52 protein-coding genes, 1 tRNA gene and 1 pseudogene (2 of these 54 only partly in view) are annotated in these 56,270 nt (G+C 63.5%); 29 read left to right on the top strand and 25 right to left on the bottom strand.

Annotation, left to right across the window (positions count from 1 at the left end):
* The 3 genes from BMX85_RS20855 to BMX85_RS20845 all read left to right on the top strand — a co-directional run.
* On the top strand, window positions 1-778 hold the 3' portion of the coding sequence (locus tag BMX85_RS20855; protein WP_090323171.1) for a class 1 fructose-bisphosphatase. 224 nt of this gene lie to the left of the window's left edge; the window shows 778 of its 1,002 coding nt (coding positions 225-1,002); its start codon lies off the left edge, out of view; it ends in the stop codon at window positions 776-778.
* 117 nt (window positions 779-895) lie between these two features.
* A tRNA-Thr gene (locus BMX85_RS20850) sits at window positions 896-971 on the top strand.
* 185 nt (window positions 972-1,156) lie between these two features.
* Entirely contained in the window at window positions 1,157-2,392 is a 1,236-nt protein-coding gene (locus BMX85_RS20845; protein ID WP_090323169.1) for a tyrosine-type recombinase/integrase, read from the top strand.
* A 4-nt stretch (window positions 2,393-2,396) separates the two neighbouring features.
* On the opposite strand, the gene BMX85_RS20840 is transcribed toward BMX85_RS20845, so the two are convergent.
* Window positions 2,397-2,645, bottom strand: coding sequence for a helix-turn-helix transcriptional regulator (locus tag BMX85_RS20840; RefSeq protein WP_090323166.1), 249 nt, complete (start codon window positions 2,643-2,645; stop codon window positions 2,397-2,399).
* Between the two features lie 408 nt (window positions 2,646-3,053).
* Here BMX85_RS20840 and mobC point away from each other — a divergent pair, with 408 nt between their 5' ends.
* From mobC to BMX85_RS31590, 3 genes and pseudogenes are all read left to right on the top strand, one after another.
* Window positions 3,054-3,446: a plasmid mobilization protein gene (gene mobC / locus BMX85_RS20835; protein WP_090323864.1), complete on the top strand. Its 393-nt coding sequence runs from the start codon at window positions 3,054-3,056 to the stop codon at window positions 3,444-3,446.
* Window positions 3,436-3,849 (top strand): annotated as a pseudogene (locus BMX85_RS31595) (relaxase/mobilization nuclease domain-containing protein); the annotation flags it as partial. The gene mobC and the pseudogene BMX85_RS31595, both read left to right, overlap by 11 nt.
* A gap of 328 nt (window positions 3,850-4,177) precedes the next feature.
* Complete coding sequence (locus tag BMX85_RS31590) at window positions 4,178-4,597, top strand: IncQ-type mobilization protein MobB (protein ID WP_373923988.1); 420 nt, start codon at window positions 4,178-4,180, stop codon at window positions 4,595-4,597.
* A gap of 284 nt (window positions 4,598-4,881) precedes the next feature.
* Here the strand turns inward: BMX85_RS31590 and BMX85_RS20825 are convergent, their stop codons facing one another.
* On the bottom strand, window positions 4,882-6,579 hold the full coding sequence (locus BMX85_RS20825; RefSeq protein ID WP_090323160.1) for an AIPR family protein: 1,698 nt from the start codon (window positions 6,577-6,579) through the stop codon (window positions 4,882-4,884).
* A gap of 669 nt (window positions 6,580-7,248) precedes the next feature.
* On the opposite strand from BMX85_RS20825, the gene BMX85_RS20820 reads away from it, so the two are divergent.
* The gene (locus tag BMX85_RS20820) at window positions 7,249-8,016 is read left to right on the top strand and encodes a hypothetical protein (protein ID WP_143068039.1); all 768 of its coding nucleotides are present in this window, start codon (window positions 7,249-7,251) and stop codon (window positions 8,014-8,016) included.
* 301 nt (window positions 8,017-8,317) lie between these two features.
* Here the strand turns inward: BMX85_RS20820 and BMX85_RS20815 are convergent, their stop codons facing one another.
* From BMX85_RS20815 to BMX85_RS20795, 5 genes are read right to left on the bottom strand one after another with little or no spacing between them, the layout of a single operon-like run.
* On the bottom strand, window positions 8,318-8,773 hold the full coding sequence (locus BMX85_RS20815) for a lysozyme inhibitor LprI family protein (protein WP_090323154.1): 456 nt from the start codon (window positions 8,771-8,773) through the stop codon (window positions 8,318-8,320).
* A 10-nt stretch (window positions 8,774-8,783) separates the two neighbouring features.
* Window positions 8,784-9,365: a hypothetical protein gene (locus tag BMX85_RS20810; RefSeq protein WP_229210621.1), complete on the bottom strand. Its 582-nt coding sequence runs from the start codon at window positions 9,363-9,365 to the stop codon at window positions 8,784-8,786.
* Window positions 9,366-9,378: 13 nt separating this feature from the next.
* The gene (locus tag BMX85_RS20805) at window positions 9,379-10,134 is read right to left on the bottom strand and encodes a DUF899 domain-containing protein (protein ID WP_090323152.1); all 756 of its coding nucleotides are present in this window, start codon (window positions 10,132-10,134) and stop codon (window positions 9,379-9,381) included.
* A 21-nt stretch (window positions 10,135-10,155) separates the two neighbouring features.
* Window positions 10,156-10,827: an NHL repeat-containing protein gene (locus BMX85_RS20800; RefSeq protein ID WP_090323862.1), complete on the bottom strand. Its 672-nt coding sequence runs from the start codon at window positions 10,825-10,827 to the stop codon at window positions 10,156-10,158.
* Between the two features lie 45 nt (window positions 10,828-10,872).
* Entirely contained in the window at window positions 10,873-12,093 is a 1,221-nt protein-coding gene (locus BMX85_RS20795) for a helix-turn-helix domain-containing protein (RefSeq protein WP_090323150.1), read from the bottom strand.
* Between the two features lie 102 nt (window positions 12,094-12,195).
* Between BMX85_RS20795 and BMX85_RS20790 the strand changes: the two genes are divergently transcribed.
* Both BMX85_RS20790 and BMX85_RS20785 read left to right on the top strand, forming a co-directional pair.
* Window positions 12,196-12,588 carry a VOC family protein gene (locus BMX85_RS20790; RefSeq protein WP_090323148.1) on the top strand — a complete coding sequence of 131 codons (393 nt, stop codon included), beginning with the start codon at window positions 12,196-12,198 and terminating at the stop codon, window positions 12,586-12,588.
* Between the two features lie 144 nt (window positions 12,589-12,732).
* The gene (locus BMX85_RS20785) at window positions 12,733-13,422 is read left to right on the top strand and encodes a hypothetical protein (protein WP_090323146.1); all 690 of its coding nucleotides are present in this window, start codon (window positions 12,733-12,735) and stop codon (window positions 13,420-13,422) included.
* A gap of 111 nt (window positions 13,423-13,533) precedes the next feature.
* On the opposite strand, the gene BMX85_RS20780 is transcribed toward BMX85_RS20785, so the two are convergent.
* Both BMX85_RS20780 and BMX85_RS20775 read right to left on the bottom strand, forming a co-directional pair.
* Window positions 13,534-13,722: a hypothetical protein gene (locus BMX85_RS20780; RefSeq protein ID WP_090323143.1), complete on the bottom strand. Its 189-nt coding sequence runs from the start codon at window positions 13,720-13,722 to the stop codon at window positions 13,534-13,536.
* Window positions 13,723-13,811: 89 nt separating this feature from the next.
* On the bottom strand, window positions 13,812-14,222 hold the full coding sequence (locus tag BMX85_RS20775; RefSeq protein ID WP_090323140.1) for a response regulator: 411 nt from the start codon (window positions 14,220-14,222) through the stop codon (window positions 13,812-13,814).
* A gap of 249 nt (window positions 14,223-14,471) precedes the next feature.
* Here BMX85_RS20775 and msrA point away from each other — a divergent pair, with 249 nt between their 5' ends.
* The 8 genes from msrA (at window position 14,472) to BMX85_RS20735 (ending at window position 22,659) form a co-directional block, all read left to right on the top strand.
* Complete coding sequence (msrA, locus tag BMX85_RS20770; RefSeq protein WP_177196835.1) at window positions 14,472-14,975, top strand: peptide-methionine (S)-S-oxide reductase MsrA; 504 nt, start codon at window positions 14,472-14,474, stop codon at window positions 14,973-14,975.
* 140 nt (window positions 14,976-15,115) lie between these two features.
* Window positions 15,116-15,511, top strand: coding sequence for a DUF1842 domain-containing protein (locus tag BMX85_RS20765; RefSeq protein ID WP_090323138.1), 396 nt, complete (start codon window positions 15,116-15,118; stop codon window positions 15,509-15,511).
* 313 nt (window positions 15,512-15,824) lie between these two features.
* The gene (locus BMX85_RS20760) at window positions 15,825-17,525 is read left to right on the top strand and encodes a glycosyl hydrolase family 18 protein (RefSeq protein ID WP_090323857.1); all 1,701 of its coding nucleotides are present in this window, start codon (window positions 15,825-15,827) and stop codon (window positions 17,523-17,525) included.
* Window positions 17,526-17,528: 3 nt separating this feature from the next.
* Window positions 17,529-18,545, top strand: coding sequence for a cupin-like domain-containing protein (locus BMX85_RS20755; protein WP_090323135.1), 1,017 nt, complete (start codon window positions 17,529-17,531; stop codon window positions 18,543-18,545).
* 59 nt (window positions 18,546-18,604) lie between these two features.
* Window positions 18,605-19,354, top strand: a complete 750-nt coding sequence (locus BMX85_RS20750) for a YoaK family protein (protein WP_090323133.1) — start codon at window positions 18,605-18,607, stop codon at window positions 19,352-19,354.
* 7 nt (window positions 19,355-19,361) lie between these two features.
* Window positions 19,362-19,847 (top strand): arsinothricin resistance N-acetyltransferase ArsN1 family B, encoded by a 486-nt coding sequence (locus BMX85_RS20745; RefSeq protein WP_090323131.1) that lies wholly within the window; start codon window positions 19,362-19,364, stop codon window positions 19,845-19,847.
* 106 nt (window positions 19,848-19,953) lie between these two features.
* Window positions 19,954-22,194 (top strand): ATP-binding protein, encoded by a 2,241-nt coding sequence (locus BMX85_RS20740; RefSeq protein WP_090323128.1) that lies wholly within the window; start codon window positions 19,954-19,956, stop codon window positions 22,192-22,194.
* Between the two features lie 9 nt (window positions 22,195-22,203).
* Window positions 22,204-22,659, top strand: a complete 456-nt coding sequence (locus tag BMX85_RS20735) for a response regulator (RefSeq protein WP_090323125.1) — start codon at window positions 22,204-22,206, stop codon at window positions 22,657-22,659.
* A gap of 13 nt (window positions 22,660-22,672) precedes the next feature.
* On the opposite strand, the gene BMX85_RS20730 is transcribed toward BMX85_RS20735, so the two are convergent.
* The gene (locus BMX85_RS20730) at window positions 22,673-24,292 is read right to left on the bottom strand and encodes a response regulator (RefSeq protein WP_090323122.1); all 1,620 of its coding nucleotides are present in this window, start codon (window positions 24,290-24,292) and stop codon (window positions 22,673-22,675) included.
* A gap of 129 nt (window positions 24,293-24,421) precedes the next feature.
* Between BMX85_RS20730 and BMX85_RS20725 the strand changes: the two genes are divergently transcribed.
* Window positions 24,422-25,027, top strand: a complete 606-nt coding sequence (locus BMX85_RS20725; protein WP_307173944.1) for a biliverdin-producing heme oxygenase — start codon at window positions 24,422-24,424, stop codon at window positions 25,025-25,027.
* On the opposite strand, the gene BMX85_RS20720 is transcribed toward BMX85_RS20725, so the two are convergent.
* Together BMX85_RS20720 and BMX85_RS20715 are read right to left on the bottom strand one after the other, a co-directional pair.
* Window positions 25,021-26,178, bottom strand: a complete 1,158-nt coding sequence (locus tag BMX85_RS20720; RefSeq protein WP_090323120.1) for a branched-chain amino acid ABC transporter substrate-binding protein — start codon at window positions 26,176-26,178, stop codon at window positions 25,021-25,023. The two genes, BMX85_RS20725 and BMX85_RS20720, sit on opposite strands and share 7 nt — an antisense overlap.
* Before the next feature lie 246 nt (window positions 26,179-26,424).
* Entirely contained in the window at window positions 26,425-28,086 is a 1,662-nt protein-coding gene (locus BMX85_RS20715) for a hypothetical protein (RefSeq protein WP_143068038.1), read from the bottom strand.
* A gap of 379 nt (window positions 28,087-28,465) precedes the next feature.
* Between BMX85_RS20715 and BMX85_RS20710 the strand changes: the two genes are divergently transcribed.
* The 7 genes from BMX85_RS20710 (at window position 28,466) to BMX85_RS20680 (ending at window position 36,590) form a co-directional block, all read left to right on the top strand.
* Window positions 28,466-28,897 (top strand): hypothetical protein, encoded by a 432-nt coding sequence (locus BMX85_RS20710; protein WP_229210593.1) that lies wholly within the window; start codon window positions 28,466-28,468, stop codon window positions 28,895-28,897.
* A gap of 75 nt (window positions 28,898-28,972) precedes the next feature.
* Entirely contained in the window at window positions 28,973-31,393 is a 2,421-nt protein-coding gene (locus tag BMX85_RS20705) for a catalase (RefSeq protein WP_090323850.1), read from the top strand.
* A gap of 194 nt (window positions 31,394-31,587) precedes the next feature.
* Window positions 31,588-33,216, top strand: a complete 1,629-nt coding sequence (locus tag BMX85_RS20700) for an MFS transporter (protein ID WP_229210592.1) — start codon at window positions 31,588-31,590, stop codon at window positions 33,214-33,216.
* A gap of 5 nt (window positions 33,217-33,221) precedes the next feature.
* Window positions 33,222-34,403, top strand: a complete 1,182-nt coding sequence (locus BMX85_RS20695) for an HlyD family secretion protein (RefSeq protein ID WP_090323114.1) — start codon at window positions 33,222-33,224, stop codon at window positions 34,401-34,403.
* On the top strand, window positions 34,400-35,818 hold the full coding sequence (locus BMX85_RS20690) for an efflux transporter outer membrane subunit (RefSeq protein WP_090323111.1): 1,419 nt from the start codon (window positions 34,400-34,402) through the stop codon (window positions 35,816-35,818). The genes BMX85_RS20695 and BMX85_RS20690 overlap by 4 nt, the downstream gene beginning before the upstream one ends.
* An 18-nt stretch (window positions 35,819-35,836) precedes the next feature.
* A complete protein-coding gene (locus tag BMX85_RS20685; RefSeq protein WP_090323109.1) occupies window positions 35,837-36,172 on the top strand; it encodes a YnfA family protein in 336 nt (111 codons plus the stop codon).
* Between the two features lie 19 nt (window positions 36,173-36,191).
* Window positions 36,192-36,590, top strand: a complete 399-nt coding sequence (locus tag BMX85_RS20680) for a lysozyme inhibitor LprI family protein (protein ID WP_177196834.1) — start codon at window positions 36,192-36,194, stop codon at window positions 36,588-36,590.
* Here the strand turns inward: BMX85_RS20680 and BMX85_RS20675 are convergent.
* The 9 genes from BMX85_RS20675 to BMX85_RS20635 form a co-directional block, all read right to left on the bottom strand.
* Window positions 36,577-37,017 (bottom strand): hypothetical protein, encoded by a 441-nt coding sequence (locus BMX85_RS20675; RefSeq protein WP_090323103.1) that lies wholly within the window; start codon window positions 37,015-37,017, stop codon window positions 36,577-36,579. The two genes, BMX85_RS20680 and BMX85_RS20675, sit on opposite strands and share 14 nt — an antisense overlap.
* Window positions 37,018-37,320: 303 nt before the next feature.
* Window positions 37,321-37,779 (bottom strand): AraC family transcriptional regulator, encoded by a 459-nt coding sequence (locus tag BMX85_RS20670; RefSeq protein WP_090323101.1) that lies wholly within the window; start codon window positions 37,777-37,779, stop codon window positions 37,321-37,323.
* Between the two features lie 37 nt (window positions 37,780-37,816).
* A complete protein-coding gene (locus BMX85_RS20665; protein WP_090323098.1) occupies window positions 37,817-40,945 on the bottom strand; it encodes an efflux RND transporter permease subunit in 3,129 nt (1,042 codons plus the stop codon).
* Between the two features lie 9 nt (window positions 40,946-40,954).
* Window positions 40,955-42,133 carry an efflux RND transporter periplasmic adaptor subunit gene (locus BMX85_RS20660; RefSeq protein WP_090323095.1) on the bottom strand — a complete coding sequence of 393 codons (1,179 nt, stop codon included), beginning with the start codon at window positions 42,131-42,133 and terminating at the stop codon, window positions 40,955-40,957.
* Between the two features lie 21 nt (window positions 42,134-42,154).
* Window positions 42,155-43,612 (bottom strand): efflux transporter outer membrane subunit, encoded by a 1,458-nt coding sequence (locus BMX85_RS20655; RefSeq protein ID WP_090323093.1) that lies wholly within the window; start codon window positions 43,610-43,612, stop codon window positions 42,155-42,157.
* Window positions 43,609-44,316, bottom strand: a complete 708-nt coding sequence (locus BMX85_RS20650) for a CerR family C-terminal domain-containing protein (protein WP_090323091.1) — start codon at window positions 44,314-44,316, stop codon at window positions 43,609-43,611. The genes BMX85_RS20655 and BMX85_RS20650 overlap by 4 nt, the downstream gene beginning before the upstream one ends.
* Window positions 44,317-44,601: 285 nt before the next feature.
* A complete protein-coding gene (locus BMX85_RS20645) occupies window positions 44,602-45,954 on the bottom strand; it encodes a hybrid sensor histidine kinase/response regulator (protein WP_090323088.1) in 1,353 nt (450 codons plus the stop codon).
* Between the two features lie 47 nt (window positions 45,955-46,001).
* Window positions 46,002-46,781, bottom strand: a complete 780-nt coding sequence (locus BMX85_RS20640; protein WP_090323085.1) for a 2OG-Fe dioxygenase family protein — start codon at window positions 46,779-46,781, stop codon at window positions 46,002-46,004.
* A gap of 5 nt (window positions 46,782-46,786) precedes the next feature.
* A complete protein-coding gene (locus tag BMX85_RS20635; protein ID WP_090323082.1) occupies window positions 46,787-47,257 on the bottom strand; it encodes a MarR family winged helix-turn-helix transcriptional regulator in 471 nt (156 codons plus the stop codon).
* A 172-nt stretch (window positions 47,258-47,429) separates the two neighbouring features.
* On the opposite strand from BMX85_RS20635, the gene BMX85_RS20630 reads away from it, so the two are divergent.
* Both BMX85_RS20630 and BMX85_RS20625 read left to right on the top strand, forming a co-directional pair.
* A complete protein-coding gene (locus BMX85_RS20630) occupies window positions 47,430-48,557 on the top strand; it encodes an HD-GYP domain-containing protein (RefSeq protein ID WP_090323079.1) in 1,128 nt (375 codons plus the stop codon).
* 54 nt (window positions 48,558-48,611) lie between these two features.
* Entirely contained in the window at window positions 48,612-50,471 is a 1,860-nt protein-coding gene (locus tag BMX85_RS20625) for a CHASE domain-containing protein (RefSeq protein WP_229210591.1), read from the top strand.
* A gap of 19 nt (window positions 50,472-50,490) precedes the next feature.
* Here BMX85_RS20625 and BMX85_RS20620 read toward each other — a convergent pair whose 3' ends face one another.
* The gene (locus tag BMX85_RS20620; protein WP_090323073.1) at window positions 50,491-51,309 is read right to left on the bottom strand and encodes a sugar phosphate isomerase/epimerase family protein; all 819 of its coding nucleotides are present in this window, start codon (window positions 51,307-51,309) and stop codon (window positions 50,491-50,493) included.
* Window positions 51,306-52,142, bottom strand: a complete 837-nt coding sequence (locus BMX85_RS20615; protein ID WP_090323847.1) for a phytanoyl-CoA dioxygenase family protein — start codon at window positions 52,140-52,142, stop codon at window positions 51,306-51,308. Before BMX85_RS20615 ends, BMX85_RS20620 begins: the two co-directional genes overlap by 4 nt.
* A gap of 107 nt (window positions 52,143-52,249) precedes the next feature.
* On the opposite strand from BMX85_RS20615, the gene BMX85_RS20610 reads away from it, so the two are divergent.
* Window positions 52,250-53,197 (top strand): LysR family transcriptional regulator, encoded by a 948-nt coding sequence (locus tag BMX85_RS20610; RefSeq protein WP_229210590.1) that lies wholly within the window; start codon window positions 52,250-52,252, stop codon window positions 53,195-53,197.
* Window positions 53,198-53,213: 16 nt separating this feature from the next.
* On the opposite strand, the gene BMX85_RS20605 is transcribed toward BMX85_RS20610, so the two are convergent.
* Both BMX85_RS20605 and BMX85_RS20600 read right to left on the bottom strand, forming a co-directional pair.
* A complete protein-coding gene (locus tag BMX85_RS20605; protein ID WP_090323068.1) occupies window positions 53,214-54,923 on the bottom strand; it encodes an Ig-like domain-containing domain in 1,710 nt (569 codons plus the stop codon).
* A gap of 112 nt (window positions 54,924-55,035) precedes the next feature.
* Complete coding sequence (locus BMX85_RS20600) at window positions 55,036-56,076, bottom strand: M29 family metallopeptidase (RefSeq protein WP_229210589.1); 1,041 nt, start codon at window positions 56,074-56,076, stop codon at window positions 55,036-55,038.
* Between the two features lie 180 nt (window positions 56,077-56,256).
* On the opposite strand from BMX85_RS20600, the gene BMX85_RS20595 reads away from it, so the two are divergent.
* Window positions 56,257-56,270: the beginning of a hypothetical protein gene (locus BMX85_RS20595; RefSeq protein WP_090323845.1), read on the top strand. It continues 433 nt past the right edge of the window; 14 of the gene's 447 nt are visible here — the first part of the coding sequence; the start codon lies at window positions 56,257-56,259; the stop codon falls past the right edge of the window.

The following is a 56,270-nucleotide window of genomic DNA, read 5'->3' as shown; positions in this document are numbered from 1 at the left end:
GCTCGAAGCGAATGAATGGGGCGGCCACCTGGCGGCGATGGCGTCGGAAGAGATGGAAACCATCCACCCGATCCCGAACCGCTATCCGAAGGGCGAGTACATGCTGACGTTCGACCCGCTGGACGGCTCGTCGAACATCGACGTCAACGTCTCGATCGGCACCATCTTCTCGGTACTGAAGGCGCCGGAAGGCATGGGCGAGCCGACCGAGGAAGCGTTCATGCAGCCGGGGACCAAGCAGGTCGCCGCCGGCTACGCCGTCTACGGCCCGCAGACCATGCTGGTGCTCACCACCGGCAATGGCGTCAACTGCTTCACCCTGGACCGCGAAATGGGTTCGTGGGTGCTGACGCAGCGCGACATGAAGATCCCGGCCAAGACCAAGGAATTCGCGATCAACATGTCGAACGCTCGCCACTGGCACGCGCCGGTCAAGCGTTATGTCGACGAGCTGCTCGAAGGCGAAAACGGCCCGCGCGGCACCAACTTCAACATGCGCTGGGTGGCCTCGATGGTCGCCGACGTGCACCGCATCCTGAACCGCGGCGGCATCTTCATGTACCCGGCCGATACGCGCGACACGTCGATGCCGGGCAAGCTGCGCTTGATGTACGAGGCGAATCCGATGGCCTTCATCGTCGAGCAGGCGGGCGGCTCGGCCACCGACGGCACCCAGCGCATCATGGACATCCAGCCGCACAAGCTGCATCAGCGCGTGCCGGTGTTCTTGGGTTCGCGCGATGAGGTGGCGGTGGTGACGGGCTATCATCAGGGCTGATTGGGCCGTTTCTAGCCTGTTCGGCGCACAAAGCAATGACATTTTTGCAGCATGGCTAAAATTTATTGGTTTAGGGCTAGCGTGCAGTAAGAAATATTTGTTAGAATGTGCGACTTCGCCGCTTTAGCTCAGTTGGTAGAGCAGTTCATTCGTAATGAAAAGGTCGCCAGTTCGATTCCGGCAAGCGGCACCAGAACTCAGCAGTAAAAAGTGTCAAGAAGTCTCGAAACCCGCCTCTCTCATAGGGAGCGCGGGTTTTTTGTTGTCTCGTGGTTTCCACTGACGTAGCATGGGATTTCAGCCGATTGGGGGATGGGGAATAGCTCTTGTCCCCCAAGAATCGCTAGTCCCTCAACGTCTGTCACGGAGGAGCTCGTCATGGCGCTCACAGACATTTTCATTCGAAAACTTCATCATTCTGGCAAGCCCAGTGGCGATAAATACCACGATGGACGCGCCTTGTACCTGCTGGTCACCGCGTCAAACAAGTATTGGCGCATGAATTACCGGTTTGAAGGCAAACAGAAAACCATCCCGTTCGGCATTTATTCGGAAGTATCGCTAGCAGATGCGCGCGAGCGGTGTTCGGACGCTCGCAAGCAGTTGCGGGCAGGCGTCGATCCCCATCCGAGTACTAGGATGTTGCAACCTAAACCAGTCAAAGTTGAATCCCGGACGTTCGAAACGCTGGCGCGAACCTGGTGGACCAAGATGGCGGTCACCCGTGGCCCACGCACGCAGGAGAAGGTGCTGTCGTGGCTTGAGCATGACCTGTTCCCGTTCATCGGCGAGATGTCGGTGGAGACAATTAAGCCACGCGACATCCTGGCGATTATCCAGCGCGTGGAAGCCAGGGGCGCGATTGATTCGGCCCATCGCATCCGGCAGGTGTGCGGCCAGATATTGCGCTTTGGCGTGGCGCTTGGGTGGACGGAGCGCGACGTTACTCCCGACCTGAAGGGCGCATTGATGGCGGTGCCGCGCAAGAACTACGCTGCACTGACCGAGCCGAAAGAAGTTGCGGCACTGATGCGCGCCATTCATGCATACGAAGGCCATATCGTGGTCGTGGCGGCGTTAAAACTCTCGCCGCTGGTGTTTGTGCGTCCCGGTGAGTTGCGCGGCGCAGAGTGGCAGGAATTCGATCTGGACGCGGCAGAGTGGCGAATTCCCGCATCCAAGATGAAAATGAAGATGCAGCACATGGTGCCGCTGTCCACGCAGGCAGTCAAAATATTGCGCGAAGTCCATCGCGTCACGGGTCATGCAAAGTTCGTGTTCCCCAACCTGCGCAGCGATCAACTGTGCATGAGCGAAAACTCGATCAACGTGGCGCTACGGTGCATGGGCTTCCCCAAAGAGCTAATGACGGCGCATGGCTTCCGGGCCATGGCGCGTACGATACTGGACGAAGTGCTTGAAGAGCGCGTAGACCTGATCGAGCACCAACTGGCGCATCGTGTGATCGATCCGAATGGCCGCGCTTACAACCGCACTGCACATCTACCAGCGCGCAAGGCGATGATGCAGCGCTGGGCCGACTACCTCGACAAACTGCGGATCGGCAGCGAGGTCGTCCCGGCCGCTCCACTGAGCAGGGACCATTGGCGCTAATCCGTCAGTTCGGAGGCTTGATTTGCTCAACTCGGCCATAAGCGTGTCCGCGCTGGGCAATACGCTCCGCCAGCCATGTCATGACGTCGTCCTCTAGCCAGCCGACCGAGCGTGCCGATAGTTTGACAGGGGCAGGAAATCCCCGCAGTTTAACCTCGCGATACAAGGTAGCACGCGACATGCCGCAGAGCGCCAGTACCTCGCGCAAGCGCATCACGCGGCCGGTTCCAGGAATTGGTTGATTGGTACCCATAGTGGCCTCCAGTGCCGATTCAATTTCGTCTAAGGTAGGTCCTCGACATGGCGCACCCTTGATGCAGCGCTAGGTTGGCGACGTTACGGCTTTGAAATCAGCGAGCTCATGAGGCTGCACAATGCTGCGATCAGGAAAGTGCGCTTGTTGTTTCCTGCCCGCGATATTGCATTGTTTCGTGCGCAGCGTTGATGCACCTTGTCCACGCCAGCGGCTTTCCTGACGGATTGTGCACTACAGAAATGGCAGGTGCCGCTTGACGCGGCTCAGTCTGCGCTGACTTTCGTTGACTACAGTGGAGGAGTGCGCGCCGCCGGTGAGGAGCAAGCCATGTTTTCGCTTCGCTCAAACGTGGCTTGCCCTGCGGGGCCGGGCGCGCTTTGCTTGCCAACCTCGGCGAGGTCCACGATGAATTCCGAACTGCCAAAACGTTACGCCAAAGGAGGTCGCCCCAAAGGCGACCCCGCCGACTTGCGCGCAGTGACCATCGGCGTGCGTGTATCTGCTGCCGAATATGCGCTGCTACGCGAGCGCGCCGCGTCGATGCAGATGAAGCCTGCCCAGTGGCTGCGCGCAGCTGCCTTATCGCGTCGCCTGCCGCCGCCACCAGTGGCTGCGATCAACCGTGAGCAGTACGCCGAACTGGCACGGCTTGCGGCAAATCTCAACCAGCTCACACGCCTCGCTAACGAGGGGGAACGTGTGAACGTCGCGACAGTTTTGTTGGAGCAGTTGCTGGCCGAAACGCAGTGCCTGCGGCTTATCCTTCTTGGCGTAAAGGACAGTGTTGATGATCGCTAAAGCCATCAAGGGGCGAGGGTTTCGCGGCGCGCTCGAATATGATCTGGCCAAGGACAAAGCCCACGTGATCGACACCAACATGGGCGGTTCGACGCCGCGTGCGCTGGCGAAGGAGTTTGGCGAGATCCGCAAGCTGCGGCCCAAGCTGGGCAAAGCAGTCTTATATGTCTCGTTGTCTGCCGCCCCCGGTGAAGATATAAGCGAGGCGCAGTGGCAGCAGATCTCCCAGCGTTACTTGCGCGGCATGGGGCTGGAGAACAACCAGTATCTGGTAACGCGCCACACCGACACCGAGCATCCACACATCCATCTGCTGGTGAACCGAATTCGCTTCGATGGCGGCGTCACGTCCGACAGCCACGATTACCGACGGCATGAAGTGCTAATGCGGGTCATCGAGCGTGATTTCAAATTGCGCCAGGTGAGACCTTCAATTGAGGCCAAGCGCCACGCGCCCACCAAGGGCGAAATCGAGGAGGGCCTGCGCACGGGCTTGCCATCCACACGCCAGCGCTTGCAGCAGCTGTGCGACAGCGCGGCGGAGCGGTGCTACAGCTTCACTGATTACGCCGAGCGGCTGCAGGCGGCCGGCATACGGCTAGTGCCTGTGACACAGCTGGGTGGAACCAAATTATCTGGCCTGTCCTACTTGCTTGACGGCGTAATGATGAAGGGCAGCGATCTTGGAAAAGCATACAGTCCCATGGGGCTGGCAAAGCGAGGAGTGGGTTATGTCAAAAACCGAGACCATGAAGCAGTTGGCCGCTGTTTCGAACGAGGCGCGGGTACAGGCGCTGCATCAGCAGATCGAGTCGCTGCGCGAGGCGAAGCTGAGCAGCGTGGACGAATTGGCGTCCCTGCTGGAGCCGTTGGCAAAGGCGATGGCAGTATTGACCCAGGAGACCTTATCAAGCGTCAGGAAGATCGAACAGATCGAGCAGCGCAGCCGCGATCAAAATACGCAGTTCAAAATACAAATGGAGGGGGCGCTTACGTCGTGGAAGCAGGCCGTATTGGAAGCCGAGGCTGCAGTGTCCAAAATGGGCAGACTAGGAGAGAACTCCGCCGTGCGGACCGTTTTGACGGCGGTGTTGACCGGATTGTTCACAGGATTGCTCTCGACCGCATCCTGGCTCTTGCTCGCACGGTGAGCCGGAATACAAAAAATTCCTTAGAACTCTTATCAGAAAGAAAGGTCAACAATGTAACCTCAATGCGCGAAATATATCTTCAAAATAATAATTTATGCATAAGTAATAATTTTAAGAAATTTTTTGATATTTCCCTTGGAAAGACTTCGATAAAACGAAAATACAAAAGTCGAATGACCTAAGGCTGGATTAAAAATTTAGCCTTAGGTTTTATTTTAATTTAAAAATTTTTGAGAGTAAATTTTAATTAAATTTCATGAAATTCGTAAATGACTTTGAGAAATTCAAAGAAGCTTATCGACGTTGGCTAGCATTGTTCCCGTGAGCGGCGGTGATTTGAGAAGGTCGCGAGAGATGTCTGGATCGGGAAGGGCAGTTGTAATCAATAAATTTAATCTGTCGAACCACTCTCCATCATTCGCTGCAAAAATGTTGTAAAGCGCCTCATTTTTTGTTTTGCAACCTAATTTCTTATATTTTGCTGCGCAGTATTTTGATGCTGCCGTGATGATGTGCCACCGAAGTTTTGAATATTTTCCGTCAAACCGCTTATTGGATGTTAGCATCCTTAATCTATAATGACTAAAGCACGCGGTATAGTAGTCTTCTTCATGAGCGCCTTTTACAAATACCTCGCTTAATAATTCGCCTGTCAATCTATTAGGATACCTGCTAGACAAGTCAGGACGCATCATAACCATGGCAGCATAGCAGCGTGCAGTTTCTCTGGCGTCGAAGATTCGCACAGGTGCAACGTTATCTGCTCTGTATTGACCTTTTCTTCGTTCAAAATATATTCTACTTGCTTCGGTTACGCCCCGAGCATTGAAATATTGTTCTAAATCTCTTAGCGCAGTTAGTGTAGAGATAAACTGAGCGTCTTCAACTTTAGATTGTCTGTTTGTTGCCCGGACGATGTCATCAATTACCGAAGGTTCATCTGCCTCAATCAATTTTATCATTAGACATACTGTGTTGTCGACTACGTCGTCCATAGAAATTAAAATATTCGAAGTCTGACAGCCATTTACAATTTGGAAGTCTCGTATATATATCTCCTGTCCTGCGGGGCGAACGCTAGAAGCCACAATCGTAACTCCGTTATTCATTAAACCAAATCGAGCTTTTTTATCTGCATCGCTTAATGTTTCAGCGATTTCAGAGTTGACTTCAACGTCTACTCCCAAAAAATCTCGAACATTTTCTTCGAAAAGTTTTTTTCTAGGAGCCCCGTTTTTATCTTTTAGGATTGCATCAATGAAGCTTCGCGCTGTAACGGTTGCCACGTACGCATTGCTGATATTCGGAACTGCGGGAAAAGGTGCATAGCCTACAGTCGCTAGCCTTGCTTCCATTGGCCCTTCAGCTGAAAGCCAAAGTTCATGAATAATTTCTCTGTGACCTTTGACTAAAAGCGTCTCATTTGAATAACCCATTTTCTTCAATGCAGCTTCGCCTATCTGGAACGCTGCATTTATTTCGACGGCTTCAGTATCTGGGGCAGCTGTCAAAAAATAAGCATGTATGTTTGGAAGTCCGCCTTTAATTCGGCCGATGTTCTGAAAAATAGCTACAAACATCTTTCTGAAATCCGAAAGGTACTGACTATGAGGCTGCGCAGGAGTTTCAGAAAGATAGTCTATAATGGCAGATACAAAAGAATCTATCTCTTGTTTTGACCAAGTCGTTGAGCGTTTCGCTTGAGTCAGCACTATAGTAACTTGATATTCTCGTTTGGTAGTGTCAAATACCTCTATGAGCTCTTCTACAGAGAATACTGCCCTGTCGTCTAGGAATAACAACGCGCCATCAATTCCCGGGTCTGCCCCTTCATAAACTAAGTCACTTGCCTCAACATTGTCACCAGAATACTTGGAAAAGACGCAATAATTTACAAAGGCTTCAAAATTTTTAGCTTCCTCATAAGGAGCGCCAAAATCTTTACAGAAGCTTTCAAAATAAGATTTTGTTACTAAATGCATAATAATCCTTTGAAAAATTTGATGTTGCGAAGGTAAATTATCCAGCAAAATTTTTCAATAATCTAACATTATTTCCATATGGGAAATCTCACCAATTGTAACTTACTAGTATTTTTTTATTCTCTAAATTTTTCATCGCATTTATCAAATTCATCTAGGTAAATTTTTGATGAGAAAATCGAATCAATCTGATGAATCTTTAGTAGTACTGAAAAGATATGTGTTGTAAAAATGCGACGATCGGAACGGCACTGAAGCTCTGTTGGATTTTTACCGGATAAGCGATCTGGACTAGACGCTTTGAGACCTCCTTCATAGTAGGAGTGAACCCGGCAAGCGCACCAAGAATCAGGTAGTGACAGAGACCCGCGCCTTCGCAAGAAGGCGCGGGTTTTCTGCTTCTACGGTGCGAACGGCACGATGAACTGCGTGCTTTTGCCTGTCAGTTATGGCATAGTCAAGCGATGAAAGCACTCAAAAGCCAGCTAGCGAAAGATCTGCTTGCAGACGAACAAGCTCGCAACGAGCTGCGTCGTTTTTTGGTGAGCAATCGTTCCAAATCGCCTTCGCTTGACGCGGAGTCTAGTCGGATACATGTTCGCCGGGGCAGCACTGCGGTGACTGTTAGTGCTACTGTCGTCCCTAAGGCAAAAGCTGACTGACAAAGCCGTGAACGTTGCGCTTCCCGCCATCGTTATCTTCTTCGTGCTACTTCCTGGATTTATTCTTCGCACTCGGCTGAAGCGTGTAGAACGAACTTCGCTTGATTTTTCACCTTTTGGCGAAGTAGTGGCCGAGGCGGTTGTATGGTCGGTGCTGGTTCACTGCGTGTGGCTAGGTCTTGCTAACGTCATCGCGGGCCAAACCTTTCAGCCGCTGGTTCTGTTGAAGTTGCTGTCTGGCGCGGTAACCGTGCACGAAGGCGCCGCCGCTGCTTTTGCCGCAAGCTTCTGGTGGGTTACCTCTTATTTCTCGAGCCTTTTAATCGCCGCATTCGTCTTTCCCATGGCATTGCGAGCAATTATTACGAAATACAGGCTTGATCGCTCCGCGTCGCGCTTCAACTACATATTTCGCTTTCACAAAGCGCCTTGGTACTATTTATTGACCGGGGCAGACTTTGCCGAAGACGAAGCTCCCGATATGATTCTGATTTCGGCAATTGTCGAGGTTGGAAAAGAAGCAGTACTCTACGTGGGGGTGCTCGATGAATTTTATGTTGATTCTGAGGGGCAACTCGACCGCCTTGTATTGCAGAACGTCGCGCGTCGTCCGCTATCACGAGACAAACTGACTGCAAGCGCAAGCGAGGAAGTTGAAGCGATCATCGAGCCTGTTCGATTTTACGATGTGGACGGCGATTCGTTTGTGCTACGGTATAGCGAGGCGATTACCTTGAATATTCAATATGTCAGGCTCGCAATACGTTCTACCTAGTAGGCATGGAAGTCTGACATTAGGGCACGACCATATCCCGTTCCTGGCGGCGAAAGCTATAAGTTCGATTTTTCACTGTATGGATGAGCTGGTCTCCGATCGACAGACCTTGGTCTAGCGAGCCTGAATTCATTGACTTCGCGATGCCTCATTTTTCAAAATATGGCTTGGTCTAGTCAGTTGTCCGAGAAGCGATATGTGAGTGATCCGTAGCGTCGGCGCGGCGAATATTAGGGGCGAGCTGATCATAATATCCTTGGTGCTAAATTGGTAATTTCGGAAAAGTTCATTTTTCCACCGATCATTTCACGGATTTTAGCGAGGGCAGCGCCGCCAAGTCAGTATTGAGTTGCTTCGAGCGCGCATTATTCAACCCGACCTGGCAGGAAAGGCGCCGCATTTCCAGCGCATTACCGATGGCGCCGCCGCCAAGCGAGGCGGCGAAGGCGCACTGCGCATCGCGGTATCGCTCGTACGCTTTACTGGACGCCCGCAGCTTTTGCTTCGCAAGGTGGATGAATTTCGCATCCTCGTCCCATGTTGAAAGCGCGGCGATCGCTTGCTCTTCCGCGCGCCTCAGTGCTGCGCCGCTTTCACGGGATTTCTGCGCCAGACATTCCCGCATTCCGGCTTGCGAATAAGCGCCGCATTCTTCGAGAGCGGCCTGCTCGCTTTCAAGTTCAGTCGCCCAGACATTTTCGGAAAAGATCGGCAGCGCAAGCGCGCCGGTCAAGACGATGAGATTTGAAATTCGCATGTGGATTCCTTCACTTTGCGGAGGCGCGGATCGTGGCGTTCCGACCCCGCCACTTGGGATTGATGCCATGACAGGCTACCACGGCGATCGCGCCCGTGACCGCGAGCATGGCGGCGGTGTGGACGCAGATTGCGGCCAGCGCCATGACCATGGAGCCGCTGGCGCTGATTTCCCGCGCCGGCGTGTCGGACAGGCATAGCGGGATCAGCGCCGGCACCAGCATCAGCCCCGAACCATGCGCCGTCGATATCATCAGCGACCATAACGCCAGCGCCGCAGGGCCGCCGGGCGGGCGCCGACGCCGGCCCATGAAGCGCCACAGCTGATGCACAACGATGCCGGCCAACAGCCCGGCCGCCAACCACCAGAGCATCGCGCGATCCATCACCAGCCCCGACGACACCGCAGCCGCCACCAGCGCCACAGATGCCGCATGCCCGACCGCAATCGGCACCAACGCCCGCAGCGCCTGTCCGCAGTCGCGCGCCCGCACGCCGCGCGCGACTGCGAACATCCAGCCGGTCGCGGGATTCAGCCCGTGCAGGGCGCCGACCCCGGCGACCGCCAGCCATGGAAGCCAGCCGGACACGATGCCGCTCTCCGCCTCAAGCGCCCGCCCCGCAGCACGAAGCTGCCGCCGCCACCGGCGCCGTCTCATAACGGTCATGGTGGCGCACCCATTCCATCGGATACGACAGGCCGTCTTCGTTGCGCCCCAGCGGCGTCAAGTCGAGCAAGTTATAGGTATGCATCATCACTTCTACCCCGCGCCCGTAGGTCGAGTAGGTCAGGTAGACCTGTCCCGCGTCGTCCTTGTAGAACACGCTCACGCCCGGTGCGTCCGGATGCGGGAACGGCTGCCGCACATAGTTGTAATAGACCGTGCCGTCGGCCATCTCCTCCGGCGTGAAGCTGACGTGGAAGTCGTAGTTGAATTCGCTCTCGCCCGACGACACCCACGCGAAGCGCCAGCCCATCCGCGTGCGCATGCGCTCCAGATCGGCCAACGGCGCGCGCGAGACCGCCACCACCGTCGTGTCGCGCTGCGCCAGATGCGCCAGCGCACCGTCCGTGTGATCGGCCATGTACGAGCAGCTCTTGCAGCCTTGTTCGGCGCCCGGCGTGTACATGAAGTGTTGCAACACCAGTTGGCGGCGGCCTTCGAATAGCTCCGCCAAGGTGCGCGGGCCGGACGGCGTGTCGAACACGTAGTGCTTGTCGATGCGGACCCAGGGCAGCGCGCGGCGTTCGCGGGCGACCTGATCCTTCAAATGCGTCAATTCCTTTTCGCGCGCCAGCAGCGCCTTGCGGTGCGCCAGCCATTGTTCCGCCGACACGACGGGATGCCGTAGTGCGTTCATGCTCTGCTCCCTGGAAGTTGGTTAACGTGAGGATTGCGTGCGGCGCACGGCGCGCACCTTGCCGCTGGCGCCGCCGCCGGCGTAGAACAGGTCGCCGCCATCGGATTCCAGCCCGCTGATGCCGGTGCCGGGCGGCATGCCCAGCCGCTCGAGCACGGCGCCGCTGGCCGGGTCGACGTGCACCAGTTCGCTCTCGTCGCCTTCCCAGGTGCCGTGCCACAGCTGGCCGTCGACCCAGGTCACGCCGGTGACGAAGCGCTTCGATTCGATGGTGCGCAGGATCTTGCCGGTGGCTGGGTCGATCTGGTGGATCTTGCGGTCGCGGTACTGGCCGACCCACAGGCTGCCCTCGGCCCACGCCATGCCGGAGTCGTTGCCGTCGCCGGGCGCCGGGATCGATGCCACCACCTTGCCGCTGGCGGGATCGATCTTGTCGATGCGCCGCTCGGCGATCTGGTACAGGTGCGTGCCATCGAAGGCGGTGCCGGCGTCGCAGGGGCAGGACAGCGAGTCGGTCGGGTCGCCGCTGGCCGGGTCGAAGGCGATCAGGCGTTTGCCGGTGGCGGCCCAGATGCGCTTGCCGTCGTGGGTGACGCCGTTCACCTTGTCGGTGTCGGGGAAGGGGCCGTATTCGCGCACGATCTCGGCCGCGCGCGGCGCCGGTTCGGCGGGTTGGCTGGGTTTGCTGGTCATGGTCATCTCCTGTGGAGGCGCCGGGATCGGCGCCGCAACGGCACTTTATGCCATCTGCGTGGCGGCGGGGAGTAACAAGATTGTCGTGTATCCGGCCAGCGGCGGCGCCAGCCAGCGCTGGGTGCGGGCGCGGCCGATGCAGCGCGCCCGGCCTTGGGCCGCCAGATCGGCCAGCGCGCGCTGCACGGTGCGCTGGCTGGCGTTGAGCGCCAACGCCAGCGCCGAGGTCGACCAGGCGGCGCCGTCGGATAGCAGCGCGACCAGCGCGCCCTGGTCGCCGTCGATGGGCGGCGCCAGTAGCGCCACGTCGCGTCCGTCCAGCGGCCGCAGCGCGAAGCCGCGCGCCGTCGCGTCGAGCCGCGCCAGCGGCGTGATCAGCGCGCGCAGGCGGCCGATTTCGACCCGCAGCCGGGCGCGGTGGGTGTCGTCCGGTTGGCGGGTGTTGAAGGCGCCGGCGATCAGTGCCTCGCGGTCGACGGCGTCGGGCCAGGCTTCGGCCAGCGCGCGCGCCAGGGCGAACAACACGGGACGGCGGGCCAGCGCCCGCCAATGGGTATCGGTGCCGATGCCACGGCGGCAGGCGTCGACCACCAGCACCCCGGAATCGAGCAGGTCGGCGACTTCCTCCAGCCGCAGCGCTTGCGTCTGGCCGTTGGACAGGCGCCGCGCCGCCGGGTGCGCTAGCGCGCCGCGCGCTTCCTCCACTTCGGCGACCAGGGCCGGGACGCGGGCGCGTTCGGCCGCCGCGTGCGCGCGGCCCAGCGCGGCGCGCGCGGGCGCGATGTCCAGCGAGCGCAGCCCCAGTTCCGCCGACGCCAGCTCGGCGACGGCCGCCAGTGCCGGCGGCAGCGGGCGCCCGTTCAACCGGGACAGTTGCGCTTGCGCCTCGTCGAGGCGGCCCAGCAGCAACAGCTTGCGCACCGCGATGAGTCGCGCCTGCATGGCGTTGGGGTGGTCGGCGTGGGCTTCCAGCGTGGCCAGCGCGGAGGCCAGCGTGCGCGGCGAGTCGCTGAAATCGCGCACGGCCAGCGCCACTTCGGCCTCGGCCACCACGCAGCGGGCGCGCGCCAGTTGCTCGTGCGCGCCGAAGCCACGGGCGGCGCGCTTGAGCAGTTCGCGCGCGCGCGGATGTTCGCCGAGCTGGGCCATGGCGATGCCGCGCAAGGCCAGCGCCGCCGGGTCGTCGCGCAAGGCGACATGCTTGAGGGCGCCGAGGGCATCGCCGGCGGCAAGGGCCCGCGCGGAGGCGGCGATCAGGGAGTCCATGGCGGAAGCATACACGCGCCGCGATTGATTTCGCCGAATCGATGGCGTTACACTGGTTGCGGCGCATCGCCACTCGGCTTCAATAGACTAAAGGACAAGAAAATGTTCAGTCATGTGATGATCGGTTCGAACGATATCGAACGCTCCAAACGGTTTTACGACGCCGTGCTCGGCGTGCTGGGCGCGGGGGAGCCGTTCCGCAACACGGCGGCTGCCGGCCATGAGCGGCTTTTTTATCGACACGAAGGAAATACCTTCGCTATTACCCAGCCGCTCAATGGCGAGCAGGCGAGTTGCGCGAACGGCGGTACGATTGGTTTTAAATGTAACTCTCCCGAGCAGGTGAGGGAGTTTCACGACGTCGCGGTCGCGCATGGCGGCAAGTCATGCGAGGAGCCGCCGGGCCTGCGCGATGGAAGCTTGGGGGCGATGCACCTGGCCTATGTCCGCGATCCGGACGGCAACAAGTTGTGCGCGCTGTATCGCGTCAAATAGCGGGTACGCATTCCGACAATGCCGCATCCGTCCAAATTTGCGCTGCGCGCAGCCGCTTCCAAACAGCTAGTGTTAAGTGCGCTCAAAAACGCACAAATAATGTAAGATCATTTTGATAACTTACTTCACTAGGGAGAATACCGGATGAAACGCAATGCCATCATAGGCGCGATGATCGTGGCCGCAGCACTCGCGGCATGCAAAAAGCATGAGAAGGTCGAGGAAGCGCCGGTCGTCGCCGCGCCAGTACCAGTCACCGCGCCCGACCCTGCCGCCGCGGGCAAGGTCCCGGCGGCCGAGCAGACCGACGAACAGCGCGAGATGGCCAAGAAGCAGGCACAGTTGGCCTACGGCGTGATGGAAGATAAGTACATCAACGATCAGCGCGCGCAGTGGGCGAGCGAGGCCAAGGCGAGCTCGGTTTTTGGCGATCAGGATGGCAAGACGCCTTCCGATTCGAATCTGGCCAAGAACGCTGTCGGTCCTAGCGATGGCAGCACGTGGACCAACAACCATATCGATCAAGGTTTCGATTGGCTGGAGGCCACTTTCGCGACGCCGGTCAACGCGACCGAGGTGCGCATCGTGCTGCCGAGCGGGCAGGGCGTGGAGGCGGTCAATAAGGTGGAGCTGCAGGATACCGACGGCAAGTGGAACACCGTGTGGGAAGGTGTGAGCGATGTGAAGAAAGACAATCGCGGGAACCGTACGTGGTTCGTGAAGACTTTTACCAAGACCGCTTACAAGGCGAAGGCTTTGAAGGTGACTTACGCTAACAACTTGCAGCACGATTACAAGGTTATCGATGCGGTGCAGTTGGTGGGGGATAAGTAATCGCGTGACCGGCCTCGAGCCGGCGGTGGCGCTCGCATGGCCGATGACGCTTCGCTAATCCGCCCGGCGGGGTTTGGATGGGCTCGGGGGCTGGCGGTCGCCGGTCCCCGCTTACAGCTTGTCGGCGGCGCGGCGCTTGTCGGGCTCGTTGAGTACGCGGGCGATGACCGGCAGCGGCACGCCGGCGTCTTCCAGGAAAATTGCGGCGGCTTCGCGGCCGTCGGTGTCGAGCATGGCAATGCCGGCGTGCACGGCGATGGCCTTGGCGCGGTCGGGTCGGGAACGTCGTTCTATCATCATGGGGCCTCCTGTCGTTACGAGGACAGTATCACAAAAGCAATGGCCTTGCGCGCACCCACCGCGCGCCGGCACTTGCCCTGCGGCGGCCGTTACGCGATCTTGCGCGCGAAGCTGGCGCGCATGTCGCACGCGGTGCCGATGGCGCGCAGGATTTCTTCCATGCCGGCCGGTTTGGTGATGTGCTGGTCGAAGCCGGCGTCCTGCGTGCGCTGGCGCGTGCCCTTGTCGCCCCAGGCCGTGAAGGCGACCAAGGCGAGGTCGGCAAACTGTGGCTGGGCGCGCAAGGCGGCGGCGACCTGGAAGCCGTCCATGCCCGGCATGCCCAGGTCGAGCAGGATGACATCCGGCGCCAAGTCGTTTGCGCTCTGCAATCCTTCGGCGCCGTTGTAGGCGACCGCGGTTTGATAGCCGTACAGGCTGAGCAACTCCGCCGCGACGTCGGCCGCCTGGCGATTGTCGTCGATGATGAGTATACGTTTGGTGGGAGTGGACTGGTCCATGATATCGATCGAAAAAGTGGGCAACTGAAGCGTTGCGTCTTTCGGCTGGGGCCAGGCCGGGTTTGATTGCGCGTGCGGTGAATCTGGGCACGGCGGGCAGGACGAGAATTGCTGTCCTGAACCAGATTATAGAGGTAAACCAGTATGCGAAGGCAAGGTATTTACATTACTGTGCGTATAAGTCGCTCTATTTCTTGAATAATTGCATAGTCGTCACCAACTTAGGTGAAGATCCAATATCGAAAAGGAATGATGATGATGATTGAGAAAGCAATTCTGGCCGGCGGCTGTTTTTGGGGCATGCAGGATTTGATCCGTAAAATGCCCGGCGTCGAAAGCACGCGCGTGGGTTATAGCGGCGGCGATGTGCCCAATGCGACTTATCGCAATCACGGCACGCACGCCGAGGCGATCGAGATTAATTTCGATCCGTCGGTCATCAGCTATCGCCAAATCCTGGAATTCTTTTTCCAGATCCACGATCCAAGCACCGCTAATCGCCAGGGCAATGATGTCGGCATGAGTTATCGATCGGCTATTTTCTACGTCGACGAGCAACAAAAAGCGACGGCCGAGGACACCATCGCCGATGTGAATGCCTCCGGTTTGTGGCCTGGGAAAGTGGTGACCGAGCTGGCGCCGGCGGGGGCGTTCTGGGAGGCGGAACCGGAGCATCAGGATTACCTGGAGCGCATTCCGAACGGTTACACCTGCCATTATGTCCGTCCGGACTGGCGGCTGCCGAAGCGCTGATGCTGCTTGCGCTGTCCCTTTGTTCTTGTAAAAGTGGTTTAAAAACAGAGAGTTGACAGTCAGAAGGTATCCGGAAGGCGGTGTTTCCAGTTGGTCGATACAGTGCGTCCATGCACTTGCGTCCAACTGGAGAATAGATCATGAGTCAATTGTTTACCGCCGTTTATGAAGTCAACAGCGCCGTCGATGGCGGTCCGACCTTGCGCCTGAATCTGGTCGTCGACGGCCGTAACGATAGCGTTGTCGGCCACGTTCAGCTGGACGACTTCTCCGGCGCGAGCAAGGCCATCTCGGTGCGCGGGCATCACGTGGAAATCGACGGCGACCAGCCGATGCAGGCCATCGTGCTTGCCGGTACGCCGACGATCTTCCCATGCAAGGATGAAGACCCGAGCGCCTTCCAATTATTGATGGTATTGCCGACCGCCTGGAAAGACGGGCAGGTCTGCTACAAAATGAGTTTCGGTAAAAGCGCTCCCCGCGTTTTGGAAATCCATGACGGTATCGCACGCGCGGTTATGCAAGTCGCGAATTAATCCGGCGAGTACTGACACCCGCTTCAGTACCACTTTTTTATTGTGTCAAATTGGTACTCGCCGATTAACAAAATGGTTATTGGCGGGTATTCAATTGCCAGTTTCATACCCGAATAAGACGACGCGCCAGCGTCGTTAGTGTGTGCTCACTCCGGGTGTCTTGATCGCTATGCTTCGTTTCTCCCAAGACTGTTTTCTATGCGTAACTGGTATTAGAGTGGATGCAATTATTAAAACCACTTGACTACCAATTCTTTCGGTTTCATCCTGAAAAAACAAGAAAAGCATAGATCACCCACCCGAAGGAGAGATGATGGAACATGCAGTGAAGGGGAATGCGGCCGTGATGGGCCTGATCGCCGGCATGCTGGCGGCTTGCGGCGGGGGCGGCGACAGCCCCGCTTCCGACACATCGAACAAGTTGCTGGCGGCGGTGCAAACCGCGGCGGCGGCTGTCGCCGAGAACTGTCCGGCCTGGTCGGCGGCGGCGATTTATACGGTCGACATGTGCGTGACCTACAACGGTGCCGTCTACAAGGCCAAGTGGTGGACGCAGAATAACGTGCCCGGCACCGAACAGTGGGGACCGTGGGCTTTGCAAACCACCACGCCGACACCGACACCGACTCCGACGCCGACACCCACTCCGACACCGACACCTACTCCGACACCCACGCCCACGCCCACACCAACGCCGACGCCGACGCCGATCCCCGGCGGCCGCGAAATCGGCTCCTACTTCGCGCAATGGGGCGTCTATGGCCGCAACTACGAAGTGGCCGACATCCACACCACCAAAACGCCGGTCAACGGCGTGCAGACCAGCGTGGCCGACCAGCTCACTTTCATTAATTACGCCTTCGCCAATACCTACGCGAAAAACGGCGGCTATGAATGCGACATGGTGACCAAGGCCGAAACCGGCGGGTCGAATCCCAACTCGCCCGACGCGGGGACCGGCGGCGATGCGTACGCCGATTATCAACGCTCGCCGGCGCGCACCGTCAACGGCCAGGCCGTGCCATGGGATGCGCCGTTGAGCGGCAACTTCCTGCAACTGAAGCTGCTCAAGGCCGCGCATCCAAACCTGAAGATCTTCATCTCGCTGGGCGGCTGGAGCTGGTCGAAGAACTTCTCGGCGGCCGCCAAAACCGACGCGCTGCGCAAGCAGCTGGCCAAGTCCTGCGTGAAGATGTTCATCGCCGGCGACCTGCCGGTCCAGGATGGGCGCGGCGGCGCGGGCGCGGCCAAGGGTGTTTTCGATGGTATCGACATCGACTGGGAATACCCGGGCGGCGGCGGCCAGACCTACAACACCGTCGACACGGTCAACGACAAGCACAACTTCACCTTGCTGATGGCGGAATTCCGCGCGCAGCTCGACGCGCAGGGCGCCATCGACGGCAAGCGCTATGCGCTGACGGCGGCCATCGGCGCGGGCGGCGAGAAGATCGCGCAGACCGAACCGGCACTGTACGGCCAGTACATGGACTGGGTCAATCTGATGACCTATGACTTCCACGGCGGATGGGAAGCGACCACCAACTTCCACGCGCCGCTGTACCACGACCCGGCCGATCCCTCGACCGGCAATCTGGCCAAGTACAACAGCCACGATGCGATCACCGCGCTGGTGGCCGCCGGTATGCCGCGCAATAAGATCCTGCTCGGCGTGCCGTTCTACGGACGCGGATGGAAGGGCGTGGCGGCCGGCCCGAACGGCAACGGCCTGTATCAAAGCACCGGCGGCGCGGCGACCGGCGCCTACGAGGCCGGAATCGACGACTACAAGGTGTTGATTAACAAAACCGGGACGCGCTGGTATCATCCGGTGACGAAACAGCTGTACCTCTACACCGGCAGCGGCGGTGAGTGGTGGAGCTACGACGACCCCACCGTGATCGCGACCAAGATGCAGTATGTGCGCGATCAAAACCTGCGCGGCGCCTTTTCCTGGGAATTGGACGGCGACGCCAACGGCGCCCTGACCAACGCCGTCTGGATAGGACGCTAAGCCATGATGCACCATGCCGCCGTTGCACCCGTAGCCGTCAACGACGCATGGCGCACCTGGATCGCCGAGAACCTGATGTTGGGCGGACGGCCGGAAGGCCTGGTCGGGATTTTGATCCAATCCGGCATCAGCGAGCAGGAGGCGTTGGCGGAGGTCGACGCCGCGCTGCGCAGCCCTTACCTCAAGGGGGCGTCGCGCCTGCACAACCGGCTGGCCAAGCGCGACTGGGTGCTGGGCATCCAGTCGCGCTTGAACCGTCTGGCGCCGGCGCAGGTACCGCGCCGCGAGCGCCTGTCGGGCGATGCCTTCCTCGCAGAGCACTACCGCCGCAACCAGCCGGTGATCATCACCGGCATGCTGGAAGACTGCGTCGCCCGCGCAAAATGGACACTGGATTATTTGCGCGACCATTTGGGCGAGCGCGAAGTGGAGGTGCAGTTCGGCCGCGACGCCGATCCGGACTACGAACTGAATAGCCAGGCGCACAAACGGCGCATGCCGTTTGGCGAATACGTGGAACTGGTGCGCGCCAGCGGCCGCACCAACGATTTCTACATGACCGCCAATAACGACGAGAGCAACCGCGAGGCGCTGCGGGAGCTGATGGCCGATCTGCCGCCGTTGGCCGACTATCTGAACGACGAGCGGCGCGGTTTTTTCTGGTTCGGGCCGGCCGGCACGCTCACGCCGTTCCATCACGACCTGACCAACAACTTCATGATACAGATCGCGGGCCGCAAGCGGGTGCGCCTGATCGCGCCTTGCGATATTCCCCGTCTGTACAACCAGCGGCACTGCTTTACGCCGGTGGACGGGAGGGCGATCGATATCCAGCGCTTTCCCATGATGGCGAACGTGCCGGTGATCGACTGCGTGCTGGCGCCGGGAGAGATCCTGTTCCTGCCGGTGGGCTGGTGGCATTTTGTCGAGGCGCTCGACATCACCATCACCATCTCCACCACCCATTTCAGGTGGGATAACGACTTCTATTCGGACTACCCGGCCAATCACGACTTCTGATACGGGAATCCGGATCGATTACAATCGTCTTGCCGACAGTAGACCGCAAGCGAGCCGCCATGCCCATGCACTACCTGCGCGCCTTGACCGGTCCGCACCGCACCGATATCAGCAACCGCCGCCTTGGCCGCGCCTTGGCCTTCGTGGCCGGCGCGGTCAACGCCGGCGGTTTTTTCGCGGTCGGACAATACACCTCCCACATGTCGGGCATCGTCTCGGCGCTGGCCGACAACGCCGCGGTGGGCGACGCGGCGCTGCTGCTGGCGGGGGCGATATCGCTGCTGGCCTTCTTCCTGGGCGCGGCCACCTCCGCGATCCTGGTCAACTGGGGGCGCCGCCGGGGCGCCCATAGCCGCTATGCGCTGCCGCTGATGCTGGAGGCGGCGCTGTTGCTCGTCTTCGGCGTGATGGGCGGCACGCTGGCGGGGCGAGGCCACATCACGGCCATCGTGGCCCTGCTTTGCTTCGTGATGGGACTTCAGAACGCCATCGTCACCAAGGTGTCGCGCGCCGAGATCCGCACCACCCACGTCACCGGGCTGGTGACCGATATCGGCATCGAGTTGGGCAAGCTGTTTTATTGGAATATGGGGCAAGGCGGCGCAGACGGCGCTAGGCCCGAAAAGGTCGTGGCCGATCGCAATCGCCTATCCTTGTTATGTTCCCTGCTGGGCGCCTTCCTGCTTGGCGGCCTGCTTGGGGCGTTCGGCTTTAAGTTATTGGGTTTTATCGCCACCGTTCCGCTGGCGCTGGGGGTGCTGTCGCTTGCCATCATTCCTATTTTCGATGATTTTTTCAACACGTATTGACTTACCGATGATCAGACCCGCCACACCGGACGATGCTTGCGCCATTGTCGAGATTTACAACCACTACGTCGCCACCACGGTGATCAGTTTCGAAGAGCGCCCGGTGACGCCGGACGAAATGGCGGCCCGCATCCGCGACGTGACGGCGGCCTTGCCCTGGCTGGTGTACGAGTCCGAGGGCGCCGTGGTGGGCTATGCCTACGCCACCAAATGGCGCGTGCGCAGCGCCTACCGCTATTCGGCCGAGACCAGCGTGTACGTGGCGCCGGGGCGGGGCGGCAAGGGCATCGGCTCGGCGCTGTATGAAACCCTGCTGGAGGAGCTGCGCGCGCGCGAAATCCACATGGCCATCGGCGGCATCGCCCAGCCCAATCCGGCCAGCGTGGCGTTGCACGAACGCCTCGGCTTCGAGAAAGTCGCCCATTTCAAGCAGGTGGGCCGCAAGTTCGACCGTTGGATCGACATGGGGTACTGGGAGCTGCAACTGGGTTAGCTGATCTTCGGCGCTGACCCGTTATTGGTGGCGCATCGTGCGTCGGGACGGCCCAAAAGTTGATATCATGTGGCTTTGTTAATACCGGGTTCGCCCGCAGCCCATCATGCCACAGGCCAGCACCGACACCGAATTAGCGACATGTGACAGCGAGCCTATACGTACGCCGGGCAGTATTCAGCCGCATGGTTTCCTGCTGGCGCTCTCGCCACGGCTCGAGGTGATGCAGGTCAGTGACAATCTGGCCGAGTTCACCGGCATCCCGCCCGAGAAGGCGCTCGGGCGCCCGCTCACGGACGTCATCGGCGCCCGCAGCGCGCAGGCGCTCGAACACAGTCTGCGCGGCGGCCAGTTGCGCGAGCGTCCGGCCTATATCGCCACCGTCGGCCTGGAAGGCGAGGCGTTCGACGTGCTGGCCCACGCCTACGACGACTTGCTGGTGCTCGAATTCGAGCGCGCGCGCGGCACCATCGACGCCGGCATCCAGCAGCTGTATCCCCTGGTCGGCGATTTCCTCAACAAGATCAGCGACGCCGACACCATCGTTGAATTGTGCCAGCTGGCCGCCAGCGAGATCCGCGCGCTGACCGGTTTCGGCCGGGTGCTGGTCTATAGCTTCGACGAGGAAGGCCACGGCAACGTGCTGGCCGAATGCATCGGCGAGGGCTACGACGGCTATCTTGGCCAGCGCTTCCCGGCCAGCGACATTCCGCGCCAAGCGCGCGAGCTGTACCTGGCCAACCGCATCCGCCTGATCCAGGATGCCGACTATCAGCCGGCGCGGCTGGTGCCAGCCGAAAATCCGCTCACCGGAAAGCCCAACGACCTGTCGTTCGCGTCGCTGCGCAGCGTCTCGCCGATCCATCTGCAATACATGCGCAATATGGGCACGATGGCGTCGATGTCGGTGTCGCTGATCGTCAAGGGCAAGCTGTGGGGCCTGATTTCGTGCCACCACTCGCAGGCGCGCCACCTCAGCTTCCACCAGCGCAGCGTGTGCGAGCAGCTGGGGCAAATCCTGGCGCTGCGCATCCGCAACCGTTCGGACGCCGACCAGATGCAGTTCCGGCTGGAGGTGCGGCGCGTGATGGTCAACCTGCTGGGCGGTCTGACGCAGGGCGCGGACTTCATCGAAAACCTGCGCAGCGTGCTGCCCGAGCTGCTGCGCTTCGCGCGCGCCGGCGGCGTCGCCATCGTCGTCGACGACCGGTTGATCAGCTACGGGCTCACGCCGGACGACGAGCAGATACGCGGCCTGGTGGGATGGCTCAGCGCCAACGTGCACGAGGACCTGTTCCACAGCGACCGTCTGGGTACCGTCTATCCGGCGGCGGCGGCCTACACCGACTCCGCCAGCGGCTTGATGGCGATGCAGATCTCGCGCATCCACCAGCATTATCTGCTGTGGTTCCGTCCCGAGGTGGTGTACTCGATCGACTGGGCGGGTCGCCCGGAAAAAATGGAAAAGTCGCCGGGCATGCTGTCGCCGCGCACCAGCTTCGCCAGCTGGCGCGAGGCGGTCCATGGCACCTCCGCGCCGTGGCACGAGGGCGAACTGGAACTGGCGCTGGAATTCCGCACCGCGCTGCTGGGGATCGCGCTCGAACGCGCCGAGCAAATGGCCGATCTGGCCGAGGAGCTGGGCCGGGCCAACAAGGAGCTGGAGGCGTTCTCGTACTCGGTGTCGCACGACTTGCGCGCGCCGCTGCGCCACATCGTCGGCTTCTCCGACCTGCTGATGGAGACGGCTGGCAGCGATAACCCGGAAAGGCGCCAGCGCTTCCTGGTCAACATCAAGGAATCCGCCCGGCTGGCCGGCAAGCTGGTGGACGATTTGTTGAGTTTTTCGCAAATGGGCAGGGCGGCACTGCGGCCGGTGCGCGTGCGCATGGACGATCTGGTGCGCGGCTGCATCGACAAACTGGCGCCGGACACCCCCGCGCGCCGCATCGATTGGCAGGTCGAGCAACTGCCTGAAATCATCGCCGATCCGTCGTTCCTGCAGCTGGCGTTGTACAATCTGCTTTCAAACGCCGTCAAGTTCACCGCGCAGAGCGATCCTGCCGTCATACGTATCACCAGCGAGCGGCTGCCCCAGGAAACCGTGTTCCATGTCGCCGACAATGGCGTCGGCTTCAACATGGATTACGCGCACAAGCTGTTCGGGGTTTTCCAGCGGCTGCACCGCATGGAGGACTTCCAGGGCACCGGCATCGGCCTGGCGAATGTACGGCGGATCATCGAGCGCCATGGCGGCCGCGTTTGGGCGCGGTCGGCGCCGGGCGAGGGAGCGACGTTTTCCTTTGCCATACCGACCAATACCAATACAAATACCGATAAAGTTTGAGGCACGCCTATGTTAAAGCCTATCCTGCTGGTTGAAGACAACCCTCATGATCTGGAGCTGACGCTGATTGCGCTGGAACGCAGCCAATTGGCCAATGAAGTGATCGTCGTGCGCGATGGCGCCGACGCACTCGATTATTTGCACGCGCGCGGCAGCTTCGCCAGCCGGGAGCAGGGCAACCCCGCCGTGGTGCTGCTCGACCTGAAACTGCCCAAGGTCGACGGCCTGGAAGTGCTGGCCGAGATCCGCGGCAGCGCGACGCTGAAAAGCATCCCCGTGGTGATGCTGACGTCCTCGCGCGAGGAGCAGGACCTGATCCGCAGCTATGAACTGGGCGTGAACGCCTATGTCGTCAAGCCGGTCGATTTCCAGGAGTTCGTGCGGGCGATCGCCGACCTGGGGATTTTCTGGGCGGTGCTCAACGAGCCGCCGCCGGGATCGCACCGCTACGTCAAGCCGCAGTAGTCGGCCGCCGCGCTTAAGCCGACGCGGTTGCGCCGCGCTTGCGCAGCAGTTGGCGGATGCGCGAGCTGAGGGTTTCGACGGTATAGGGCTTTTGCAGCAGATTGACCCCCGGCGGCAATTTGCCGTCGTGCGACAGCACCCCTTCCGCATAACCGGACGTGAACAGGATCTGCGCCAGCGGCAGCTTTTCGCGCACCAACTCACTCAATTCCAGGCTGCTCACGCGGCCAGGCATCATCACGTCCGTGAACAGCAGGTCGATATGCACGCCGCCGTCGATCAGGTGGGTCGCCTGTTCGGCATTGGCGCTGCTCAGTACCTTGTAGCCCAACGTCGACAGCATGTCGACGGTGGCGGCGCGCACCGCCTCCTCGTCCTCCACCACCAGTATGGTTTCCACGCCGCCGGTCAACGCCGGCAGCGCCGTCGAGTGCTCGGGTTCGGCCTGGGCCTGGCTGCGGCGCAGATAGATCTGCACGCAGGTGCCTGAGCCCAAGGTGCTTTGCAGCGCGATTTCGCCGCCCGACTGCTTGACGAAACCGTAGGCCATGCTCAGGCCCAGCCCCGTGCCCTGGCCGGTCGGCTTGGTGGTGAAGAACGGCTCGAACGCCCGTTGCATCACCTCCTGCGACATGCCCGAGCCGGTGTCGGCGATCTCGATCAACACGTAGTCGCCCTGGCCGTCGCCGATCTTCGACAGCTGCTCGGAGCCGGAGTGCAGGTTGCGGGCGCGGATGGTCAGCGTGCCGTCGCCGCCCATGGCGTCGCGCGCGTTGATGGCCAGGTTCAGGATCACGTTATTGAGCTGGCTGACATCGACGTCGGTGTTCCACAAGCGCGTGGCGATGTCGGCGATCACCACCGCGCGCGGACCGAGCACGCGGCGCAGCATGTCGTCCATATCGGCCAGCACCGGCGTCAAATCGACCACCGCGCTTTGCAGCGGCTGGCGGCGCGCGAACGCGAGCAGGTGCGCGGCCAGCCGCGCGCCGCGCTCGACGCCATTGAGCGCGTTCTCGATGCGCGCCATGCCTTGCGGGTTGACGTCGCCGACCATCTGCAGCAAATGCAGGTTGCCGCTGATGATTTGCAGGACGTTGTTGAAATCGTGGGCGACGCCGCCGGTCAGCTGGCCGATCGCTTCCATCTTCTGCGCCTGGTGCAGGGCGGCCTGGCTGACCCGCAGCTCTTCTTCGCGCTGGCGCAGTTCCAGGAAGGCGGCGTCGCGCTGCTGGCGCGCCTGATAGGCGGCGCAGTGGTAGCGGATGCGCGCTTCGAGCTCGCGCGCCTCCGGCCATTTGACCAGATAGTCGTTGGCGCCGAGCGCGAACGCCTGCGCCTTGATATCGGCATCGTCCTCCGACGACAGCAATATCACGGGCAGATGCTCGGTATGCGGATCGGCGCGCAGCATGCGGATCACGTCGAAGCCGTCGGCGCCGGGCATGCGCAGGTCCACCAGCAGGACATCGGCGTCGACCTCCTTGCACAGCTGGACGGCCAGTTCGGCGCGATTGTCATAGCGCAGCGTGATGCCTTGCTGGCGCGACATGTGATAGCCGATCAAGTCTTCAGCCATCGCTTCGTCGTCGATCAACAGCACTGAGCAGTTCTGGGATTGGTTTTGGTTCATAGGCAGTATGCTGGTAGTAACTAAATTTTACCTTAGCTCTATCTTTCCAGAATTTGTCGGCGTCTACCGTGCGCGCGCTAGCATTTCACTGTGTAAAATCTTGTCATCGATAAGAAATTGGGAAATATCTTGGAAGAAATTTCCACTGTGGAACAAGATGTGCTGGCCGCGTTGCGGGAGGCCACCGCGCAGCGACACGCGGAGCTCGACGCCGGCACGCCGCTGGCGGCGGCGGAGGTGGATTTGCGCGCCTATCACGACCATTTGCGGCTGCTGGAGCAGTGGCTGGCGCCGATCCAGGACTGGATCGGGCGCTTCGATGACGCGCCGAGGCTGCCTGCCTATCTGGATGCGATCCGGGAGGATCTGGCGCACGCAGCGATGGCCGGCATGGCGGACGCGCCGCGCGGCGGCCCGGCGGCGGCCTGGCCGGCGCAGTGCGGGCCGGCGTGGCGCTGGGGCGTGTGCTATGTGGTCGAAGGATCGCAACTAGGCGGGGCGGTGCTGTATAAACGGCTGGCGGAGAAGCTGGCGCCCCATCCGCTCGGCTATCTGCGCGGAGCCGGTTCGCCCGGCCCCCGCTGGCAGCAATTCATCGCCGCGCTGCGTGAACACGTGGTGGGCGCGCGGGACATCGCCGAAGCGTGCGAAGGCGCCCGGCATGCGTTCGACAGCCTGATCGCGTTGAACCGCGCGCGATCGGCCGCCGGGCCGCTATCGCAAGCGGGTCAATAGCTGGTCAACGGCACCGGCTGACCGCCTTTGAAGGTGAAGATCGTCACCGGCGACTGCTTCATGTCGCCACGCTCGTCGAACGCGTAGGTGCCGGCGACGCCCTTGTACGAACCGGCGCCGATGACCGCCGACACCTTCTGCGGATCGATCGAATTCGCCTTTTGCATCGCTTGCGCGTACATCATGGTCGCATCGTAGTACGACGCGGCGTAGACGTCGGCGTCCTGCTTGTAGCGCGCCTTGTACTTGGCTTTGAACGCCGGACCGCTGGAGGCCTTGTCCAGGATCGCGCCGCCCTGCGAGCACAGGACGTTGTCGGCCACCGCGTCGCCACCGAGCTTGCCCATCTCGCCGGTGCAGATGGTGTCGCCGCCGAGCAGCTTGGCGGTGATGCCCAGCTGCTTCATCTGGCGCACCATCGGCGCCGCCTGCGGCGCGTAGCCGCCGAAGAAGATCGCCTCGACCTTCTTGTTTTTCAGCTTGGTCAGGATGGCGTTGAAGTCGAACGCCTTGTCGGTGGTGAATTCGTGGCCGGCCACGGTCATGCCGGAGGCTTTCGCCTGCTTCTTGAATTCTTCCGCCACGCCCTGGCCGAAGGCGGTGCGGTCGTCGATCACGGCGACGGTTTTGAACTTGAGTTCATTGGCCGCGTACAGCGCCATCTTGGAGCCGAGCTGGGAGTCGCTGGCGTTGACGCGGAACAGGCCCTTGTAGCCTTGCAGCGTGATCTTGGGATTGGTGGCGATGGTCGCGACCAGTACCCCGGCATCGTTGTAGGCGCGCGAAGCGGGAATCGCCACGCCGGAGTTGTAAGGGCCGACGACGTATTTGACGCCGTTGTCGATCAGCTTTTGCGCGGCGGCGACGCCGGCTTTCGGGTCGCCCTGGTCGTCCTCCGACAGCAGTTCGAACTTGAGCTTTTTGGCGGCCACGGTGATCGGCTTGGCGTTGAGTTCTTCCACCGCCAGACGGGCGCCGTTCTCGTTGTCCTTGCCCGAAAACGCCTGCGCGCCGGACAGCGGGCCGCTATGGCCGATCTTGACCACGGCGTCCTGGGCGTAGGCGCCGGCGGCGGCCAGTAGCGCCGTGGCGGCGGCGATGTGCTTCACGCTGTGCTTCACGCTGTGCTTCACGCTGTGCTTCAAATACATGCGAACTCCCGATGTCGATGGTTGTGAAATGCAATTCGTGATTATCGCTAAAAACGAATCGTATTATCGTGTGACTTTGGCGCGGGATCGGGAAATATTTGGCGCGATCGGCCGATAAACGACGGGCGCTCGAAATTTAATTCGGTAGCGGGGAAGCGGCCTTGCGCGGCGATGGCGGGATGGCGCGCCTTCGACGCGCCATCCCTGTGCCGATTTCCGCATGCGGCCGGCCGCATGCCGCGGGCCTTACTGGCCGGGCCCGATGCCGCGCGTCCTGGCCGGCGCCGCGACGGCCGATACACGCGGCGTCGCGCTGACCGCCGATTGCGTGGCGCGCGCATTGGCGCCCAGCAGCGCCGGGTCGGTGATGTTGTATGCGGCGATGGCCGCCGCCAGCGCGGGGTTGCCCTGCAGCGGATTGGTTTGCGCCGTCGACGCCTGCACGGCGGCCACTTGCGCGGCGCGCGCCTGTTGCTGCGCGTCCGCCGCCGCCGCGTTGGCGGCCGCCAGATTGCTGGCGGTGGTTTGGGCGGCCGCGGCCTGCTGGGCGGCGATGGCGCCGGCGGCGTTGGCCGCTTCCGGCGACGTCGCCGCGGCCAGCGCGGCGCGTGCCTGCGCCGCCACGGCGCTGGCTTCGGCGCTTTGCGCCGCCAGGGCGTCGGCCGCGCCTTGCGCGGCCTGGGCCTGCGCCAATGCCGACGCGGCCGCGGCGTTGGCGGCCGCCAGATTGGTCGCCGCGTTTTGCGCCGCGACGGCTTGCTGCTCGGCGGTCGCGTTGGCGGAATTGGTTGCGGTCGCGGCCGACGCCGCGCTGCGGGCGATGTTTGCCTGCGCCGCCGCCTGCGTTCTGGCGGCGGTGGTGGCGTTCAATCCGGATGCGGCCTGCTGGCGCGCCGCCTGTGCCGCCGCCGTGGCCTGCGCGGCATCGGCAGCCGCTTGCGCCGCGCTGCGCTCCGTGGCGGCCTCCGACGTCCGCTGGTTCTCTTGCGCCGCATCCGCCGCCCGGCCTTGCTCCACCCGGTCGGCCGCTTGCAGCGATTGCGCGGCCTGGCTTTGCTGGGATGGCAGCGCGTCGATGTCGGCTTCCCGCGCGTCGGCTTCCCGCGCGTCGGCCTGCGCCCGCAGCGCCTCGGCGTTCTGCGCGGCGATCACCTCGGCGGTGGAGGCCTGCAGCGGATTGACGATCGGCGAATCCGGCGCGGTCGCCCGTGGCGTGAGCGGCTCTTCCAGTTCCGCGCGCTGCGCCGCCAGCCTGTCGGCGGCGGTGTCGGGCAATGGAATTTGCCTGAGCAGATCGAGTTCGGCGCGCGCCATATCCAGGCGCGCGTTGGCCACCAGGTCTTGCGGCGTCAACGCATCCTGCTGCGCGCTGGCCAGCGCGGGCAGGGCGCCGCTGCCGGCGGCGCTCAACTGCTCGGCGAAGCGCGTCGCCAGCTCGCTGAACGTATCGAGCGTGTTTTGCAGCGTGCCGGTGGTCGACTGGTTGTCGGTGTTGAAGGAGGCGCGCAAGATCTCGTTGTCGAGCGACAGGCCGGCCGCGGCGTCCGACAACAACGGCGGCTGCAGGGTGATGCCGATCCGCGACAGACTTTGGGCCAGGCTCTGGGCGCCGCTTTGAGGTTGATTTGGTTGGTTCGTCTGGTTCAGCCGCTGGTTCGCCTGCGCGCCCAAGGTCTGCCGGTTCAAACTTTCCACCAGGCTATTCAGCAGCGACGGTGCTTGCGGCTGTGCCTGGTTAAATTCCACGCCCGGCAATAAGTTGAACGCATTCACTACATTTTGCGTGGCGTCATTTAAGGTCGCGGCGCGGGCGGCCGCCTCCTGCGGATCGGCGCCATTGGCTACCGTTGCCTGCAACTGGGCGATCTGCTCGCGCGACTGCGACACCGTCAGCAAGAAGTTGGCCACGGGCGACAAATCCACCTGGACCGATGATTGTGCCGGGGCATCAATGGCTGATCCGACCGGGGCGATCGTCGAGGAGTTGACTGAGTCGACCGCCGCAGTGGGCGATACCAGCGGAAAGTTCGCCGGATTGGGCCCGCTCAGCGTTGTGGATGAGATGGGAAACATGGCGCTCTCCTGGAGTCGGTGTTACGGTATTTTACCTGAGCATCCGCCTAATCGCGTGCACCGTCCGTGTGGCAACTCACTTAGCCGCGCATCGGCGGATAACTTCGCCCGAGGTTGCTACTTTGTTAGATTGCGCACGGTAGCATGTGACCAACAAGCCTATCTTGGTTCCTGCAGTGTTGAAACAAACGACCAACAAACGAGAGGAACCATCATGGAAAACAGCATCGATACTAAAATCAACGGTACCACTGGTAATAGCACGGGCAACAACGCCGGTAACACCGCCGGTAGCGGCTCGGGTAACAGCGCCCGCGAAGGCGTGACCCAGATCGGCAAAGACCTGCGCGCCGACGCGCACGCCGCCATCGACCGCGTTGCCGACAAGGTTCCACCAACGGCCGACCGTCTGGCCACCCGCGCCCATACCGGCGTCGATAAAGTCGCCGACGGCGTCGCCAGCGTCTCCGGCACCGTCGACAGCGTTTCCGAGCGTCTGGCCGTCCGCAGCAAGCAAGTCACCGAAAGCTACAAAAAACTGGCCGAATCGGGCCGCAGCCACGTGCGCTCCAGCCCTGCGATCTCGGTGCTGATCGCCGCCGCCGCAGGCTATGGCATCTCCAAGCTGCTTAACTCGCGCAAGTAATCCAGGCTGCCCGACCGGTATCGCTGCTGGTGCGACCGGCGGCCCGTGCGGGCGCCGATCACCAAGGGACACCAAATGGCAACTAGTAAAAAGACGCCGGCCTCCGTAATGGGGGCTGGCTCCGTATTGAGCACCGTCGCAGGACCATCGACCTCCGCGCCGCCGACCAGTTTGGGCGGCGTGCCCCAGGAAGCTGCGTTGCTGGCCAAGGTGGGCGGCACCCAGGCAGTGGCCGCGGGCATGCCGTTCAACGCCAATAAAGCTGGCGAACATGGCGACGCCTCGCGCACGCCGCAGCCCGGCCAGACCGTCACGCCTCCGCATCCGATCGCCGGCGCCAGCACCACCGGCGAAACCACCGCTTCGCCAAAAGTCGGCAGCGGCGTGCCGCCGCACAGCGTCAACGCCACCATCGAGCCGTTGGACCGCGTGCGTGTCGATTCCGCCGACCAGCGCCTGACCACCAATCAGGGCGTGCCGGTCGCCGACAACCAGAATTCGCTCAAGATCGGCCTGCGCGGCCCGACCGCGATGGAAGACTTCATCCTGCGCGAAAAGATCACGCACTTCGACCATGAGCGCATTCCGGAGCGCGTGGTGCACGCGCGCGGTTCGGCCGCCCACGGCTACTTCGAAAGCTATGGCGATTTGAGCGCCGTCACGCGCGCCGCGCCGTTCGCCGCCGCTGGCAAACGCACGCCGGTGTTCGTGCGCTTCTCCACCGTCGCCGGCGAACGCGGTTCGGCCGACACCGTGCGCGATGTGCGCGGCTTCGCCGTCAAGTTCTACACCGACGAAGGCAACTGGGATTTGGTCGGCAATAACATGCCGGTATTCTTCATCCAGGATGCGATGAAATTCCCGGACCTGGTCCATGCCGTCAAGCCGGAGCCGCATTTCGCGATGCCGCAGGCGTCCAGCGCGCACGACACCTTCTGGGATTTCGTCACGTTGATGCCGGAATCGACCCACATGCTGCTGTGGCAGATGTCCGACCGCGCCATCCCGCGCAGCTACCGCACCATGCAGGGCTTCGGCGTGCACACCTTCCGCCTGGTGAACGCCGATGGCGTGTCGGTGTTCTGCAAATTCCACTGGAATCCTGTGCCGGGCACGCACTCGCTGGTGTGGGACGAGGCGGCCAAGATCATCGGCGCCGATCCCGACTTCCACCGCCGCGACCTGTGGGAAGCGATCGAAGCGGGCGCCTACCCTGAATGGGAACTGGGCGTGCAGATCTTCACCGAGGAACAGGCGGAGGAATTCCCGTTCGACGTGCTCGATTCGACCAAGATCGTGCCGGAGGAACTGGTGCCGCTGCAGATCGTCGGCAAGATGACCTTGAACCGCAATCCGGACAACTTCTTCGCCGAGACCGAACAGGTGGCGTTCTGCACCGCGCACATCGTGCCGGGCATCGACTTCACCAACGACCCGCTGCTGCAAGGCCGTATCCACTCGTATCTGGACACCCAGATCAGCCGTCTCGGTGGCGTCAACTTCCACGAGATCCCGATCAACACGCCGGTGGCGCAGGTGCACAACAACCAGCGCGACGGCATGCATCGCCAGGCGATCGCGCGCGGACGCGTGGCCTACGAGCCGAACTCGCTGGCCGGCGGTAATCCGTTCCAGGCCGGGATGGCCGGCTTCCAGACCGCCTTCAGCAGCGTGAAGCAGGCGCCGGAGGACAAGGTGCGCGGCAAGCCGGAGCTGTTCGCCGACCACTATTCGCAGGCGCGCCTGTTCTGGATCAGCCAGACGCCGTCGGAGCAGACCCACATCGTCAACGCGTTCAGCTTCGAGCTGGGGCGCGTGCAAACGCTCGCTATCCGCGTGCGCCTGCTGTCGATGCTGGCCAACGTCGATCCGGTGCTGGCCGAAGGCGTGGCGCAGGGCTTGGGCCTGGAGGTGCCGGCGCCGATGCCGCTGGCGACCACCGCGCCGCAGCCGCACTATGCACCGTCGCCGGCGCTGTCGCTGCTGGCGCGTCCCGGCGCCGTTGGCGTCCAGGCGCGCAAGGTCGCCATCCTGGCGGCGCATGGCGTCGATGCCGCCGGTGTCAAGGCGATCTACGCCGATTTGCTGGCCGCCGGCGCGGTGCCGCGCGTGGTGGCGCCGCACCTGGGCCAACTGGTCGCCGCCGATGGCAGCGCCCTGGATGTGGAAATCACCATCCAGGGCGGTCCGCCGGTGTTGTACGACGCGGTGGTCGTCGCCGATGGCGAAGCCAGTGTCAAGATGTTGATGGGTGACGCCGACGCGCTCGATTTCGTGCGCCAGCAGTTCCGTCACTGTAAGCCGATCCTGGCGGTGGGGGCGGGCGCCGACTTGCTGCGCAAGGCCGGCGTGCCGGAGAAAATGGAAGACGGTTCGGCCGATCCATCGCTGTGGTGCGTTCCCGCCGGTGGCGTGGTGCCGGCGCTGGCCGAGTTCAAGGCCGCCCTGGGCGCGCATCGGAACTTCCAGCGCGAGGTTGACGCGGCTGCGTTGTAACCTTCGGTTGGTGTAGGGTGAGGGGGCGCCGGTCAAAAACCGGCGCCCCTTCCTTTTGGCCGCCCTGCGGAACTTCATTAATGACGTGCGTAGTGATATGCTCGTTCCAACAACTTCCTCCCCTTAAAGACCGATAAGAACTGGCATCGATGGACGTGTACGCCCCTCAAGTTTGGCTTCCGCACGAGCGACCGGTGCTCCCCGGATCGCCATCGAGTCCTATCCACACGACCGAACGCCGATTGGCGTTCTTCGTCATCGGCTTCATCGTCGCCATCACCGGCGGCTTGGGCAACGCGCTGGTGCTGGTCAACCTGCCTTACCTTCAAGGTTCGCTGGGCGTCTATTCGGCCGAGATCCAGTGGCTGCCGGCCGCCTACGTGATGGCCAACGTCTCGATGAACCTCCTGCTGGTCAAATTCCGCCAGCAGTATGGCCTGCGGCTGTTCACCGAATTGTTCCTGGTGCTGTACGCGGTCGCCACCGTCGCGCACTTGTTCGTGCACGGGCTGGCGTCGGCCATCGCGGTGCGCGCCGCCCACGGCATGAGCGGCGCCGCGCTTTCAACCTTGGGCCTCTATTACGTTTTGCAAGCCTTCCCGGCACAGCATCGCGTCAAGGCGGTGGTGCTGGGTATCGGCTTCTCGCAACTGGCGCTGCCGATGGCGCGCCTGTTTTCGTCGGACCTGATGGAGTTCGGCGAGTGGCGCGGCCTGTACTTCTTCGAGCTGGGATTGGCCCTGGTGTCGCTGGCCGGCGTGTTGTTCCTCAAGCTGCCGCCGGGGGACCGCATCAAGGCGTTCGAAAAAATGGACTTCGTCACCTTCGCGCTGTTCGCGCCCGGCGTGGCGCTGTTGTCCGCCGCGCTGGCGCTGGGCCGCACCGTATGGTGGTTCGAGTCGCGCTGGCTGGGGCTGTGCCTGGCCGGCGCCATCGTGCTGATCGCCGGCGCGCTGCTGATCGAGCATAACCGCGCCCGCCCGTTGATCAACACGCGCTGGCTCAGTACCGCCAACATCGCGCGGCTGGCGTTGTCCGTGCTGTTGATCCGCATCGTGCAGTCCGAGGCCAGCGGCACGGTGGGCTTCCTGCAGGCGCTCGGACTGACCAACGACCAGATGCAGACGCTGTGGATCATCGTCATGATCGGCACCCTGGCCGGCCTGCTGGCGAGCGCGTTGACGATCACGCCGGCGCGCATTCCCGCGCAGTTGATGGTGTCGCTGGTGGTGATGGCGATCGGCGCGTATATGGATTCCAACGCCACCAATCTGACACGTCCGGTCGATATGTATGTCAGCCAGTTCCTGCTCGGCTTCGGCGGCGCCTTGTTTATCGGGCCGACCTTCGTCTCCGGCTTTGGCGCCGTGATCGCGGCGCCGAGTAACCTGGTCAGCTTCTCCGTCATGTTCTCGATCACGCAAACGCTGGGCAGTTTGCTCGGCTCCGCGATCGTCGGCACCTTCCAGGTGGTGCGCGAGAAGTATCACTCCAGCATCCTGGTCGAGCATTTGACCCTGCTCGATCCGCAGGTGGCGGCGCGGATTCAAAGCGGCGGCGCGTCGCTTGGCGCCACGCTTGCCGATCCAACGATGCGCAACGCGCAAGGCGTCGCCTCGCTTGGCGCCGCCGCCGCGCGCGAGGCCAACATCCTCGCCTACAACGATGTCTTCCTGATGATCGCACTGGTGGCGGTGCTCACGCTCGCATGGATGCTGGCGCGCTACCTTTGGTCGATCTGTGTGGTGTGCCAGCCCAGTCCCGCGCACAACGCGCAGACCGGCATGGCCAACGTCTCTCTTAACAATTCCGGATCACGCTGAACGACATGGCTACCAATACACCCGATACCTCCGCTCCTCCCTCCGCTCCGGCCACACCGGCCACCGCCGCCGCGCCGCCGCCATTGCCTGCGGCGCCCAGCCGTCGCGGGCAGATCGTTTCCACCATCGCGTTTTCGCTGGTCGCCTTGATCGGCGTGCTGATCGTGCTGTACGCATGGCGGCTGCCACCGTTCACCAGCGCCATCGTCTCGACCGAGAACGCGCTGGTGCGCGGGCAGGTCACGTTGATCGGCACGCAGTTGTCCGGCTATGTCGTCGACGTCAAGGTGCAGGATTTCCAGCAGGTGAAGCAGGGCGATTTGCTGGTGCAGATCGACGACCGCATTTATCAGCAGCGCTACGAACAGGCGCAGGCGCAGCTGGCGGCGCAGAAGGCGGCGCTGGCCAACTGGGACCAGTCGCGCAAGACGGCGGCGGCGGGCGTGCAGCTGAACCAGGCCACGCTGGCCAACGCGCAGGCGCAGGCGGTCAGGTCGCGGGCCGATCTTGGCCGCGTCAATTCGCTGGCGGCCGACGGCTCGCTGTCGTTGCGCGAGCAGGACGCGTCAAAAGCCGCGCAGGCGCAGACGGTTGCCGCCGTGGCGCAGGCGCGCGCCAATCTGGACATCGCCAAACAGCAGGTGCAGTCGGTGACGGTCAACAAGCTGTCGCTGGAGGCGGCGGTGGCCAACGCGCAGGCCGCGCTGAAGGCGGCCCGGGTGGATCTGGAAAACACCCGCATCATCGCGCCGGAGGACGGTCAACTGGGACAGGTCACCGTGCGCAAGGGCGCCTACGTCAACACCGGCGCCAACCTGATGGGATTGGTGCCGCGCCAGCTGTGGGTGATCGCCAATCTGAAAGAGACGCAGATGAACAACGTGCAGGTGGGGCAGAGCGCCACCTTCAAGGTCGACGCGCTCGATGGCGCGGTGCTGACCGGGCAGGTGGAACGGATATCGCCGGCCACCGGATCGGAATTCAGCGTGCTGCCGGCCGATAACGCCACCGGCAATTTCGTCAAGATCGCGCAGCGCATACCGGTGCGGATACGCATCGATCCGGGACAGGCCAAGGCCGCGCGGCTGGCGCCGGGGATGTCGGTGATCGTCAGCATCGACACCTCCGCCGTTCTCGACGACTCGGATGGCAGGCGCGCCACGGCGCGCGCGGGAGCCGGCCGATGAAGTGCCGGCGACTGTCGCAAAGCCGGCGCGGCGCGCTGCGCGCCGTATCCGCCGCGGTCATCGTGGCGCTGGCCGGTTGCGCGGCCAAGGTCGGCCCGCCGCCGGCGTCGACCCTGGAGACCCCCGTCGCCTGGCGCACTGCTCCCGGTCCCGCCCAGAGCGCCGCGCCGGTCGAAAAGCAATGGTGGCAGGCCTTCGGCGATCCGGTTCTGAGCGCGCTGGTGACCAAGGCCCTCGAACACAATGGCGACTTGCGCATCGCCCGCGCACGCGTGGCGCAGTACCGCGCGCTGGTAGGCGTGGCGGCGGCGGGGCAGAAGCCGAACGTCGTCGTCGATACGGCGCCGACCCGCACGCGCCAGTTGGCGTCGAATGGCCAGCCGTATGTCACCAACGTCTACCAGGCCGAGATCCAGGCCAGCTACGAAGTGGACGTGTGGGGCCGTCTGGCCGCCGCGACCGACGCCGCCACCGCCACCTATCAATCGGAGCGGGCCAACGCCGACGCCGTGGCCTTGTCGATCGCCGCCACCGTCGCCACCGGCTACCTGAACCTGCGCGGGCTGGACGCCCAGCTGGCGTTGACCGAGCAGACGCTCAAGCTGCGCGGCGAGTCGCGCGACCTGGCCAAGCGCCAGTTCGATGTCGGTTACAGCTCGCGGCTGGAGTGGCTGCAGGCGCAGGCCGAGTACCAGACCACCGCCGAGCAGGTGCCGCAGCTGAAGCGTTCGATCTTCGAGCAGGAGAACGCGCTGGCCATCCTCACCGGCGGCAATCCCGGACCGATCGCGCGCGGTGCGGAATTGGCGCAACTGGAGCCGCCGCCGGTGCCCGAAGGGCTGCCATCCGAACTGCTGCGCCGTCGGCCGGATATCGCGCGGGCGGAATTCAACCTGGTCGCCGTCAACGCCAATCTGCGCGCCACGCGCGACCAGTTGCTGCCGTCGTTCAAGCTGACGGCCGTCGGCGGCATCCAAAGCCTGAAAATGCACGACTTCCTGAATTCGCCGACGGCGTTGTGGCGGCTGACCGGCGCCATCGCCGCGCCGGTGTTCGAGGGCGACCGCGTGCAGTCGCAGACCGACTCGGTGGCGGCCCAGCGCGACCAGCTCACCTTCGCCTACGAGAACGCCGTGCGCACGGCATTTTCGGAGACCGATAACAGCCTGGGGGCGATTTACCAGCTCAGGGAGCAAGCGGTGCAGAACGACGCGCGCCGCGCCACGGCGGCCGAGACCTTGCGCATCGCGCATAATCGCTATCGCAACGGCTATGCTTCGTACCTGGAGGAGCTGGACGCGCAGCGCACCTTGTACAGCGCCGATGTCGGACGGCTGCAACTGCGCACGCGGATGCTGGTCGCGTCGGTCGATCTGTATCGCGCCATGGGCGGCGGCTGGACGCCGCAACCGTAGTTTTGCGGGGGACGTTGTTTGGACATCTTGAAATTGACTGGCTTGTTCGCGCTGACCGCGCTGACTGAAATCGTCGGCTGCTATTTGCCGTGGTTGGCGCTCAAGCAGGGCAAGACGATGTGGTTGTTGGTGCCGGCGGCGGCCTCGCTGGCGCTTTTCGCCTGGCTGCTAACCTTACATCCCAGCGCTGCCGGCCGCACCTATGCCGCATATGGCGGCATGTACATCGCGGTGGCGTTGTTGTGGCTTCGTTTTGTCGATGGCATCGCGCTAAGCCGCTGGGATATGGCGGGTGCGGCGCTGGCGTTGGGCGGCATGGCCGTCATTGCGTTGCAACCCGCGACGTCGGGTTGATTATTCCAAGGAGATGGAGATGAAGATAAGCAGATTTGTGATGCCAGTGTTGTTGCCGTTGCTGTCCGCAAGCGCATGGGCCGATTGCAGTGCCCCCGCGACGCAATCCGAGATGACGCAATGCGCCGGGCAGGCTTATTCCGCTGCCGATAAGAAGTTGAACCTTGCCTATAACGAGTACCGCGCCCGCCTGAACGCGGAGCAAAAGAAGCAGCTGACGCAGGCGCAGCTAGCTTGGGTCAAGTTCAGGGACCTGTCTTGCGCATTCGAAAGCTCGGGCGCGGAAGGCGGCAGCGCCTATCCGATGGTGCGCAGCGGCTGTCTCGCAGCGAAAACCGAGAGCCGGTTGAAGGAGATTAAAGCGCTGCAGGATTGTCAGGAAGGCGATATGAGTTGTCCCGCGCTTAAAAATCGATAGTACGGGCTTGATTAGTCGGATCAAGTCCGGTTTGACTGGACTTCAACTCCGTAATGAACCTAGCGACCAGATCGCGATCCTTCTCGGTCCTAATGCTTTTCTTGAGAAGAGGGGCCACATGATAGGCGATGAATTGACGATCATTTGGCTTGTTCGATATCGCTTCCTTGACTACCGATATTAACGCTGCCAAGGACATGAATGAAGCAAATACTTCATATGGTTTCGCGCTGACGAACGGGCTCTTCTTCAAGTAAAAACGCGCCAATCGCAATTGATCAGTTTTTTTCCATGACCGATGCGCCATGACTTGGAAAGCATCACTGTAGTTCGCGGCTTCAATCGGAAAAGTCTCCATCAGGAAACTCGCCGCATCCTCCGATGCTAATCCTTTGAGCTTGGCCTCAATCTGAATTTGGTTATTCATGCGAACCCCCTTCAATACGCCAGAAATAATCCAAGAGGCAATCCAGCATAACTGGCCCTTATTGCGGCGGGTTGATAGTGGCCCGAGTCATTTCGGAATCGAAGAGTGGTCTGCAAAAAAACTACGTCTCCGGGACGCAGATTGCTAAGCATCCCTGCGCCGGTAAGATTTTGGATGATAGGCGGAATTTGTCTCTCCCAAGGGTGAGCGTCGTGCCTGAAGCGCGTTTCCAACAATAGAACCTCGAACCCGTTTGGATCGCCATCCGCGTCGGTGAATCGATCATCAAACGGGCCGTACAGCTTACTTGACCGGGATGCAAAGCTCGGCCGAGAACACGCCCGTCGCCGGGTCCATCGCATAGTCGGCAGGGTAGCGCTCCATGCACGGGCCGGGCGCGAAGCTGCCTTCGGCCTGGATCTGCCCGAAGAACGCGGCCCACGCCGCCGGCATCTGGTCGGCCGTGCCGTTGAATTTGGCGACGGCGTAGCGGCCGGCCGGCAGCGTCGCCTCCTTCGCCGGTTCGGCGATCGGGTAGTCGGCCGCCACTTCGACGCAGGCGTCGTAGCGGCATTCGTTCGGCGGCGTGGTGCCCGGGTCGTCCTGCGCCACGCCGTACGTCACGCGGTTGTGCAGGCCGAAGGCCTTCTGCCACGGCGTGAACACCTCTTTCCAGAACTCGCCGATGGCGGCGCCGAACGGTCCTTTGTAGCGCAGATACGCCACGCGTATCGCCGGCAGTTCCGTGATTTCATATTCCATGTTTGTCTCCCTGCTTGTTGCGTTGTCGAATGCCCGATTAATGTCCGCCGGCGACCTTGCGCATCGGTTGGTCCTGGTCGTCCGCCGGCGCCGGATGGCGGCGCAGTTTGCGCATCAGGCGTCCGAGCAGATGTTCAAAGTCGTCGATGTAGGTGAAGACGGCCGGCACCACCAGGAGGCTTAACAGCGTCGACGTAATCAGCCCGCCGATCACCGTGATCGCCATCGGCGATCGGAAGCTGGGGTCGGCGCCCCAGCCCAGCGCCAGCGGCATCATGCCGGCGCCCATGGCGATGGTGGTCATCAAAATCGGCCGGCTACGCTTGTGGCAGGCGTCGACCAGCGCGTCGAAGCGGTTCATGCCTTCCTGGCGCGCCAGAATAGCATAATCGACCAACAAGATTGAGTTTTTTGTAACGATCCCCATCAGCATGATCAAGCCGATCATCGACGGCATCGACAAGGCGCTGCGGGTGATCAGCAGCGCCACGAAGGCGCCGCCGATCGACAGCGGCAGCGCCGCCAGAATCGTCACCGGCTGCATGAAGTCCTTGAACAGCAGCACCAGCACGCAGTAGATGCACAACACGCCGATCAGCATCGCCAGGCCGAAGCTGGCGAACAGCGAGGCCATTTCCTGGGTGTCGCCCAGTTCCGCGATCTTGACCGACGGCGGCAGGTTTTTCAGCGACGGCAGCGCGCGCGCTTCCGCGTCGACCTCGCCCAGCGCGCGGCGGCCCAGTTCCACTTCGAACGTGACGTTGCGGCTGCGGTTGAGGCGATTGATTTGCGCCGGGCCGCTTTCCATCGTGATGGTGGCCACGGTCGCCAGCAGCACCGGACCGTTTTTGCCCGGCACCGTCAGGCGGCCGATGGCATCGAGGTCGGCGCGCACCGAATCGGGCAGCTTGACACGGATCGGCACCTGGCGCTCCGGCAGATTCATCTTGGTCAGGTCGGTGTCGTAGTCGCCGGCGGTGGCCACGCGCACCGTCTGGCCGATGGCGTTGGCGGTCACGCCCAGATCGGCGGCCTTGGCGAAGTCCGGCGTGACGATGATCTCCGGACGCACCAGCGAGGCGCTCGATCGCACGTTGCCGACGCCTTGCAGCGTGCGCATTTCGCGTTCCACCTTTTGCGCCGTCGCTTGCAGTACGACCGGGTCGTCGCTGCGCAGCACCAGTTGCAGCTTGACGCCGTTGTCCGGCGGGCCGACCTTGAAGCGCGCGCCAGGGATGGCGTCGAGACGGCTGCGGATATGGTCGTCGATGTCGGCCATCGATTCCTTGCGGTCCGTGCGGTGCACGGTGGTGATGGTCAGCACGGCGCTGCGCGCCTCGGCCGCCGCGCCGGGCGCAAAGGCGTCGCCGCTGGACCCGCCGCCGATGGAGCTGAACACGGATTTGACCCCGGGTACGCCCATCGCGGCCTGGCGCGCCCGTTCGGCGATGACGCTGGTCTCGGCCAGCGTGGATCCCGGCGGCAGCTCCAGGTTGATCTGGGTTTGCGCGCGGTCGGCGGCCGGCACGAAGCCGGTCGGCAGCATGCCCACCAGCGAGATCGAGGCGACGAAGAACGCGGCGGCGGCCAGCGCCGTGATGCCGCGATGCTTCAGGCACCAGCGCATCACGCGCAGGTAGCGGACCATCAGCCAGCTGTCTTTTTCCTCGCCATGCGCGATCGGCTTGAGCAGGTAGGCCGCCATCATCGGCGTCAGCAAGCGCGCCACCACCAGCGACGCCAGCACCGCGATCACCGCGGTCCAGCCGAACTGCTTGAAGAACAGGCCGGGGATGCCGCTCATGAAGGCGGTCGGCAGGAACACCGCCACCAGCGCGAAGGTCGTGGCGATGACCGCCATGCCGATTTCGTCGGCCGCTTCCATCGCCGCCTCCATCGGGGTTTTACCCATGCGCAGGTGGCGCGCGATGTTTTCGATTTCGACGATGGCGTCGTCGACCAGCACGCCGACCACCAGCGCCAGCGACAGCAAGGTGACGGTGTTGAGCGTGTAGCCGAACAGGTAGATGCCCAGGAAGGCCGGCATCACCGACAGCGGCAGCGCGGCGGCGGCCACCAGGGTGGCGCGCCAGTCGCGCAGGAACCACCACACCACCAGCACCGCCAGCAGCGCGCCTTCGTACAGCAGTTCCATCGAGCCGTCGAAGTTTTCCTCGACCGGATGGGCGTTGTCGATGACCTGCTTCAGCACCACTTTCGGATTGTTCGCCTCCAGTTCCTTGACCGCTTCGCGCGCACCCTTGGCCACGGCCAGTTCGCTGGCGCCCTTGTTGCGGAAGATTTCGAAGCCGATCACCTGCTTGCCGTCCTGCAGCGCGATGGCGCGCGGCTCGGAGACGGTGTCGGTGATGGTGGCCACCTGGTCGAGCCGCACGCGGCGCCCGTCCGGCAACGGCAGGTCCATGGCCGCCAGTTCGGCCGCGCTTTTGACGGTTCCGATGGTGCGTACCGATTGCTCGGCGCCGCTGACGTCACCGCGTCCGCCCGGCGCTTCCTTCTGCACCAACCGCAGTTGCCGCGACACGTCCAGCGCCGATACGCGCAGCGCCGCCATGCGGGCCTCGTCGAGCTCCACGCGGATTTCGCGGTACACGCCGCCCACGCGCTTGACCGAGCCGATGCCGGGCACCGCCAGCAGGCGCTTGGCGACGACGTTGTCGACGAACCAGCTCAGCTCCTGCTGGTCCATTTTTTCGCCGGGCACCTGCGCGGCGGCGGCGGTGAAGGTCAGCACCACGCGGCCGGCGGTGGAGGCCTTGGTCACGGTCGGGTCGCGCAGTTCGGCCGGCATGTCGGCCTTGATGCGGGCGACCGCGTCGCGCACGTCGTTGACGGCGTCCGAGATCTGCTTCTCCAGCACGAATTCGATGGTGGTGGTCGAGACGCCGTCGAGCACCGTGGTGTAGATGTTCTTCACACCCTGCAAAGTGGCGACCGAATCCTCGATCTTGCGCGCCACCTCGGTCTCCAGCTGGGCCGGCGCGCTGCCGTCCAGGGTCGCGGTGACGGTGACGATCGGCAGTTCGATGTCCGGGAAGTCCTGCACCGGATTGGCCTTGTAGGCCATCAGCCCCGCCAGCGTCAGCAGGACGAACAGCATGATCGCCGGGATCGGGTTCTTGATCGATAAGGAGGAAAAATTCATGGCGTGTCCTTATTTGGCCGCGGCCGATGCCGGGGCGGCGGCGCGCGCGGGCGCGCCCTCGGCGACGACGTGTACCAGGTCGCCGTCGTTGAGGAAGCCGGCGCCGCGCAGCACCACCTGCATGTCGGCCGTCAGGCCGCCCTTGACCTCGATGCGGTCGCCCAGGCGGCGGCCCGGCTGCACCTTGATCTGACTGACCTTGCTGTCGGTGTTCAGGCGGAACACGAAACTGAAGCCGTCGCGCACCACGATCGATTGCTGCGGCACGGTCAGCGCGTCCGATTTACCCAGCTCGAACTGGCCGCTGGCGAACATGCCGGCCTTGAACGGCGCCTCGCCGGCGCCGGCGTTCGGCGGCAGGTCGACATACACCAGCGCCGAGCGGGTTTGCAGGTCGACGGTCGGCGCGATCATGCGCACCTTGCCGGTCACTTCGCTGCCGTTGGCCGCCTTGACGACGGCCGGCGTGCCCGGCTTGAGGCTGCGCAGGTCGTTGGCGACCACCTCGGCGCGCCATTCCAGGCGGCCCTGGCGGATCATGCGGAACAGTTCCGTGCCGGGCGCCGACACCGAGCCGACGGTGGCGTTGGCGGTCCTGGCGGAGATGATGCCGCCGTCCGGCGCCACCACTTTGGTGTATTTGAGGCGCAGCTGCTGGTTCGCCAGCGCCGCCTTGGCCGAGGCGATGCGGGCGTTGGCGGTTTGCTCGGTGGTGTTGTACTGGCTGATTTGCTGCGCGCTCAGGGCGCCGGAATTTTGCAAGGTGCGCGCGCGGGCGGCGTTGGCCACGGCGTCGGCGGCGTTGGCCTCGGCCTCCTGCAGCGCCGCTTTCGACTGGGCGATGTCGGCGTTGATGGTCTCGGCCGAGAACACGGCCAGCACGTCGCCGGCCTTGACGACGTCGCCGACGTTGACGCGCACCTCGGTCAGGCGCAAGCCGTTCGATTCGCTGCTGACGCTGGCCTCCTGCCAGGCGGCGACGTTGCCGTTGGCGGCCAGCTTGATCGGCGCGCTGGCGGTCGACGGCCGGGTGGTGGTGACGGTCAGCGCGGCCTTGGGCGCGGTGGCTTTCTTTTCATCGGCGGCCTGGGTGGCCGGCGAGTACACGGCCATACCGATGCCGGCGACGACGAAGACTGCCAGCACGGCGATGGCAAGCGGTTTCAGATTGGTTTTCAGAGTTTTCATAATTGGACGGTCAGGTTGTTTTTATTGGACGTTGGCGCCGTTGGCGCTGGCGGTGGCGACCGCGGGGGCGCCGTCGGCCGGCGCGCTCCAGCCGCCGCCGGCGGCGCGGTACAGCGACACCCAGGCGGCGCTGCGTTCGCGCTGCAGGTTGATGACGGTTTGCTCGGCGGCCAGGCGGGTGCGGCGCGCGTCCTCCAGTTCGAACAGGCTCGCCAAGCCGTTCTTGTAGCGCTCTTCGACGGCGGTGAAATTGGCGCGGTAGCCGTCCAGCGCGGTCTGGGCGTCGGTGGCGCGGGCGGCGGTGCCGTCCAGGTTGACCAGGGCCTGTTCCAGTTCGCTGACGGCCTGGCGCACCGTGGAGCGGTAGTTGGCGACGGCGTAGTCGTAGCGCGCGCCGGCCGCGTCGACATTGGCGCGGCGCCGGCCGGCGTCGAAGATCGGCACTGACACCGACAGCGGGCCGATGGTCCAGGTGTCGGTCTTGGTGTTCTCGCCGCCGGAGCGGAAGTTGGCGATGCCGACCGAGCCGGAAAGGGTCAGGCGCGGATAGCGCTGCGCCTGGGCGTTGCCCACTTCGGCGCTGGCGGCGGTCACTTCGCGTTCGGCGGTGAACACGTCCGGGCGCTGGTTCAAGGTGTTGGCCGGCAGCGCGGCGATGGCCATGGCCGGCGCAACCGCTTCGGCGGCCGCCACGCCGTTCACCAATTGCTGGCGCAGTTCCGCTTCCGGCAGCGCCGTCAGCGCCACCAGCACCTTGACGTTGACGTCGCAGGTGGCGCGCTGGGTCAGGTAGCGGTTGTTGCCCTCGGCGGCGCTGGCGCGCGCCAGCGCCAGATTGGCGGGCGATTCGAAGCCGGCGGTCGCGCTCAGCTCCGTCAGGCGCGCGGTGTCGGCGCGCGAGGCGGCGTCCTGCTTGGCGACGGCCAGCAACTGCTCGCAGGCGCGCAGCGCGTAGTACTGGTTCGCCACTTCGGCGGCGACGGAGACGCGGGCGTCATGCCAACCGGCTTGCGCGCTGTCGAGGCGCGCTTGCGCGGCGTCGCGCGTGGCGCGGTTGGCGCCGAACACGTCGATCTCCCAGGATGTTTGCAAGGCCGCCTGCGAGGTGGTCCCCATCGGCAAGGTCGATTGCTGGTTGGCGCGGCTGATGCTGCCCGTGCCGTCGAGCGCCGGCACCAGCGCGGCGCCGGCGGCCACGCGGTCGGCGCGCGACTGCGCGATGCGCGAGGCGGCCGATGCCACCGTCGGGCTGACCGCCTGCGCCGACTCGATCAGCCGCACCAGCAGGGCGTCGGCCTGATGGCGCCACCAGTTGGCCAGGTCGGCCTGGTTGCCGTTGTGGGGCAATTGCGATGGCAGCGGCGCCTGCCACTGCACTGGCGCCCGGGCGTCGACGTGAGGCGCCGGTGGCGTCAGGGCGCAGGCGCTGAGCGCCGTGGCGACGGCCAATGCCGTCGTCGCGCGTACGATAATCTTCATGCTTTCCTTTGGAGTCTAAGTTTTTCGGCATTGAACAGCGCTTCCGCATAGTCGACCAGCCGGTCGCCCCACTCGGTTATCGCCTCCGGCGTGGACAACATATGCGGCGTGATGGCATTGATGACGTCCTGGGAGATCAATAATTGTATGCAGAGGGCGGGAATTGAAAAAGCCAGCCGGTGGACGTCGTCGGTCGCCTCGTCCAGGCCCAGATGGCGGCACAGCACCCCAACCAGCGCCAGGTGTTCCGGTTTGATGTTGTTTTCCACCTCCATCGCCCACAGCCCGGTGGGCTCGAGCATCTCGCGGAAGAACAGGCGCAACATCACATCCGCCTCCGTGTTCTCCTTTAGAAGGGGGGCCATCATCTGGCCGTAATAGCCTTCCAGGGATTCGCGCAAGGTGAAGTGCGGCTGGTCGAACGCCGCGACGTTTCCTCCCGCCTCGGCGCACATGAAACTGAAGCAGGACTGGTACAGGCCCGCCTTGTCGCCGAAGTAGTAGCTGATGGCGGCGACGTTGGTGCCGGCCGCTTGGGCGATCTCGCGCGTCGAGGTTTTGGAAAATCCCTGCTGGCCGAACAGCCGCATCGCCGAGACAAGCAGGCGCTCGCGCGACTGTTCGCCATCGGAGCGTGGCTTGCGGACGTCGTCCGCTGGCTGGCTGGGGGCCGTGGTGGTGGGGGAGGTGGCTTTAGCGTTCATGGCGCGATTACACCACATAACTCAAACAAATGATATAACTAAATCGATTGTTTAATTTAGTGATGAACTATCGCACTGCAGCAGAGCCAGGTCCCCGACGACTCTGCCGTAAACACCGAAAAAAGGGCAAAAAAAAGCCCGCTACGGTGAGGTGGCGGGCTCAATTCCAATGTTCAGCGAACGGTTGGAGGAGACAGTTCCAATATATCCTGATTTATGTTGCGGTGCAATACGGTAGAAATACTGTAGTTATGTTGCCACAGTGCACAGCTCATCCGTGTCATGCTAGGCACGACGCGGCAGCGCCAGGGTGAACGTGCTGCCACGGCCGAAATCGCTTTTGAAGAACAACGAGCCGCCGATCAGGTTGGCCAGGTTCTGGCACAGGTACAGTCCCAGTCCGGCGCCTTCGGCGTGGCGGGTCGAGGTCGAGTCGAGCTGCGAGAACGCCTGGAACAATTTGCCCTGGTCTTCCTCGCGGATGCCGGCGCCGCTGTCGGCCACCGAGAACTCGATGACGTTCTGGCCTTCGGCCGGCCGCAGCGCCAGGGTCACGCGCACGGTGCCTGTTTCGGTGAACTTGATGGCGTTATTGCCAAGGTTGAGCAGGATTTGCGTCAGCGCGCGGCGGTCGGTCTCCAGCACCACGGCGCCCGGCGCCAGGTCGATTTCCAGCGCCAGCCCTTTTTGCAGCGCCAGCGGCCGCAGCGTGTCGACGACGTCGGTGACCAGCTCCTGGCACTGTACCGTCTCCAGTTCCAGGGTCACCTTGCCGGCTTCGATCTTGGCCACGTCGAGGATGTCGTTGATCAGCGAGAGCAGGTGGCGCGCGCTGGTGCGGATGGTGTTGAGCTGCTTGTCCTGTTCCGCCGTCAACGGGCCGGGGAGCTTCATCAACAGCGCGCCGGTGAAGCCGATGATGGCGTTGAGCGGCGTGCGCAGCTCGTGCGACATGTTGGCGATGAAGGCCGACTTCATGCGGCTGGCCTCGGCCAGCTCCAGGTTTTTCAGCGCGATCTCGCGGTTGATGGTTTCCAGCTCGCCGGCGTGGTGGGCCAGCCGCATATTCAGTTCGATCACCTGGCGCTCGCGCGCCTGCAGCTCGCTGTTGACCTGCACCGCCTGTTCGTAGGTGGAGATCAGCAGGTCGAGGATTTGCTGGCGTTCGGCGTTGATGAAGTGCTTTTGATCGCCCAGGTAGAGGGCGATGCCGACCTCCATGTTCTGGTTCTTGCGCAGCTTCTGGTTCATCAGCATGTGGCCGATGCGGTTGAGCAGATAATCCTCCGCGTACGGCTTGCGGATGAAGTTATCGGAACCGCATTCGATGCCGCGGATGATGTCCTTCGGGTCCATCAGCGATGTCACCAGGATCACCGGGATGTCGCGCAGTTCCGGATCGGTCTTGATGGCGCGGCACAAGGTGTAGCCGTCCATTTCCGGCATCACGATGTCGGACAGCACCAGGTGCGGTTTGCGCTCGCGGATCGCCTCCAGCGCCAGCCGGCCGTTGCCGGCCACGCGCGCCTTGTAGCGCATCGACTGGATCAGGCGGCGCAGTCTTTCGGCCTGGGTAGGGCTGTCTTCGACGATCAGAATTTCGATTTCGTCGGGCTGTATCTCGTAGCTGGCGTCCACAGACGACCCTCCTGGTGCGGTATTTAGCTGATGTGACTATATCGGATTTAGCCCTGAAGCAGGGGATTTTCCTGTCCCTGGAAACCACCCGCGCGCCAGGTCAGCACCAGCGTATCGCGGTGGCCATGCCCGGACAGCGGCTGGATCGGCGTCGATTCATGGATCACGGTGGCGTCGTCGAGCAGCAGCATGGTCCACGGCGCGGTCATCGTGAAGCGTTTGCCGTTCGGGCCGGCGGCTTCAAAGATGCGAGTCTCGCCGCCCTTGATGCCGGCGCGCGCGATCAGGATCACGGCGACGAAGTCGACGCCGTCGCGGTGCGCGCCTTCCGGCGTCGGACGGCCGATGCCGTCGGTGGTGTCGATGCGGAACTGGTGCGCCTCCACGTACCACGGCTGGCCGGCGTGGGCGTCGCCGCGCGCGGCGGCGCAGACCTGGCCGATCGCCGCCACCAGCGCGTTCCAGGCCGGCTGCGCCACCGTTTCCGGCAGCATCGGCTCGAACAGGCGGTGCATGCCGCCGTGCAGGGCGTTGTACTCGAGCGGTTGCCAGTGGGCGCGGTGCGCCGTCTGCGTCAATCGGGCGCCTTCCTGCACGAAGCACGAGTGGCGGCGGCGCCGATAGCGCCCGCCGTCCTTCAGATAGTTATCCAGCGCCAGCGCGTCCCAGCCGGGGATCAGCGCGTTCAGTTCGGCCAGCGGCACGCCGGCCAGCGCGGCCACGTCGTCCGGCGCCAGCAAGGCGTAGCCGGCGCCGCGCAGCGCCGCCACCACGTCGCCGGGCGGGGTGAAAATTGGAGCGGAGGTGGTCGGGGCGGAGGTCGTCATCGCGCTCAGTTGGCCGAGGCCATCAGGCCGGCGCGCAGGCCGTCGAGCTGCTGCTTCATGCCGACCACCTCGTCCAACGTGCACTTGGTCGCCTGCAGGATGGCCGGCGGCAGCTTGGCCGCCTCGTGGCGCAGCGCGTCGCCCTGCGGCGTGAGGGTGATGATCACCTGGCGCTCGTCGCTGGCGGCGCGGGTGCGGGTCAGCAATTCGGCCTGCTCCATGCGCTTGAGCAGCGGCGTCAGGGTGGCCGAGTCGAGGAACAGCCGTTCGCCCACTTCGGAGACGGTCAGCTCGTTTTTCTCCCACAGCACCATCATGACGAGGTACTGCGAGTAGGTCAGGCCCAGGCCGCGCAACAGCTTGCGATAGATCTTACTCATCGCCAGCGAGGTCGAATAGAGCGCAAAGCACAGCTGCCCGTCCAGCTGCGGTACGGCGGCCGCCGTGGTGTCGTCGGGGTGTTTTTTCGTATTCATGCCTCCATTATGGGTAGTGCGCTATACAATTGCAAGCGATGGCGCGTAAAAAAATCCTGGGCGCAGATTAGGCTAGTTATTCGGCCCCACTCAGTTATGATTGGGTTGAGACGCTGCGCGGACCAGCAGGCGACAGCGGTTGTATAGGACTAATCCGTGGGAGTAGCGGTACATGAACGTCAAAAAAGCCATCGTACTCATCGTTGACGAGGCTTCGGACAATCTGATCGAGATGAATCGACTGTTGCAGAAACAGTACGAAATCCGGCTGGCCAACAGCGGCCGGGCAGCGCTGTCGGTGATGCAGCAGGTGCCGCGACCGCATCTGGTCGTGCTGGACACGGCGCTGCCCGACATCGACGGCTACGCCGTCTGCCAGCAGCTCAAATCGAACCCCGACACCGCCGACATTCCGGTGATCTTCCTGCAAACGCGCGACGAGCGCGACGAGGAGCGCGCCCTGATGGAGGGCGGCGCCGACGTCGTCGCCAAGCCGGTCATCGGCGATGTGTTGCGCGCGCGCGTCGACACCCACCTGCAGCTGCGCCACTCGCGCGAGCTGCTCAAGCAGCAGCGCAACCTGCTCGAACACGTGGTCGAGGAAGTCACGCTGGAGCTGGGCCAGATGCTCGACGCGATGATCTGGGCGCTGGCGTCGCTGGCCGAGACGCGCGAATACGAGACCCCCAACCACCTGCGCCGCGTGCAGCACTACGTGGTCGCGCTGGCGCGCCAGCTGCAGGGCCACAAGCGCTTTTCCGAGGAACTGAGCGACGCCAACATCAAATCGCTGTACAAGGCCGCGCCGCTGCACGACATCGGCAAGGTGTCGATCCCCGACGCCATCCTGCTCAAGCCGGACCGCCTGACCGAGGCCGAATTCTCCGTCATGAAAATGCACACGGTGTACGGGCGCGACGCCATCGTCAACGTCGAGAACCACCTAGGCTACACCAACACCTTCCTGCGCTACGCGCGCGAGATCACCTATTCGCACCAGGAGCGCTACGACGGCTCCGGCTATCCGGAAGGCCTGGCCGGCGAGGCGATACCGATGTCGGCGCGGCTGATGGCGGTGGCCGACGTCTACGACGCGCTCATCTCCAAGCGGGTCTACAAGCCCGCCTTCACGCACGAGACGGCGATGGAGATGATACGCCAGGCCAGCGGCGAGCATTTCGATCCCGACGTGGTCGACGCGATGCTCACGGCCGAGGAGGAATTCATGGCCATCGCCGAGCGCTATAGCGACAGCCCCGGCGACGAAGGCGGCGACTCCCTGCCGTTTGTCGCCACCTGATCCAGGGGCCACATGCGCGCGCGCGGCTTACTGGCTTTCGCCATCGGCATTTGCGTGACAGTCGGTACCTGCTATGTCGTGGCCACCGAGCAGCGCGCCCAGGTGCGGGCCAATTTCCAGCGCGACGCCGACAAGGTCACGCGCGACACCGAGGTGCGCTTGCAAACCTATTTCGACATGCTGCTCAGTATCAAGGGCATGTACGCGCTGGGCGACGGCGTCGACCGGGCCGGTTTCAACCGCTTCATCCGCGAGCTCAAGCTGGACCGGCGCTATCCCGGCTTCCAGGCGATCCAGTTCGTGCGGGTGGTGCCGGAGGAGCGGCTGGCCGCGTTCACCGAGTCGGTGCGGCGCGACACCAGCGTCGATCCGCGCGGTTATCCGGAGTTCCACATCCATCCGGCCAGCCGCCGGCCGCTCCACTACGTCATCGAGTACACCGAACCGCTGAAGGGCAACGAGAACGCCTTCGGCCTCGATCTGGCGGCGCTGCCGCCGCATTTGAAGTCGCTGGAGCTGGCGCGCGACAGCGGCGACATCGTCGCCACCGAGCGCATCACGCTGGTGCAGGACAACAGCGGCGAACCCGGTTTCGTGGCGCGCGCGCCGGTCTTCCGCAACGGACTGCCGCTGCACACGGCCGAGCAGCGCGCCGGGGCGCTGGTGGGATTCGTCGCCATCGTCTTCCGCGTCAACACGCTGATGCGCGAGGTGATCGACGCCCCCTTGCTCGAGCATTTGCATGTGCGGATCGAGGACAGCGGCTACGGCGGCGCGGCCCTGCCGCCGTCGGGCGACAAGCTGTTGTACGACAGCGACGGCAAGGCCGACGCCATCGCGCCGGCCCGGTTGCTGCCGCTGGAGCTGATGTCGCTCAAGGTGCTGCCGGTCGGGCACCGCCGCTGGCTGCTGCGCTTTCACGGCCACGAGGGCTCGCGCTACGGCAGTTCGTCGCTGCCGGTGCTGCTGATCGGCGTGGCGGGATTCATCATCAGCGCCTTGATCGCCGCGTTGCTGGTGTCGGGGCGGCGTCTGACCGACACCAAGCATCAGATGGAGCGCAGCCTGGCGGAGCTCGAGCGGCAAAAGAGCAACGTCGAGCAGGCGCGCAGCGATCTGGCGTCGGTGGTGCAGACGCTCAAGCAGGCGCAGACCAATCTGGTGACGTCGGAGAAAATGGCGGCGCTCGGCGCGCTGGTGGCCGGCGTCGCCCACGAGCTGAATACGCCGATCGGCAACAGCCTGCTGACGGCCAGCGCGCTGAGCGACATGGTGCGCGAATTCGAGCGGCGCCTGGCGACCGACGGCGGCCTGAAACGCTCGGCGCTGGAGGCGCACCTGGGCGAGGCCCGCAAGGCGTGCGACATCATGAACACGTCGCTGACGCGCGCCGCCGATCTGATCACGTCGTTCAAGCAGGTGGCGGTGGACCAGGCCAGCGGCCAGCGGCGCACGTTCGCCCTGGAGGACGTGGTGCGCGACACATTGGCGACGTACGCGACGCAGCTGCGGCGGCGCGTGTGCGAGGTCGCCGTCGACGTGCCGGGCGATCTGGAGTTCGACTCCTATCCCGGCAGTTTGAGCCAGGTGCTGAGCAACTTGATCGGCAACGCGCTGCTGCACGGTTTCGACGGGCGCGATTGCGGCGCCATCAGCATCAGGGCGCGGCGCGGCGGCGCCGATACGGTGATCCTGGAATTTCGCGACGATGGCGTCGGCATGACCTCCGCCACGCTGCACAAGGTCTTCGATCCGTTCTTCACCACCAAGCTGGGACAGGGCGGCTCGGGGCTCGGGATGAATATCGTCTACAACATCGTGACCGGCGTGTTGCGGGGCACGATCGGGGTCGAGGCGGAACCTGGCAAGGGGACCTGCGTGACGTTGGAGCTGCCGGTAAATCCGCCACAGTGACGTGACGTGCGGTCGTCCCTCAATGGCCGTACCGCCCGCGCAGCAGCGCCAGCATCGCCACGTTGAGCTCCCACGCGTTCGACACTTCCTGTTGCGTATAGGGCAGCGTTTGCGTGTACGGCACCGGGCCGAATTCCGGCGTCAACGTCATGCGTCCGGCGCCGGCCGCGCGCCGCAGGCGCACCACCTCGTCCCACCACGACAGGTGCGCCGCCAGCGCGGCTTGCGACTCCGGCGCGCGGAAGTCCGCCACCTGCGGCCCTTGCGGATGGCCGACGCGCGCGTGGATGTGGCGCACATGCGGCAACGTCGCGGCCAGCGTTTGCGGCTGGTCGTCGAGCAGCGATTCGCAGGCGCAGCACCAGTGCGACAGATCGGCCGTCAAGCGCAGCTCCGGCATGCGCTCCAGATACGGCAGCAACAGCATCGGATGGGCGCTGAAGCGGCCGCGGTGGATCTCGTGGTAGATCGGCACGCCGTGACGGCGCGAGATGGCGTCGGCCAGTTCCAGCAGCGCGCCGTTTTGCGCCGGCGTGAAATAGTCCTTGCCGGTCTGCGAGTTCACGTGCAGCGGCCCGGCGGCGCAGGCGTTGTTCAACAGTTCGTCCAGCGCCGCGCGGTGCGCCTCGAAGCCCGGCACCAGCGCCGTCTCCCACTGCGACGCGATCAGTCCCAGTCCGGCGGCGGCGATGCGGCCGGTCCAGTCGCCGCGCGCGGCGGCGTCCAGCGGCAGCGACATCTCGATGCCGTCGAAGCCGGCCGCCTTGACGCGGTCGACGAACACCTGCGGCGCCAGTTCGTTGTTGCCCCAGTGGGCGGCGAAGATCTGGACGATCAAAGGAAGCCCCGCACCGGGAAGCTGGCGTCGCGCTGGATCCAGTTCAGCGGCGAGTATTCGGTGGCGGCGTCGGTGACGTGCAGCGTGTAGGCATGGCGCGAAAACGCCGAGCGGTTCGGCGCGCTGTAGTGCGGCAGCAGGCCGTGGAAGCATACCAGGCTGCCGGCCTTGCATTCGAGCGGCACGGCGGTGCTGTCGTCCGGCCATGGCATGTCGCTCAGTTTTTCCATGCGCACGTCGTCGCCGGTGCGCAGGAAGCGTTCGCGCATCGGGCCGCGATGGCCGCCCGGTTCGGCCCACATGCAGCCGTTTTCCAGGGTCGCGTCTTCCAGCGCGAACCAGAACGTGGTCACGCTCACCGGATCGGTGTCGAAGTAGGTGGCGTCCTGGTGCCAGCGCACCTCGCCGCCGATGCCGGGCTGCTTGAAGATGTACATCGACTGCCACACCTGGGCGTCGTTCAGCCCCAGGTCGCGGGCGACGGCGACCAGGCGGGCGTCGGCCGAGAAGGTGCGGAACACCGGATCGAGATCGTGCATCGCGTGGCCGATCTTGTTGATCGACAGCGACTTGTCCTGTTTCAGCTCGCCGCCCGGGCCGAACGCCTCCTCTTCGAAGAAGCAGCGTATCGTGTTGTCGGAGCGCAGGAAGTAGTCGTCGGTGGTTTTTTCCTGTTCGACGGTGCTGAAGATGCCGGCGCCTTTCGGATCGAATTCGTTGACAATCTGCGCGGCGCGCGCGCGCAGCGCGGCGATCTCGGCGGCGCTTTTGAAGTCCGGCAGCACGATATAGCCATCGCGTTGATATTGTTGTTTTTGCGCGTCTGTCAGCATGCCCGGCTCCGGAGAATAGTATGGATCGGTCATTGTACGGCGCTGCGGCGCGCCGGACAATTGGCGAAAAGGTTGACACATTGTCGTCAAAGTGGAGACAATCGCGCATGGATCAGTTACGCGCAATGGAGATTTTCGTCGAGGTGGCACGGCTGCGCAGCTTCAGCGAGGCGGGCCGCCGGCTGGGGCTGACGCGGGCGATGGTCAGCAAGCACATCCTGCAGCTGGAGGACCGGCTGCAGGCGCGCCTGCTGCACCGCTCGACGCGCGAGGTGAGCCTGACCGACGCCGGCCAGGCCTACCTGGCGCCGTGCACCGCGACGGTGGAGCAGGCGCGCGAGGCGGCGCGGGTGGTGGCCCACGCCGGCGCGGAGTTGGCCGGGCCGCTGCGGATACAGGCGCCGTCCAGTTTTGGCAGCGAATGGCTGGCCGGCGCGGTGGCGCGTTTCAACCTGCTGCATCCGCAGCTGTCGCCGATGCTGTACCTGGACGACGCGCTGCTCGATCCGATCGAGCATGGCTTCGACCTGACGATCAGGGTGGGCGGGATACCGGACGTGCACGCGTTGGCGATGCGCCCGCTGGCGCCGTGCAAAGGCGTGCTGTGCGCGTCGCCGGATTACCTGGCGCGGCATGGCGTGCCGCAAACGCCGGAGGATTTGCACGGCCACCGCTGCCTGCACTTCAGCCACCTGACCGACGGCACCGCGTGGCACTTCAGCAAAGGGGAGGAGCGGCGCACGGTGCGCGTGCAGGCCGCGTTCACGGCCAATAATGGGCTGGTGCTGCAGCACGCGGCGCAGCAGGGACTGGGGATCGTCTACAACACGACCTTCCTGGCCTGGCGCGCGCTGATGGAGGGCAGTTTGGTGCCGGTGCTGGCCGACTGGGAGCTGCCGCTCAATCATCTGAGCGCGCTGTATCCGGCCAGCCGCCAGCCGTCGCCCAAGGTCAGGGCATTGATCGATCATCTGGTGGCCGAATTCCAGCCGGATGGCCAGCCGGTGCCGCCTTGGGACCGCCCATTGCGGCGCCTCCCGGCGGCGTCCGCTTAGCGGCGCTTACCGTCGCTTAGCGTCCTGTCAAGCGGCTGAAGCGGATATGCGCGTCGGAGAAACCGGTGCTGGAATGCTGGGGCCACAGCAGCATTGCCTGCCCGCTCTGGTCGATCGTCAGCACCGGATCGCGCAATTGGGCAGCGCCCGCCGCGATCGTCGTCGGCGTATCCCATTTGCCGGTGGCGACATTGAACCGCATGGTTTTGAGTGCATAGCTGGTTTCGGAATACCCCACCCAAGCGGTCACGAAGTTACCTGCGCTGTCGACCACCAACGGCATGGTCGAGGTGACCCGATCGTCAATGCTGGTCAGCTCGCTCCAGGTGCCGGTCGACGACTGGTAGCGGCGGCTCTTGATCGTGTCGGTGGCGCGCCCGAGGTTGTATTCGCGCCAGACCAGCATGGCGTTGCCGGCGGCGTCGACGGCGAGCTGTTCGGAGCTGGAGGTGCTGACATCGACCACCTGGGGCTTGCTCCAGCTATTGCTGGCGGCGCTGTAGCGCACCACGCCCAGCGCGACGCTTGGGGACGTATATTCTGTTATGACCCCGATCGCGTTGCCGGCCTGATCGAAAGCGAGCTTCGACACAAAGGAGGTGCCAGCGGCGGTGGTCGCGATGATGGCGGGGGTGCTCCACGCTTTGGCGCCCGCATCGTAGCGCGCCGCGTGCGCGACATAGTCGTTTGGCGCGGCGACGACCTGCGACCACAGCACGATGGCGTTGCCGCGCGGGTCGATGGCCGTCACCGGGAAGCCGGTGTCGGCGACGCCGTGCAGCGGGCGCGCCGGCGTCCATTGCTGGCTGCCCGCGTCGTAGTAGGCGGCGTCGATGGTGGCGCCGCCGCCGCCGCCGACATACTGCTTCCAAACCGCGATGATGTTGCCGTTTTGGCCGACCGCGACTTGCGGCTTTGCGTACCGCGACGAGGGACCGTTGGCGTTGGAGATGGTCAGCGGGCTGGACCACTGGCCGGCGGCGGCGTCGAAGCGCGCCGCCCGCACGACGAAGCGGCCATCGTCCTGCGCTTCCTCCCAGATCGCGCAGGCGTTGCCGGCGCCGTTGACACTCAGAGCGGCCCCTTCCGCCCAATTGCTGTTGCCCTGGATGTAGACCGCCGCGCTCCAGCGTTGACTGGCGGCCGAGTAGTGGCGCGCCACCATCTGGGTCGTCGCGTTGCGCAGTTCGGACCACAGGCTGACGGTGTCGCCGTTGCGGGCGCTGCCGATCATCACCACGTCGTCCGCGGGGCCGACCCATACCGGCGCGGCGGCGGCATCGACCGCGGCCGTCGCGCCCCAGCTCGGCATACGGGTATCGAAGCTGGTCAGCGAAGACGCGCCCAGCTTGCCGCCGGCGGTGCTGGCGACCGTGTCCGACACCTTGAGCTGGTAGCGGCTGCCCCACACCAGCGGCGCGGTGGGCGTCAGGCTCACGGTGCTGCCGTTCAGCGCCAGACGGGCGTCGACCGCGCCGATACTGCTGCTGAGCGAGAAGGTGGCGGCGGTCAGCGTGGGCATCGCGGGCGCGGCGTCGAAGCTGGCGGTGGCCACGGCGTCGACGCCGGTGGTCGCGCCATCGGCCGGGGTGACGGCCGTCAGCTTCAGGGGCGCTGCGGCGGAAGCGGGGGCCGGCTGGGCGCCGCCGGCGCCGCCGCCACCGCCGCCGCAGGCGGACAGCATCAGCGACAGGGCGCAGGCCAGGGTGATGGACGGATTACGCAACGAATTCTCTCCTGGTTTGATCCGCGGCACGTGCCGCGCAGGCGAGATTGTAATGCCAAAAGACTAAATAATGTTCTTTTTGGAAATTTTCTGTCCGGAATGATAGAGCCGGCTAGACCCGCCACGCGCCGTCGCGGTAGACCTGTTCGTCGTCGAGATACACCGCTTCCGTCACCGCGAACACGTCGACGTGGTAACGCGCTTCCTTGCGCTTGAACTGTGGCTTGGCGTACACGCCGTGCTTGGCGCCCAGCGACAGGTGGATGCCGCACATGCGCTCGAAGGTGCCGATGTCGTCGACCATGCAGTCGCGCGAAAACGCCCGGTTCATGCCGAACCCCAGTTCGCGCAGCCAGACCTCGCCCTCGTGCGCGCGGATGATGGCGAGCATGTTGTCGAATTCCGGCGTGGCGTTTTCGGCGCCCACCACGCGGCCTTTTTCGACGATCAACGTCACCGGCGTGGCCGGCTTGTTGACCAGGAAGGCGGTGTCGCCGAAGACGAAGATGCGCACGCGCCCGTTGACCGCCTCGAGGTCGCGCGCCTCGGTGAACACTTCGCCCAGCGGAAACTGGCCGCCGACGTTGTTCATCCCGCTGTAGTCGCCGATATTGAGCTTGGCCGCTTCGAACGGCGAACCGAACACCAGCCGCTCGCCGTCGCCGCTGTCGACCACGCCGTGCCGCGCGGCGTCGATGCGGGCCTTGAGCGCGTGGCCGACGCCGCGATAGTAGGCCGGGTCATAGGCCAGCGCATCGATGTAGTGCAGCCCCTGTTCCCCCGGCATGCGCGACAGGTGCACGTGCTCGATCACCTTCAGCCCGCGCTTGAACAGTTCGATGCGGATGCGGAACGCTTCGAGCCGGAAGCTGGTCGACTGGATCAGCACCACCAGGTCGCCCGCCGCCATGTCGGCGAAGGCGGCCAGCACGTCGTCCGGCGCGACGGTGTCGAAGTCGACGAAGCGCGCGTCCGGCGCCACGCGCCGGTAGGCCTCGGTCAGCGCCCGGTTGAGGTCGGTGCGGGTGTCGTAGACGATCAGCGCGCCCTGCGGCGCGGCGTGTTCGATCGCCAGCGCCAGTGTGTCGCGCACGTTGCGCTCGGCCGTGTCGACCGCGCGGTCGGGAATGTCGCCGAAGCGGGAAGTAGTCATTAAGATAACAGGGTCTGCCATGAGGATTGCCGCATTGAATGTCGCATTATAAGGGCTTTCATATGGGCATTCGCGCCGCCGCCACGCCGCAGCGCATTCTCCTTGTAATGACCAAGGGAGCGATATAGAATCAGGAATATAGCCTAGCAGCAACTCCTTGGCATAACAACAGGATGCATGATGACGGTAATAAT

Origin of the sequence: Duganella sp. CF517, from assembly GCF_900110275.1 — a bacterium.
In the GTDB taxonomy this organism is placed as follows: Bacteria; Pseudomonadota; Gammaproteobacteria; order Burkholderiales; family Burkholderiaceae_D; genus Rugamonas.
Note: the sequence above shows the minus strand (reverse complement) of the source record. Positions and strands in the feature narration are given on the sequence as shown.

What these genes read in the sequence shown, in the direction of transcription:
- msrA (WP_177196835.1), top strand. Translation starts at nt 14,472, where the DNA reads ATGATGATGATGATTGAGAAAGCAATTCTGGCCGGCGGCTGTTTTTGG.
- BMX85_RS20740 (WP_090323128.1), top strand. Translation starts at nt 19,954, where the DNA reads ATGCCACAGGCCAGCACCGACACCGAATTAGCGACATGTGACAGCGAG.
- BMX85_RS20670 (WP_090323101.1), bottom strand. Translation starts at nt 37,779, where the DNA reads ATGGAATATGAAATCACGGAACTGCCGGCGATACGCGTGGCGTATCTG.
- BMX85_RS20735 (WP_090323125.1), top strand. Translation starts at nt 22,204, where the DNA reads ATGTTAAAGCCTATCCTGCTGGTTGAAGACAACCCTCATGATCTGGAG.
- BMX85_RS31590 (WP_373923988.1), top strand. Translation starts at nt 4,178, where the DNA reads ATGTCAAAAACCGAGACCATGAAGCAGTTGGCCGCTGTTTCGAACGAG.
- BMX85_RS20665 (WP_090323098.1), bottom strand. Translation starts at nt 40,945, where the DNA reads ATGAATTTTTCCTCCTTATCGATCAAGAACCCGATCCCGGCGATCATG.
- mobC (WP_090323864.1), top strand. Translation starts at nt 3,054, where the DNA reads ATGAATTCCGAACTGCCAAAACGTTACGCCAAAGGAGGTCGCCCCAAA.
- BMX85_RS20825 (WP_090323160.1), bottom strand. Translation starts at nt 6,579, where the DNA reads ATGCATTTAGTAACAAAATCTTATTTTGAAAGCTTCTGTAAAGATTTT.
- BMX85_RS20695 (WP_090323114.1), top strand. Translation starts at nt 33,222, where the DNA reads ATGGCTACCAATACACCCGATACCTCCGCTCCTCCCTCCGCTCCGGCC.
- BMX85_RS20650 (WP_090323091.1), bottom strand. Translation starts at nt 44,316, where the DNA reads ATGAACGCTAAAGCCACCTCCCCCACCACCACGGCCCCCAGCCAGCCA.
- BMX85_RS20640 (WP_090323085.1), bottom strand. Translation starts at nt 46,781, where the DNA reads ATGACGACCTCCGCCCCGACCACCTCCGCTCCAATTTTCACCCCGCCC.
- BMX85_RS20815 (WP_090323154.1), bottom strand. Translation starts at nt 8,773, where the DNA reads ATGCGAATTTCAAATCTCATCGTCTTGACCGGCGCGCTTGCGCTGCCG.
- BMX85_RS20795 (WP_090323150.1), bottom strand. Translation starts at nt 12,093, where the DNA reads ATGGACTCCCTGATCGCCGCCTCCGCGCGGGCCCTTGCCGCCGGCGAT.
- BMX85_RS20765 (WP_090323138.1), top strand. Translation starts at nt 15,116, where the DNA reads ATGAGTCAATTGTTTACCGCCGTTTATGAAGTCAACAGCGCCGTCGAT.
- BMX85_RS20720 (WP_090323120.1), bottom strand. Translation starts at nt 26,178, where the DNA reads ATGTATTTGAAGCACAGCGTGAAGCACAGCGTGAAGCACAGCGTGAAG.
- BMX85_RS20710 (WP_229210593.1), top strand. Translation starts at nt 28,466, where the DNA reads ATGGAAAACAGCATCGATACTAAAATCAACGGTACCACTGGTAATAGC.
- BMX85_RS20780 (WP_090323143.1), bottom strand. Translation starts at nt 13,722, where the DNA reads ATGATGATAGAACGACGTTCCCGACCCGACCGCGCCAAGGCCATCGCC.
- BMX85_RS20845 (WP_090323169.1), top strand. Translation starts at nt 1,157, where the DNA reads ATGGCGCTCACAGACATTTTCATTCGAAAACTTCATCATTCTGGCAAG.
- BMX85_RS20775 (WP_090323140.1), bottom strand. Translation starts at nt 14,222, where the DNA reads ATGGACCAGTCCACTCCCACCAAACGTATACTCATCATCGACGACAAT.
- BMX85_RS20750 (WP_090323133.1), top strand. Translation starts at nt 18,605, where the DNA reads ATGCCCATGCACTACCTGCGCGCCTTGACCGGTCCGCACCGCACCGAT.
- BMX85_RS20745 (WP_090323131.1), top strand. Translation starts at nt 19,362, where the DNA reads ATGATCAGACCCGCCACACCGGACGATGCTTGCGCCATTGTCGAGATT.
- BMX85_RS20705 (WP_090323850.1), top strand. Translation starts at nt 28,973, where the DNA reads ATGGCAACTAGTAAAAAGACGCCGGCCTCCGTAATGGGGGCTGGCTCC.
- BMX85_RS20840 (WP_090323166.1), bottom strand. Translation starts at nt 2,645, where the DNA reads ATGGGTACCAATCAACCAATTCCTGGAACCGGCCGCGTGATGCGCTTG.
- BMX85_RS20800 (WP_090323862.1), bottom strand. Translation starts at nt 10,827, where the DNA reads ATGACCAGCAAACCCAGCCAACCCGCCGAACCGGCGCCGCGCGCGGCC.
- BMX85_RS20730 (WP_090323122.1), bottom strand. Translation starts at nt 24,292, where the DNA reads ATGAACCAAAACCAATCCCAGAACTGCTCAGTGCTGTTGATCGACGAC.
- BMX85_RS20680 (WP_177196834.1), top strand. Translation starts at nt 36,192, where the DNA reads ATGAAGATAAGCAGATTTGTGATGCCAGTGTTGTTGCCGTTGCTGTCC.
- BMX85_RS20675 (WP_090323103.1), bottom strand. Translation starts at nt 37,017, where the DNA reads ATGAATAACCAAATTCAGATTGAGGCCAAGCTCAAAGGATTAGCATCG.
- BMX85_RS20655 (WP_090323093.1), bottom strand. Translation starts at nt 43,612, where the DNA reads ATGAAGATTATCGTACGCGCGACGACGGCATTGGCCGTCGCCACGGCG.
- BMX85_RS20755 (WP_090323135.1), top strand. Translation starts at nt 17,529, where the DNA reads ATGATGCACCATGCCGCCGTTGCACCCGTAGCCGTCAACGACGCATGG.
- BMX85_RS20690 (WP_090323111.1), top strand. Translation starts at nt 34,400, where the DNA reads ATGAAGTGCCGGCGACTGTCGCAAAGCCGGCGCGGCGCGCTGCGCGCC.
- BMX85_RS20615 (WP_090323847.1), bottom strand. Translation starts at nt 52,142, where the DNA reads ATGCTGACAGACGCGCAAAAACAACAATATCAACGCGATGGCTATATC.
- BMX85_RS20630 (WP_090323079.1), top strand. Translation starts at nt 47,430, where the DNA reads ATGAACGTCAAAAAAGCCATCGTACTCATCGTTGACGAGGCTTCGGAC.
- BMX85_RS20760 (WP_090323857.1), top strand. Translation starts at nt 15,825, where the DNA reads ATGGAACATGCAGTGAAGGGGAATGCGGCCGTGATGGGCCTGATCGCC.
- BMX85_RS20635 (WP_090323082.1), bottom strand. Translation starts at nt 47,257, where the DNA reads ATGAATACGAAAAAACACCCCGACGACACCACGGCGGCCGCCGTACCG.
- BMX85_RS20785 (WP_090323146.1), top strand. Translation starts at nt 12,733, where the DNA reads ATGAAACGCAATGCCATCATAGGCGCGATGATCGTGGCCGCAGCACTC.
- BMX85_RS20805 (WP_090323152.1), bottom strand. Translation starts at nt 10,134, where the DNA reads ATGAACGCACTACGGCATCCCGTCGTGTCGGCGGAACAATGGCTGGCG.
- BMX85_RS20660 (WP_090323095.1), bottom strand. Translation starts at nt 42,133, where the DNA reads ATGAAAACTCTGAAAACCAATCTGAAACCGCTTGCCATCGCCGTGCTG.
- BMX85_RS20610 (WP_229210590.1), top strand. Translation starts at nt 52,250, where the DNA reads ATGGATCAGTTACGCGCAATGGAGATTTTCGTCGAGGTGGCACGGCTG.
- BMX85_RS20600 (WP_229210589.1), bottom strand. Translation starts at nt 56,076, where the DNA reads ATGACTACTTCCCGCTTCGGCGACATTCCCGACCGCGCGGTCGACACG.
- BMX85_RS20790 (WP_090323148.1), top strand. Translation starts at nt 12,196, where the DNA reads ATGTTCAGTCATGTGATGATCGGTTCGAACGATATCGAACGCTCCAAA.